The 56,760-nt window shown below is 71.9% G+C and carries 46 protein-coding genes, 1 tRNA gene and 1 pseudogene (2 of these 48 cut by a window edge); 33 read left to right on the top strand and 15 right to left on the bottom strand.

All coding sequences use genetic code 11. From position 1 onward, the window contains the following. Positions 1 to 191, top strand: the end of a protein-coding gene (locus tag JOE55_RS13040; protein WP_204782100.1) for a GHMP family kinase ATP-binding protein. 784 nt of this gene lie to the left of the window's left edge; only the last 191 of its 975 coding nucleotides appear in the window; its start codon lies beyond the left edge, outside the window; the stop codon is at positions 189 to 191. A 165-nt stretch (positions 192 to 356) separates the two neighbouring features. After that, positions 357 to 1,457, top strand: coding sequence for an acyltransferase family protein (locus tag JOE55_RS03960; RefSeq protein ID WP_204782099.1), 1,101 nt, complete (start codon positions 357 to 359; stop codon positions 1,455 to 1,457). A gap of 6 nt (positions 1,458 to 1,463) precedes the next feature. On the opposite strand, the gene JOE55_RS03955 is transcribed toward JOE55_RS03960, so the two are convergent. The 3 genes from JOE55_RS03955 to JOE55_RS03945 form a co-directional block, all read right to left on the bottom strand. Continuing rightward, positions 1,464 to 2,813, bottom strand: coding sequence for a phosphotransferase (locus JOE55_RS03955; protein WP_204782098.1), 1,350 nt, complete (start codon positions 2,811 to 2,813; stop codon positions 1,464 to 1,466). 102 nt (positions 2,814 to 2,915) lie between these two features. Beyond that, complete coding sequence (locus JOE55_RS03950; RefSeq protein ID WP_204782096.1) at positions 2,916 to 3,416, bottom strand: PaaI family thioesterase; 501 nt, start codon at positions 3,414 to 3,416, stop codon at positions 2,916 to 2,918. A gap of 28 nt (positions 3,417 to 3,444) precedes the next feature. Beyond that, positions 3,445 to 5,277, bottom strand: a complete 1,833-nt coding sequence (locus JOE55_RS03945; protein WP_204782095.1) for an ABC-F family ATP-binding cassette domain-containing protein — start codon at positions 5,275 to 5,277, stop codon at positions 3,445 to 3,447. A gap of 150 nt (positions 5,278 to 5,427) precedes the next feature. Between JOE55_RS03945 and JOE55_RS03940 the strand changes: the two genes are divergently transcribed. The 3 genes from JOE55_RS03940 (at position 5,428) to JOE55_RS03930 (ending at position 8,102) form a co-directional block, all read left to right on the top strand. Continuing rightward, positions 5,428 to 5,500: transfer RNA gene (locus JOE55_RS03940), tRNA-Gln, on the top strand. Positions 5,501 to 5,598: 98 nt separating this feature from the next. Continuing rightward, positions 5,599 to 7,122: a bifunctional UDP-N-acetylglucosamine diphosphorylase/glucosamine-1-phosphate N-acetyltransferase GlmU gene (glmU, locus tag JOE55_RS03935; protein ID WP_204783193.1), complete on the top strand. Its 1,524-nt coding sequence runs from the start codon at positions 5,599 to 5,601 to the stop codon at positions 7,120 to 7,122. Further along, entirely contained in the window at positions 7,119 to 8,102 is a 984-nt protein-coding gene (locus JOE55_RS03930; protein ID WP_204782094.1) for a ribose-phosphate diphosphokinase, read from the top strand. The genes glmU and JOE55_RS03930 overlap by 4 nt, the downstream gene beginning before the upstream one ends. Positions 8,103 to 8,208: 106 nt before the next feature. Here JOE55_RS03930 and JOE55_RS03925 read toward each other — a convergent pair whose 3' ends face one another. The 3 genes from JOE55_RS03925 to JOE55_RS03905 all read right to left on the bottom strand — a co-directional run bounded on the left by JOE55_RS03925 (position 8,209) and on the right by JOE55_RS03905 (position 13,365). After that, the gene (locus tag JOE55_RS03925; protein ID WP_239546418.1) at positions 8,209 to 9,390 is read right to left on the bottom strand and encodes a CAP and S-layer homology domain-containing protein; all 1,182 of its coding nucleotides are present in this window, start codon (positions 9,388 to 9,390) and stop codon (positions 8,209 to 8,211) included. Between the two features lie 257 nt (positions 9,391 to 9,647). Continuing rightward, on the bottom strand, positions 9,648 to 11,312 hold the full coding sequence (locus JOE55_RS13035; RefSeq protein ID WP_338125419.1) for a GH25 family lysozyme: 1,665 nt from the start codon (positions 11,310 to 11,312) through the stop codon (positions 9,648 to 9,650). A 343-nt stretch (positions 11,313 to 11,655) separates the two neighbouring features. Beyond that, positions 11,656 to 13,365: a sugar transferase gene (locus tag JOE55_RS03905; RefSeq protein ID WP_204782093.1), complete on the bottom strand. Its 1,710-nt coding sequence runs from the start codon at positions 13,363 to 13,365 to the stop codon at positions 11,656 to 11,658. Between the two features lie 623 nt (positions 13,366 to 13,988). Between JOE55_RS03905 and JOE55_RS03900 the strand changes: the two genes are divergently transcribed. The 4 genes from JOE55_RS03900 (at position 13,989) to sufU (ending at position 17,328) form a co-directional block, all read left to right on the top strand. Further along, positions 13,989 to 14,645, top strand: a complete 657-nt coding sequence (locus JOE55_RS03900) for a 50S ribosomal protein L25/general stress protein Ctc (protein ID WP_204782092.1) — start codon at positions 13,989 to 13,991, stop codon at positions 14,643 to 14,645. A 171-nt stretch (positions 14,646 to 14,816) separates the two neighbouring features. Next, on the top strand, positions 14,817 to 15,398 hold the full coding sequence (pth, locus tag JOE55_RS03895) for an aminoacyl-tRNA hydrolase (RefSeq protein WP_029643662.1): 582 nt from the start codon (positions 14,817 to 14,819) through the stop codon (positions 15,396 to 15,398). A gap of 95 nt (positions 15,399 to 15,493) precedes the next feature. Continuing rightward, positions 15,494 to 16,828 (top strand): SufS family cysteine desulfurase, encoded by a 1,335-nt coding sequence (locus JOE55_RS03890; RefSeq protein ID WP_204782091.1) that lies wholly within the window; start codon positions 15,494 to 15,496, stop codon positions 16,826 to 16,828. Next, positions 16,825 to 17,328: a Fe-S cluster assembly sulfur transfer protein SufU gene (gene sufU / locus JOE55_RS03885; protein ID WP_204782090.1), complete on the top strand. Its 504-nt coding sequence runs from the start codon at positions 16,825 to 16,827 to the stop codon at positions 17,326 to 17,328. The genes JOE55_RS03890 and sufU overlap by 4 nt, the downstream gene beginning before the upstream one ends. A 97-nt stretch (positions 17,329 to 17,425) precedes the next feature. On the opposite strand, the gene nhaA is transcribed toward sufU, so the two are convergent. Together nhaA and JOE55_RS03875 are read right to left on the bottom strand one after the other, a co-directional pair. After that, positions 17,426 to 18,721 (bottom strand): Na+/H+ antiporter NhaA, encoded by a 1,296-nt coding sequence (gene nhaA, locus JOE55_RS03880; RefSeq protein WP_204782089.1) that lies wholly within the window; start codon positions 18,719 to 18,721, stop codon positions 17,426 to 17,428. Positions 18,722 to 18,915: 194 nt separating this feature from the next. Then, positions 18,916 to 19,413 (bottom strand): DUF2505 domain-containing protein, encoded by a 498-nt coding sequence (locus JOE55_RS03875; RefSeq protein WP_006214201.1) that lies wholly within the window; start codon positions 19,411 to 19,413, stop codon positions 18,916 to 18,918. 366 nt (positions 19,414 to 19,779) lie between these two features. On the opposite strand from JOE55_RS03875, the gene JOE55_RS03870 reads away from it, so the two are divergent. The 9 genes and pseudogenes from JOE55_RS03870 to JOE55_RS13290 all read left to right on the top strand — a co-directional run bounded on the left by JOE55_RS03870 (position 19,780) and on the right by JOE55_RS13290 (position 28,964). Further along, positions 19,780 to 20,970 carry a glycosyltransferase gene (locus JOE55_RS03870; RefSeq protein ID WP_204782088.1) on the top strand — a complete coding sequence of 397 codons (1,191 nt, stop codon included), beginning with the start codon at positions 19,780 to 19,782 and terminating at the stop codon, positions 20,968 to 20,970. A gap of 31 nt (positions 20,971 to 21,001) precedes the next feature. Then, positions 21,002 to 21,304, top strand: a pseudogene (locus JOE55_RS13550) (4'-phosphopantetheinyl transferase family protein); the annotation flags it as partial. Between the two features lie 453 nt (positions 21,305 to 21,757). Beyond that, a complete protein-coding gene (locus JOE55_RS13025) occupies positions 21,758 to 22,018 on the top strand; it encodes an acyl carrier protein (protein WP_239546416.1) in 261 nt (86 codons plus the stop codon). Next, positions 22,015 to 23,220, top strand: a complete 1,206-nt coding sequence (locus JOE55_RS03860) for an acyl-CoA dehydrogenase family protein (protein WP_204782086.1) — start codon at positions 22,015 to 22,017, stop codon at positions 23,218 to 23,220. The genes JOE55_RS13025 and JOE55_RS03860 overlap by 4 nt, the downstream gene beginning before the upstream one ends. Further along, positions 23,217 to 24,203: a class-II aminoacyl-tRNA synthetase family protein gene (locus JOE55_RS03855; protein WP_197017353.1), complete on the top strand. Its 987-nt coding sequence runs from the start codon at positions 23,217 to 23,219 to the stop codon at positions 24,201 to 24,203. Before JOE55_RS03860 ends, JOE55_RS03855 begins: the two co-directional genes overlap by 4 nt. Continuing rightward, positions 24,200 to 25,213, top strand: a complete 1,014-nt coding sequence (locus tag JOE55_RS03850) for a DUF1839 family protein (RefSeq protein WP_204782085.1) — start codon at positions 24,200 to 24,202, stop codon at positions 25,211 to 25,213. The genes JOE55_RS03855 and JOE55_RS03850 overlap by 4 nt, the downstream gene beginning before the upstream one ends. After that, positions 25,210 to 27,876, top strand: coding sequence for a glycoside hydrolase family 2 protein (locus JOE55_RS03845; RefSeq protein ID WP_204782084.1), 2,667 nt, complete (start codon positions 25,210 to 25,212; stop codon positions 27,874 to 27,876). The genes JOE55_RS03850 and JOE55_RS03845 overlap by 4 nt, the downstream gene beginning before the upstream one ends. 107 nt (positions 27,877 to 27,983) lie before the next feature. Further along, positions 27,984 to 28,766, top strand: coding sequence for an alpha/beta hydrolase family protein (locus tag JOE55_RS03840; RefSeq protein ID WP_204782083.1), 783 nt, complete (start codon positions 27,984 to 27,986; stop codon positions 28,764 to 28,766). A 69-nt stretch (positions 28,767 to 28,835) separates the two neighbouring features. Further along, entirely contained in the window at positions 28,836 to 28,964 is a 129-nt protein-coding gene (locus JOE55_RS13290) for a hypothetical protein (protein WP_275580794.1), read from the top strand. Between the two features lie 86 nt (positions 28,965 to 29,050). Here the strand turns inward: JOE55_RS13290 and JOE55_RS03835 are convergent, their stop codons facing one another. Next, positions 29,051 to 31,135 (bottom strand): WecB/TagA/CpsF family glycosyltransferase, encoded by a 2,085-nt coding sequence (locus tag JOE55_RS03835; RefSeq protein ID WP_204782082.1) that lies wholly within the window; start codon positions 31,133 to 31,135, stop codon positions 29,051 to 29,053. A 619-nt stretch (positions 31,136 to 31,754) separates the two neighbouring features. On the opposite strand from JOE55_RS03835, the gene JOE55_RS03830 reads away from it, so the two are divergent. Together JOE55_RS03830 and mfd are read left to right on the top strand one after the other, a co-directional pair. Continuing rightward, on the top strand, positions 31,755 to 33,458 hold the full coding sequence (locus JOE55_RS03830) for an alpha/beta hydrolase family protein (RefSeq protein WP_204782081.1): 1,704 nt from the start codon (positions 31,755 to 31,757) through the stop codon (positions 33,456 to 33,458). 191 nt (positions 33,459 to 33,649) lie between these two features. Next, on the top strand, positions 33,650 to 37,393 hold the full coding sequence (gene mfd, locus JOE55_RS03825; protein WP_204782080.1) for a transcription-repair coupling factor: 3,744 nt from the start codon (positions 33,650 to 33,652) through the stop codon (positions 37,391 to 37,393). A 731-nt stretch (positions 37,394 to 38,124) separates the two neighbouring features. Here the strand turns inward: mfd and JOE55_RS03820 are convergent. From JOE55_RS03820 to nirB, 4 genes are all read right to left on the bottom strand, one after another. Further along, entirely contained in the window at positions 38,125 to 38,421 is a 297-nt protein-coding gene (locus JOE55_RS03820) for a hypothetical protein (RefSeq protein ID WP_024290039.1), read from the bottom strand. 140 nt (positions 38,422 to 38,561) lie between these two features. Further along, positions 38,562 to 39,269, bottom strand: a complete 708-nt coding sequence (gene deoC / locus JOE55_RS03815; RefSeq protein ID WP_204783191.1) for a deoxyribose-phosphate aldolase — start codon at positions 39,267 to 39,269, stop codon at positions 38,562 to 38,564. Between the two features lie 153 nt (positions 39,270 to 39,422). Continuing rightward, positions 39,423 to 41,375: a uroporphyrinogen-III C-methyltransferase gene (gene cobA, locus JOE55_RS03810; protein ID WP_204782079.1), complete on the bottom strand. Its 1,953-nt coding sequence runs from the start codon at positions 41,373 to 41,375 to the stop codon at positions 39,423 to 39,425. 57 nt (positions 41,376 to 41,432) lie between these two features. Continuing rightward, on the bottom strand, positions 41,433 to 44,072 hold the full coding sequence (gene nirB / locus JOE55_RS03805) for a nitrite reductase large subunit NirB (protein ID WP_204782078.1): 2,640 nt from the start codon (positions 44,070 to 44,072) through the stop codon (positions 41,433 to 41,435). A gap of 236 nt (positions 44,073 to 44,308) precedes the next feature. Between nirB and nirD the strand changes: the two genes are divergently transcribed. Next, positions 44,309 to 44,650, top strand: a complete 342-nt coding sequence (nirD, locus tag JOE55_RS03800; RefSeq protein ID WP_204782077.1) for a nitrite reductase small subunit NirD — start codon at positions 44,309 to 44,311, stop codon at positions 44,648 to 44,650. After that, entirely contained in the window at positions 44,647 to 45,444 is a 798-nt protein-coding gene (locus JOE55_RS03795; protein ID WP_204782076.1) for a CbiX/SirB N-terminal domain-containing protein, read from the top strand. Before nirD ends, JOE55_RS03795 begins: the two co-directional genes overlap by 4 nt. Before the next feature lie 26 nt (positions 45,445 to 45,470). Here the strand turns inward: JOE55_RS03795 and JOE55_RS03790 are convergent, their stop codons facing one another. Together JOE55_RS03790 and JOE55_RS03785 are read right to left on the bottom strand one after the other, a co-directional pair. Continuing rightward, positions 45,471 to 46,280, bottom strand: coding sequence for a TRIC cation channel family protein (locus JOE55_RS03790; RefSeq protein ID WP_024290045.1), 810 nt, complete (start codon positions 46,278 to 46,280; stop codon positions 45,471 to 45,473). Between the two features lie 103 nt (positions 46,281 to 46,383). Beyond that, on the bottom strand, positions 46,384 to 47,307 hold the full coding sequence (locus JOE55_RS03785; protein ID WP_204782075.1) for an SDR family oxidoreductase: 924 nt from the start codon (positions 47,305 to 47,307) through the stop codon (positions 46,384 to 46,386). A 505-nt stretch (positions 47,308 to 47,812) separates the two neighbouring features. Between JOE55_RS03785 and JOE55_RS03780 the strand changes: the two genes are divergently transcribed. The 11 genes from JOE55_RS03780 to JOE55_RS03730 all read left to right on the top strand — a co-directional run. Continuing rightward, positions 47,813 to 47,965, top strand: a complete 153-nt coding sequence (locus tag JOE55_RS03780; protein ID WP_155930981.1) for a hypothetical protein — start codon at positions 47,813 to 47,815, stop codon at positions 47,963 to 47,965. Between the two features lie 149 nt (positions 47,966 to 48,114). After that, on the top strand, positions 48,115 to 49,215 hold the full coding sequence (locus JOE55_RS03775) for a 3-oxoacyl-ACP synthase III family protein (RefSeq protein ID WP_024290047.1): 1,101 nt from the start codon (positions 48,115 to 48,117) through the stop codon (positions 49,213 to 49,215). Further along, complete coding sequence (locus JOE55_RS03770; protein WP_155930982.1) at positions 49,212 to 50,750, top strand: phytoene desaturase family protein; 1,539 nt, start codon at positions 49,212 to 49,214, stop codon at positions 50,748 to 50,750. Before JOE55_RS03775 ends, JOE55_RS03770 begins: the two co-directional genes overlap by 4 nt. A 46-nt stretch (positions 50,751 to 50,796) precedes the next feature. Further along, positions 50,797 to 51,585 (top strand): 3-oxoacyl-ACP reductase FabG, encoded by a 789-nt coding sequence (gene fabG / locus JOE55_RS03765; protein ID WP_024290049.1) that lies wholly within the window; start codon positions 50,797 to 50,799, stop codon positions 51,583 to 51,585. A gap of 91 nt (positions 51,586 to 51,676) precedes the next feature. Continuing rightward, entirely contained in the window at positions 51,677 to 52,084 is a 408-nt protein-coding gene (locus tag JOE55_RS03760; RefSeq protein WP_029643675.1) for a phosphopantetheine-binding protein, read from the top strand. Between the two features lie 2 nt (positions 52,085 to 52,086). Further along, complete coding sequence (acpS, locus tag JOE55_RS03755) at positions 52,087 to 52,614, top strand: holo-ACP synthase (protein ID WP_204782074.1); 528 nt, start codon at positions 52,087 to 52,089, stop codon at positions 52,612 to 52,614. Next, on the top strand, positions 52,614 to 53,048 hold the full coding sequence (locus JOE55_RS03750) for a hotdog family protein (protein ID WP_006214245.1): 435 nt from the start codon (positions 52,614 to 52,616) through the stop codon (positions 53,046 to 53,048). The genes acpS and JOE55_RS03750 overlap by 1 nt, the downstream gene beginning before the upstream one ends. Further along, positions 53,045 to 54,370 carry a beta-ketoacyl-[acyl-carrier-protein] synthase family protein gene (locus JOE55_RS03745; RefSeq protein WP_204782073.1) on the top strand — a complete coding sequence of 442 codons (1,326 nt, stop codon included), beginning with the start codon at positions 53,045 to 53,047 and terminating at the stop codon, positions 54,368 to 54,370. Before JOE55_RS03750 ends, JOE55_RS03745 begins: the two co-directional genes overlap by 4 nt. Beyond that, positions 54,367 to 54,855: an ApeI family dehydratase gene (locus JOE55_RS03740; protein ID WP_204782072.1), complete on the top strand. Its 489-nt coding sequence runs from the start codon at positions 54,367 to 54,369 to the stop codon at positions 54,853 to 54,855. The genes JOE55_RS03745 and JOE55_RS03740 overlap by 4 nt, the downstream gene beginning before the upstream one ends. Further along, the gene (locus JOE55_RS03735) at positions 54,852 to 56,189 is read left to right on the top strand and encodes a beta-ketoacyl synthase N-terminal-like domain-containing protein (protein WP_204782071.1); all 1,338 of its coding nucleotides are present in this window, start codon (positions 54,852 to 54,854) and stop codon (positions 56,187 to 56,189) included. The genes JOE55_RS03740 and JOE55_RS03735 overlap by 4 nt, the downstream gene beginning before the upstream one ends. Then, on the top strand, positions 56,186 to 56,760 hold the 5' end (the start) of the coding sequence (locus JOE55_RS03730; RefSeq protein WP_204782070.1) for a beta-ketoacyl synthase N-terminal-like domain-containing protein. It continues 1,747 nt past the right edge of the window; 575 of the gene's 2,322 nt are visible here — the first part of the coding sequence; the start codon lies at positions 56,186 to 56,188; its stop codon lies off the right edge, out of view. The genes JOE55_RS03735 and JOE55_RS03730 overlap by 4 nt, the downstream gene beginning before the upstream one ends.

Genomic DNA, 56,760 nt, shown 5'->3' with positions numbered 1-56,760 from the left:
CCCCGCAGCTGCAGCATCGCCTCGTCGAGCTCGAGCAGCTGGGTGCCCGGGCCATGGTCTCCGGATCCGGGCCCACCCTCGTCGCGCTGCCCCGGGATCCCGGCGCTGACCGGGGTGCTGGGGCCTCGAGCGCGCTGGCCGGTCAGCTGCGCGAGCGCGGCCTGTGCTCGGTGGCCTGCGCCATCGGCTGAGCACGGGCTCTGCGCCGGCGGCAGATGCCTGCAGGCGCATGCGTCCGCGCCACTGCGGGGGACAGCCGGGCGAGCCTGGTGCTCTCGGGTGCGACCGGGGGCGCATCATGGCAGATCGGCCGGACTGCGCGCGGGGGCGAGCAGTCGACAGCTTCAGGGGGATGCATGGCACGCAGCACCACGGCCGCCGCGGCGGCGGACAGCGGGACGACGGAGGGATCCACGGCCGGGCCGGGGCGGCAGCGGTGGATCGATACGGTCAAGGGGACCGCGATCGTGCTGGTGGTGCTCGGGCATGCCTACGGGCTGCAGCAGGACTACGGCTGGGAGGCCCACTGGCTGTGGAATGACCTCAACATCCTGCTCGGTCTGTGGCGCATGCCGGTGTTCATGCTCGTGGCGGGCTTCTTCGTCGTGCGCTCGCTCGAGAAGTACGGCACGCAGTACTGGCGCCGACGCCCGCTGAACATGCTGTGGCTGTTCGCGGTGTGGACGGTCGTGTTCGCTGCGGTGTACCCGCTGATCGGCGCCGTCACCCCCGGGCTGAGCCCCGGTGAGAAGCTCGGGGAGTGGCTCCACGAGACGCTGAGCTTCGACTCCTACCTCTGGTTCCTGATGGCCCTGGCGGTCTACTACAGCCTGCAGGCCGTGGTGGGGCCCCGCCCTCGCCTTGCCGTGGTCCTGGTGGCGCTGGTGCTCTACGTGATCTTCGTGCCGGGGCTGCTGGACAAGGTCTCCTGGGGCAGCAACGAGGTCCCCAAGCACTGGCTGTTCTTCCTGGCCGGGGCCTGGGGCAGCACCGCCATTCGCGCTCGCGTGCCCAGGATCTCGCCGTGGCAGGGCCTCGGCTGGTGCGCCGCCTTCGCGGTCTCGCTGCTGCTGTGGATGCCCACGCGCGACGTCCCCGTCCTGGAGCACTTCACGGCCGCCGTGCCCCCGCTGCTGGGCATTCCCGCCGGACTGTGGCTGCTGCATCTTCTCGACGGCCGCCGCGGCATGGGCTGGGCGCGTCGGACCGGGGCGCAGAGCCTGCCGATCTACGTGCTGCACCCGCTGATCCTGCAGCTGGTGCTCGGTGCGATGATGCGCGTGAGCTGGCCTGAGCCTGTGTCCACGCTGATGCTCTGGGCGGGCCCTGTCGTGCTGACGACGGCGACCGTCGTCCTGGCCCTGGTCATCCACCGGGCCACCGTCTCGGTGCCGCTGTTGTGGGCACTGCCGCAGCCGGCCGATCCGCCGGTCTCGCGCGGTCGCCACGCGGTCTGAGGCGGCTCAGACCTCCTGCGCGGCGCGCAGCGCCTGCCGGGACTGCTGCAGGCGCCGCGCCGCGGCCTCCTGACCTCCCCGACGGGCGGCCGAGGAGACCAGGGAGAGCAGGACGCCGCTGACGCGCACGCGCAGGGACGCGGGATCCACGATGCCGTCGAAGGTCTCGAGCACCGGCGCGATCGACGGCGCGGAGAGGGGAGCGCGGTCGTCCCGGGGGTCGCCCAGCTGCGCGCAGCGGTGCGCCAGATAGCAGGCCAGGTCATCGTCCAGCCGACCCGGACCCACGGAATCGAGATCCAGCAGGCCCGTGATCGGCCCCAGGGACGGCTCCAGCACTCGGGGCCCCACCATGACGTTGCCGGCGTGGAAGTCACCGTGGCTCGGGACCAGGTCAGCGTCCTCGCAAGCGCACCGCGCGGCATCCACCGCCTCCGCGTGGGCGAGCACCTCCTCGGCCGATCCCGGCAGGGAGGCCGCAGCTGAGCGCGCGTAGTCCAGGACGCGATCCGTCCACGACGGACGCCGGGCCAGGTCCATGACCGAGCACGGAAGCCGGTCCAGCAGGGCGAGCAGATGCTCCGCCTGCAGCGGCGATTCCGGGTGGTCGTGTCGCTTCCGCGAGGCGGGGTGCCCCGGAACGTGCGCCAGCAGCACGCCGCCGTCGCCGGAGACCGCCAGGGGCTGGGGCACCGGGACGCCCGCCTCCCAGAGGCTGAGGTGGCGCTGCACGAGCTCGTGCTGACGGGCAGGCCGCACGACCTTGAGCCAAGCGGCGGGGTCGTTGAGTCCGTCGGCGTCCAGGCGCAGCACGGCGCGCCGGGTGGGGCGATAGGACAGCGGCGCCGGAGACAGCGCCTCTGGATCCGGCAGGCCCAGTCCCAGGCTCGGATCCAGCAGAGATGTGGAGCTGCGAAGCCCCGGCAGCCAGGGGTCCTCGGGCCACAGCCACCCGATCAGGGCGCAGCCTTCGGCCTCCACCGCGACGGGGCCGGGGTCGCCCCAGGAGGAGTCCGAGCCCGACTTCGGCAGCGCCGGCATGGCCCCGGTCGACAGGCACGCGACGACCTCGTCGGGCTCCTGCGAGGGCAGCCTGCCGGGCCATGAGCTCCCGTCCGGAGGGTCGTGGCGCAGCCGCAGCGCGTAGACGCCGGTGACTCCGGCCCCCGGCCGGTGATGCAGCCCGATCCGCCGCCACGGCCTGGCCTCTGCGCTCGTGGACAGCCGACGCCGCCCGAGCGCCAGTCCGTGGGCGGCCAGCACGGAGTCCAGGGCCCGACGCAGACCGGAGCCGCGCAGCACCTCGACGGCCGCCAGCTCCGCGGCGACGCCGTCGGCGGGTGGGGCAGGGACCACGTCGTCTCCCCTCGGGATCTCAAGCCGGCGGCATCCTCACCGCGCGATGTCCCCGACGATAGCCCGAGGGATGTGCAGGAGCCCGCAGCCGTCGGGGATCGCTCAGCGGATGACCAGGCAGGTGGTCGTCGCGTGGGCGATGAGACGGCCGTTCTCGTCGTGCACTCGGCCTTCAGCCGTGGCGGTGCGCCCGCCCACGTGGATCGTGGTGCCCTCGGCGCGCAGCCGCATGCCCTTCAGGGAGGCGGCGCGAATGTAGTTCACTTTCAGCTCGAGCGTGGTGTAGCTCACGCCGGCCTCCAGTTCGCTGTGCACCGCGCAGCCCATCACCGAGTCCAGCAGGGTCGCCGCGATCCCGCCGTGGACGGTGCCCAGCGGGTTCGCGAAGTCCGGCTGGGAGGTCACGGACATCACCACGCGGCCCGCCTCGACCTCATCGAAGCTCATCCCGAGCAGCCGGCGGATCGACGGGACGGCGTCGGAATCGTGGTCCTTGAGCCAGCGCAGGGTCTCCAGGCCGGTCATTGCGGACCAGTCCGGGCCCTGTGCCTCTGCGGCGACCTGTGCGGCACCGGTCGTCTCGGCGGGTTCTCCCGTGGTCATGATCCGTTCCTCTCGTCGTGGGGCCGCGTCAGCCCTCCAGCTGCTCGGAGAGCTCGAGCCAGCGCATCTCGAGCTCGTCGATCTCGTCCTTGGCCGCGTTCATGCGGGCGGTGATCTCGCCCAGGCCCTCGAAGTCGGTCTGGTCGTGATCGGCCAGCTCCTGCTCCCGGTCCGCCACCGTCTCGCGCAGCTTGGACAGCTTGCGCTCGATCGACCCGACCTCCTTCTGCATGGCCCGGGACTCGGCCCCGGACAGCGAGGAGCCCTGCGAGCCGGAGGAGGCGGCCATGGGGTTCGACTCGGAGGTCTGCAGGGCGGAGCCGTCGGCCAGGCGCAGGTACTCGTCCACGCCGCCGGGCAGGTGCCGGAGGCGGCCGTCCAGCACGGCGTACTGCTGATCGGTGACGCGCTCGAGGAGGTAGCGGTCGTGGGAGACGACCAGCAGGGTGCCGGGCCAGGTGTCCAGCAGGTCCTCCATGGCCGCGAGCATGTCCGTGTCGAGGTCGTTGGAGGGCTCATCCAGCACCAGGACGTTGGGCTCCTCGAGCAGGATCAGCAGCAGCTGCAGGCGCCGCTTCTGCCCGCCGGAGAGATCCTTCACGGGCGTGGCCAGGTGCTCGTTGGTGAAGCCCAGCCGCTCGAGCAGTTGCCCGGGCGTCATCTCCTTGCCGCCGGTCACGTAGGAGCTCCGGTAGCGCCCGACCACATCCGAGACGCGGTCCTCGGCGACCTCCTCGAGCTCGCGCAGCTGCTGGGTCAGCACGGCCAGCTTCACGGTCTTGCCCCGCGTGACGGTTCCGGAGGTGGGCTGGACGTCGCCGGTGACGAGTCCCAGAAGAGTGGACTTGCCGGCGCCGTTGCGGCCCAGGATGCCGGTGCGCTCGCCGGGGGCGATCAGCCACGTCACGTCCTTGAGCACCGTGTGCTCGCCGGCCTCCCGGTGGCCGGTCTCCTCGTCGTCGTGGGCCCCGGTGTAGGTGACCCAGGCATCCTCGATGTCGACCACGCGCTTGCCCAGCCGCGAGACGGCCATCCGCGACAGCTCCACGGTGTCGCGCGGCGGCGGGACATCGGAGATCAGCTCGTTGGCCGCCTCGATGCGGAACTTGGGCTTGGAGGTTCGGGCAGGGGCGCCGCGGCGCAGCCAGGCCAGCTCCTTCTTCATGAGGTTCTGCCGCTTGGCCTCGGTCACAGCGGCTTGTCGGTCGCGCTCGACGCGCTGCAGGACGTAGGCCGCATAGCCGCCCTCGAAGGGATCGACGATCCGGTCGTGGACCTCCCAGGTGGCGGTGGAGACCTCGTCCAGGAACCAGCGGTCGTGGGTGACCACCACGAGCCCGCCCTGGGACTTGGGCCACCGCGAGTTCAGATGCCGGGCCAGCCAGGTGATGCCGTCGACGTCGAGGTGGTTGGTGGGCTCGTCCAGGAACAGCACATCCCACTCCTGGGCCAGCAGCGCGGCCAGGGCGGTGCGGCGGCGCTGGCCGCCGGAGAGCTCGCCCACCGGCGCGTCCCAGTCCAGATCGGCCACGAGCCCGCCGATGACGTCGCGCACCTTGGGATCGCCGGCCCATTCGTGCTCGGGACGATCCCCGACGACGGCCTGACCGACTGTCAGCGACGGATCCAGGACGTCCGCCTGGTCGAGCATCCCGATCCGGGTCCCGGAGCGCGAGGTCACGCGTCCCTGATCAGGGTCGATCCGTCCTGCGAGGACCTTCATGAGGGTCGATTTGCCGTCGCCGTTGCGCCCGACGATGCCGATGCGGTCGCCGGCGTCGATGCCGACCGTCACGCCCTCCAGGACCGTGCGGGTGGGAAAGGACAGGTGCAGGTTCTCCCCGCCGAGTAGATGAGCCATGATCCGCTCAGCCTATCGGCCGCGGCGGACGCCGGAGGGCCCGCGGCATCACCAGGAGCCTGAGTGCCGACTGGTAGTGTGGGCCAGCACGCGCGGTGCCCGCGGCAGCCGCGAGAGAAGCGGTCCCGCACCTGCCGCGCCACGGTGCGATCCGCCTTGGTGTAATTGGCAGCACCCCGGCCTTTGGAGCCGTGGAGTCTAGGTTCGAACCCTAGAGGCGGAACCGACGGGACGCGGCAGCCCACCGACTCGTCCCGCCCCCTCGACATCCCATCCCAGAGGAGCACGACAGTCGTGAGCACAACGGAATCCGCCGGGGCGATGGTGCCGCCGGCCGCAGTGATCGTCCTGGCCGCGGGCAAGGGCACGCGGATGAAGTCCAAGACTCCCAAGATCCTGCACGAGATCTGCGGGCGCTCCATGGTCGAGCACTCCTTGGCGGCGGCGCGCTCGCTGGACCCGCAGCGCCTGGCCGTCGTGGTCCGACACGACCGGGACCGCGTGGCCCAGCACGTCCTGGCCTTCGACCCGGAGGCGATCATCGCCGATCAGTCCGAGGTCCCGGGCACCGGCTCCGCCGTGCTGGCCGGACTCGAGGCCCTGGACGCCCAGCACCGGGTCGAGGGCACCGTGGTGGTCACCTACGGCGACGTCCCCCTGCTGACCCCGGACACGCTGGCCGATCTGGTGCGCACCCACCAGGACAACGGCAGCGCGGTCACGGTGCTCACCGCCCAGCACCCCGAGCCCGGCAAGTACGGGCGCATCCTGCGCGATGCCGACGGCTCCTTCGCCGATATCCGCGAGTTCAAGGACGCGACCGAGGCCGAGCGCGCGGTCGCCGAGATCAACTCGGGGATCTTCGCCTTCGACGCCGACGTCCTGCGGGACTCGCTCGCCGCGGTCACCACGGACAACGCCCAGGGCGAGATGTACCTGACCGACGTCCCCCGCATCGCCCGCGAGGCCGGCGGCCGCGTGGACGCCGCGCTCATGGAGGACTACATGGAGCTGGAGGGTGCCAACGACCGTGCGGCGCTGGCCGAGCTCGGCCGGCACCTCAACCAGGTCACGGTGCGCCGCCACCTGCTCAATGGCGTGACCGTCGTGGACCCGGCGAGCACCTGGATCGACGTCGAGGTCGCGATCGGGCAGGACGCCACGATCCTGCCGAACACGCAGCTGCACGGCGTCACCTCGATCGGCGAGGACGCAGTCGTGGGCCCGGACACCACCCTGGACGACGTCCAGGTCGGCCGCGGGGCCGAGGTCGTGCGCACGCACGGCTCGGACTCCCGGATCGGCGCCGGCGCCTCGGTGGGCCCGTTCGCCTACCTGCGCCCGGCCACGGAGCTGGGTGCCGACGGCAAGATCGGCACGTTCGTGGAGACCAAGAACTCCACGATCGGCGAGGGCTCCAAGGTCCCGCACCTGTCCTATGTGGGCGATGCCACCATCGGCGCCGGCTCCAACATCGGCGCCGCCTCCGTGTTCGTGAACTACGACGGCGTGAACAAGCACCGCACCACGATCGGCGATCACGTCCGCATGGGCTCGGACAACATGTACGTGGCCCCCGTGACGGTCGGCGACGGCGCCTACTCGGGTGCGTCCACCACCGTGCGCAAGGACGTACCGGCAGGGGCCCTGGCGCTGACCGAGGGCCGTGCTGTGATCGTGGAGGGCTGGGTCGAGCAGCACCGCGCCGGCACCGCAGCCGCGGAGGCCTCGGCACGGGCCCGCACGGGTTCAGCTGAGTCTGGTACAACCGAAGGCACGTCCGCGGGGCAGACCGCGGACGGCACCGCGTCGGCCCGTGAGGCCGGAGAAAGCGAGTCACGATGACCGGGATCCTCAACAACGGATCGAGCCGCCTCGTCCTGCTCTCGGGCCGGGCGCACCTCCCGCTGGCTGAGGACGTCGCGCGCGAGCTCGGCACGGAGCTCGTGCCGACCGACGCCTACGACTTCGCCAACGGCGAGACCTACGTGCGCTTCAGCGAGTCCGTGCGCGGCGCCGACGCCTTCCTGATCCAGTCCCACCCGGCGCCGATCAACCACTGGATCATGGAGCAGCTGCTCATGCTGGACTCGCTCAAGCGGGCCTCGGCGAACTCGATCACCGTGGTCTCGCCCTTCTACCCGTACGCCCGCCAGGACAAGAAGCACCAGGGCCGCGAGCCCATCTCCGCTCGCCTGATCTCGGATCTGTACAAGACGGCGGGCGCCGACCGCCTGATGTCCGTGGACCTGCACACCGCCCAGATCCAGGGCTTCTTCGACGGCCCCGTCGACCACCTCATGGCCATCCCGATCCTGGCCGATCACGTGCGCACGCTCGTGGACGACGTCGACAACGTCACCGTGGTCTCCCCGGACACCGGGCGCGTGCGCGTGGCCGAGCAGTGGGCCGAGCGCATGGGCGGCTCGCCGCTGGCCTTCGTGCACAAGACCCGCGACATCACCGTCCCCAACCAGGCGGTCTCCAAGGAGGTCGTCGGCCAGGTCGCCGGACGGACCTGTGTGCTGATCGACGACATGATCGACACCGCCGGCACGATCGCCGGCGCGGTGAAGGTCCTGAAGGCCGCAGGAGCCAAGGACGTCATCATCGCCGCGACCCACGCGGTGTTCTCGGACCCGGCGGTCGAGCGCCTGGAGAGCTGCGGCGCCCGCAAGGTCGTGGTCACCGACACCCTGCCCGTCCCGCCGGAGCACCGCTTCGAGGGCCTCGAGGTCCTCTCGATCGCCCCTCTGCTGGCTCGGGCCATCCAGGAGGTCTTCGAGGACGGCTCGGTCACCAGCCTGTTCAACGGCCGCTCCTGACACCCGGCTGCCGCCGATCCTGAGATCGCCGCGGCGGACAGACGACGACGCCCTCGCTTTCGCACGGAAGCGAGGGCGTCGTGCTGTGCCGGACCCGGAAGGCGGGTCAGGACGAGTAGCGCTGCAGGAACGCGGCCATGGCGTCGCGGTGGGTCTGATCCAGCGGGCGGAAGGTGCCGTCGTTCCAGCCGGTGGTGATGCCCTGGGCGCTCATCCAGTGGATCTCCTTGTAGAAGGCCGAGCCGGGGCGCACGTCCTTGAACGACGAAGAAGCAGGCGCGGTGTAGGCCGGCGATCCCGACATGCGGTAGAGCAGCGCTGCGGTGGCGTTGCGGTCGATGTCGTTCAGCGGGCGGAAGGTGCCGTCGGACCAGCCGGTGAGCAGGCCCTTCGAGCGTGCCCAGGTGATCTCCTTGTAGAAGGCCGAGGACGGGGACACATCCTTATAGGGGGAGACCTTGGGCGGAGTGTAGGCGGGCGAGCCGGCCATGCGGTAGGCGACCGCGGCCATGGCGTCGCGGTTGATGTTCTGGGTCGGGCGGAAGGTGCCGTCGGACCAGCCGGTGAGCAGGCCCTTCGACTTGGCCCAGCTGATCTCGGAGGCGAAAGGATGGTCGCCCGGCACATCGGCGAAGGGCCCGGCAGGGACGGTCTTGCGGGTCGCCTGAGGCTTCACGGCGGAGCTGGTGGTGGGCTTGGCCGTCGTCGTGGATGAGGTGACCGACGAGCGGGCGTCGGAGGGGCCGTAGCCCGAGGCATAGCCGTAGCCGTCGACGACCGAGACGATCCGCCAGGGCTGCCCGGTGCGAGCAAGGTTCCCGTCGGCGATCGTGACGCCGATGCCGATCACGTCGATCTTGGGGGAGAGCAGCACCTTGTTGTGATCAGGGGAGTTCTTCCACCAGGTGACGAGGGCCTTGGGGTTGATCGAGTACTCGAGGGCCGTGATCTCGTTCATGGCGTCCACGCCGGCGCCGCGTCGGGGATCGGAGACGAAGTTCAGGGAGTGGCTGACGTACTCGGCACGCACCACTCGATCGGACTCGTCCTGGGCGATGCCGGTGATCGTGGAGGAGTAGCGCACGGGCTTGAGGCCGCGAGCCGTCCGGTAGGCATTGATCTCGCTGAGGATCTGCTGCCGGTAGCCGTCCTTCTGGGACGAGGCCACGCTGACGATGTCCTGGGAGGCGGCCTGGGCGGGTGCGGGCCCGAGCATCACGGGCAGGGCAGTGAGGGCCGCGGCGGCCAGCGCTGCGCCGGCGAGTCGATGGCGAACGGAACGGGTCATGGGTCACTTCCCTTGCTGGCACGGACAATGTGCCGTCTGAGCGGTTGCATCTGGTCCCGGACGCAGGAGCGCGTCCGGGCGGTGCTGCGTCCGTGACGGGGAAGAGCCTCGGGGCAGAGCGTCGGGGCTCGCAGTCGCGCGCGGGTGACGGCTGCGAGCCGGGCGGGAGCGGCTGCGGCAGGGGGTCCTGCCGCAGCCGCGATGGTCAGCGGGTCCTGACGGCGCCCGAGCGCCGGGCGGGCGGGCACCGTCAGGGGTCAGTTGGCGAAGCGGTAGAGGAAGGCGGCCATGGCGTCGCGGTGGGTCTGGTCCAGGGGTCGGAAGGTGCCGTCGTTCCAGCCGGTGGTGATGCCCTGGGCGTTCATCCAGTGGATCTCCTTGTAGAAGGCGGATCCGGCGGGGACGTCCTTGAAGGAGGTGGTCCGCGGTGCGGTGTAGGACGGGGAGCCGGCCATGCGGTAGAGCAGCGCTGCGGTGGCGTTGCGGTCGATGTCGTTCAGGGGGCGGAAGGTGCCGTCGGACCAGCCGGTGAGCAGGCCTTCGGAGCGGGCCCAGGTGATCTCCTTGTAGAAGGCCGAGGACGGGGACACATCCTTGTAGGGGGAGACGCGCGGCGGGGTGTAGGCGGGGGAGCCTGCCATGCGGTAGGCCACGGCGGCCATGGCGTTGCGGTCGATGTTCTCGGTGGGGCGGTAGGTGCCGTCCGACCAGCCGTTGAGGTACTTCTTGTTCTTGGCCCAGGTGATCTCGGTGGCGAACTGATTGCTGGCCGAGACATCGCGGAACGGGCCGGCGGTCGTGGGCGCCGTCGTCGGGGCCTTGCCGCCGATCGGGCGATAGTTCGGGTTGATGGCCAGGTCGCGCAGCTTGGCGGCGCTGCCGCCGAACACGTTCGAGTCGCCGGAGAACGGGCCGGTCTCGGAGTACTGCCAGATGTCGTAGGTGCTCCAGCCGTTGGGCATGACTCCGGGGGAGCCGGTCCAGCGCGCGATCATCAGCGGGTGGTCGTTGAACCGAGCGGTGTTGCCGGTGCAGGTGGCCCACCAGTCGGTCGTCGAGTAGATCGCGGGCAGACGGCCCGTGCGCTTCTCGTAGCGGTTCGAGAAGCTCTCGATCCAGTTGACCATCTCCGACTGGGAGAGATTGAAGCAGATGTTGCCGTAGGCCGGGTACGGGTTGTACTCGATGTCCAGCAGGCCGGGCAGCGTGCGGCCGTCGGCGGACCAGCCGCCGCCGTTGTCCACGAAGTAGTCCGCCTGCGCAGCACCGGTGGAGGTGCGGGTCGGCACGGCGAAGTGGTAGGCGCCGCGGGTCATCCCGGCCTGATAGGAGCCGATGTACTGGCTGCCGAAGGCGGACGAGGTGTAGGTGGTGCCCTCGGTCGCCTTGACATAGGCGAAGCGGGCGCCCATGGAGTACTCCCGCGTCCAGTTCACCGACGGCTGCCATCCCGAGACATCCATGCCCTGGATGCCGGAGGGCTGCCAGGCGCTGCCGAGCACGCTCAGCGACATGGCGCCGATGGGACCCGAGGTGGACGACGCGGAGGCGGTGTCCTCGGGATCGGGAAGGTCCCCGCCCTCGATCTCCTCCATGGTCTCCTCGGAGTCCTCCGAGAGGTGCTTGGCCTCCTCGACCGTCTTCTGGTACTGGCCCATGGTGGCACCGGGAGTGTCATCGCCGGTGCTCGGAGCGGACTGCGGCAGCTCGGGGGCGTCGTAGGAGGCCACGGCCTCGTCGTCGTAGGAGACGACCTCGCCGTCGACCAGGGGCAGCTCGCCCGCCGGGGCGCCCGCTTCGGTGGTGCCGGTGGCGGGGGACTCCTCGGCGTGGGACGGGACGGCGGTGAGAAGGGAGGTGATGGTCAGAGCCGTCAGGGACAGCACGGAGCAGGTCGCGGTGTGGCGGGGGGAGGGAGACACGCGGGGCCTATCTGTTCGGGGGGGGGAGGGGGGGGTCAGCACCGCGACGCACCCGGGCGCGCGGACGCCCCAAAGCATAAGCGAGTCTCGGGTTATTTATCAGGTCGTTATCAGCAATTTCTGGGGAATCACGATACAGAACTGTATCGCTACTGATCGCACGTATCTGCGCAGATCACGAACAGATCAATAACAGGTTGGGGGACAGCCGCGCGATGCCGCGGCAGACGCCTCGAGGCCGCGCCACCGGTACCGGCGGCGCGGCCTCGAGGAGGTCGCCGGAGCGGGATCGGAGCCGGCGGCCAGTGCCGCCGAGCTCACGGCGTCCGCGCTGGGCTGAGACTCAGTAGGCGCCTTCGTGGGCGAAGACGGCCTTCACGGTGCGCAGGAGGATCAGCAGGTCCTCGAGCACCGACCAGTTCTCGACGTAGTAGAGGTCCAGGCGCACTGCCTGCTCCCAGTCGAGGTCCGAGCGTCCCGAGACCTGCCACAGGCCCGTGATGCCGGGCTTGACCCGCAGACGGCGGTGCACGTACGAGTCGTACTTGCTGACCTCGGAGTCCAGCGGGGGACGGGGTCCCACGAGCGACATGTCTCCGCGCAGGACGTTGAGGAACTGGGGCAGCTCGTCGAGGCTGTAGCGGCGCAGCACCTTGCCGGGGCCGGTCACGCGGGGATCGTCCTTCATCTTGAACAGGACGTCGCCGCCGGATTCGTTCTCCGCCAGCAGGGCCGCCTTGCGCTCCTCGGCATCCGTGTACATGGACCGGAACTTGAGCATCTTGAAGTGCGTCCCGTCCAGGCCCACGCGCTGCTGGCGGAACAGGACGGGGCCGCGGTCGTGGGCCTTCACCGCCAGGGCCACGACCAGCATGATCGGCGAGAACGCGATCAGCGCTGCCAGCGCACCCACGATGTCGACCAGGCGCTTGAGGATCCGCCGCGAGCGGGTCATGCGCGGGGTGGCCACGTGGATGAGGGGCAGGCCGGCGACCTGCTGCGTGTGGATGCGCGGACCCGCGATGTCCGTGAGCCCGGTGTTGAGCACGAGTCGCACGTGGGCATCGGCGAGGTACCAGGAGAGGTGGCGGATCTCGGCCGAGGTCAGCGGCGAGCTGTTGGTCAGCACCAGCGTCTGGATGCGGTGGCGGCGCACGGCCTCCAGGATTCCGGAGACCGAGGGGGTCTGGTCGGGGGCCAGCGCATTGGGGATCTCGATCTCCTCGAGATTCGAGGGCATCTGCTTGCGGGTGGTGGGGGTGTAGACCGCCACCGGGTCCAGCCCGGACTCGACGTGCGCGCGCAGCGACTCGGCGGTCTCGAGGGCACCGCGACGACGGCCCACGATCATGGTGGGCGCCATGGCCTCGCCCGCGCGACGGCGGCGGATCAGCTGGGAGCGCAGCATCACGCGGCCCAGGATCAGCAGCGCCGCACCGGCCGGCAGGGCCACGAGCACGTAGCCGCGCGCCACGGGCAGCGCCAGGGCGTAGGAGACGATCGCCACGGCGCTGAAGACCATCAGGGTCGCGGTGAGGACCTGCCGGGACTCCTCCATGCCGCTGCCGATCAGACGCACGGCTCGGGTGCCGCGCAGATCCAGCGCGCACCACCACAGCAGGCCGATGATCAGGCCCACTACGAGGTAGTGGATGCCGAACCGGCCGATGATCAGCTCGGCCTGGGCATCGGGGAGGCTGAAGCGGGCCACCTGGGCCAGCACGAGCGTGACCACGATGGCCAGGGCGTCCACGACCCGCATGCGGGTGACGTATCCGGTGCGCCACTGCTGCTCCGTGGCGGTCGGCAGCGGGCGGGACGGGGCATCCGGGGTGGGGATGATGCGGATGGGGCCGGTGGTCGGCTCCCCGCCGCTGCCGTCGGGCCGGCGGGGCAGAGGGGCAGGGTTGCGGCGCGCAGACCCCTTGTGCGCCGTGGTGGCCGCGGGGCCTGAGCCCGCGCCCTGCGACGGGTGCGCGCCGCGCTGCGAGCGGTACTCCCGGGCGGTCGTGCGACGATCGGTCTGCGGCGACGTGCCGAGCGATCTGTTCATGGATGATTCCTCCCCCTGGTGGAATGCGCCGAGGCGATCGCGCCTGGTCCCTGATCGGCGCCGCGGCACTGCCGCGGGTGCGTCGCGCGATGACGGCGCCGTCGATGAGGGCCACGCGCTGCTAGGGGCGTCCCGATGCTTTCCTGCGATGCTGATGCGGGTCAGCGCCCGCGACCTGCTCGGAATCCGCCGTCCCCACGGCTGATCTAGAGCGGGAGCGCGAGCATCCCACGCGCCCATCCTACGAGTCCCGAGCCCGATATGGGTGTTCCCTGCTGTGGTCTCTTGGTCGGGGCGTCGGGCGAGCCGGGGACAGCTCGACCAGTGTGACATGGGGCGATGTCCGCATTCCGGGGTCGTGAGCGCAGGCTGGTATGCTGTGCGGGCTGCCGAGGCGAGGGGAGCGCGCGGGTGAGATCCCGCGGACTCCCGTGATCGACGAGGCTGGTACCTGCTCTTCCAGCGCATCCGGAGCTCGAGGCTCGCGGATCCCGCGCACGGGATGATCCGATCGGATGCCTCGCGTCCGAGTCCGGAAATCCGTGGAGGCTGAAGGTCCCGGTCGCTCGCCGATCGGCACCGATGAACCACCACGAGAACCCGTTGCATCAGGAGGAGCCACCATGGCTGATACCACCAAGGTCCCCGGCGAGGTCCGCACCGACTTCGGCAAGGGCTACGCCCGCCGCATCCGCCAGGCCGACAAGATCCCCGCCGTCATCTACGGCGCCGGTCACGATCCCATCCACGTGTCCCTTCCGGGCCACGACATGATGCTGATCTCCCGCAATGCCAACGCCGTGATCGAGGTCCTGGCCGATGACGGCCAGAAGCACCTGGCCATGCTCAAGGACATCCAGCGCCACCCGATCCGCCCGGAGATCTACCACATCGATCTGCTGACGGTGAAGCGCGGCCAGAAGGTCGAGGTCGACCTGCCGATCAACGTCACCGGCGAGGTCGACCCCTCCGCGATCTACACGCAGGAGGAGACCACTCTCACCGTCATGGCCGACGCCCTGAACGTCCCGGAGCAGGTCGAGCTCGACATCGAGGGCCGCACGCCGGGCGAGCACGCGCTCGTGTCGGACATCGTGGTGCCGTCGGGCGTCGAGGTCCTCACCGACCCCGAGACCATGGTCATCAACGTCTCCGAGCCCATCGAGCAGGATCTCGGCGAGGAGCCGGAGACCGAGGGCGCCGAGGGCGAGTCCGGCGAGGAGTCGGGCGAGTCCGAGGGCGGCGAGGCTTCCGACGAGGAGTCCTCCGACTCCGAGTGATCCCCCTGTGCGCCCGGCTCCGGCCGACGGCGCACCGGATCCCGATGGCACCCCGTCCGCGCGACGGGGTGCCATCGTCGTCCTGGCGCGCGAGCGGGCAGGATGGACCGAGCGCACGGTGTGCGCCACGGACACGATGACGACGACGAGAACTTCGAGGAGCAGCCCCGCATGACGACCGATCGCTGGATCGTGGTGGGACTGGGCAATCCCGGTCCCCAGTACGCGGCCACCCGCCACAACGTGGGCCAGATGGTGCTCGACGAGCTCGCCGGCCGCACCGGAGGCAGCTTCTCGGCGCACAGGTCGCGGGCCCAGGTCATCGAGACCCGCCTGCGCCCGGGCGGCCCGCGCCTGGTGCTGGCCAAGCCGCTGACGTACATGAACACGTCGGGCGGGCCGGTGAGCGCGCTGCTGAAGTACTACGACGCGACCCCGGAGCAGCTGATCGTGGTCCACGACGAGCTCGACATCCCCTTCGACACCCTGCGCCTCAAGCGCGGCGGCGGCGAGGGCGGGCACAACGGGCTGCGCGACATCTCCAAGGCCACCGGCACCAAGGACTACCTGCGCGTGCGGGTGGGGGTGGGGCGTCCTCCGGGGCGCATGGACACCGCCGACTACGTGCTGCGCCCGTTCGGCTCGGCCGAGGCCAAGGACCTGCCGCTGCACCTGGACCGGGCGGCCGATGCCGTCGAGCGGATCATCGACGACGGCCTCACCGCCGCCCAGAACGCCTTCCACAGCTCCTGAGGCTCCGCTGGGCCGTCGGAGCCCTGGACTACCGTGGATACACCGTCCCGCGTCTCGTGCGCCGGACGGGCCCGACGCGATGGAGGCATCTCGACATGGACACCCCGAACGGACCCCTCGACGACGCCGAGGCCCGGCGCCTGGCCGCCGATTTCCCGATCCTGCAGCGCGAGCTCGACGGCCGCAGGCTGGTCTACCTGGACTCCGGGGCCACCTCCCAGCGCCCCGTCAGCGTGCTGGATGCCGAGCGCTCCTTCCTGGAGACGTCCTACGCCGCCGTGCACCGCGGCGCGCACACCCTGGCCGTCGAGGCCACGGACGCCTTCGAGGACGCTCGCCGCACGGTCGCCGGCTTCGTCGGCGCGCAGGAGGAGGAGATCGTGTGGACCTCGAACGCCACCGAGGGCCTGAACCTGCTCACCTACGCCTTCTCGAACGCGACCGCAGGCTCCAACGGTGCCACCGAGGCCTCGCAGCGCTTCCGCCTGGGTCCCGGCGACGAGATCGTGATCACCGAGGCCGAGCACCACGCCAACCTGGTGCCGTGGCAGGAGCTGTGCGCTCGCACCGGAGCCTCGCTGCGCTGGATCCCGGTCGACGACCGCGGCCTCCTCGAGCTCGAGGCCCTCGAGGAGGTCGTGACCGAGCGGACCAGGGTGCTGGCCTTCGCCCACGTCTCCAACGTCACCGGCGCCGTCAACGACGTCTCCGCGCTGGTCGCGGCGGCGCGCCGGGTGGGAGCGCTCGTGGTGCTCGACGCCTGCCAGTCGGTGCCGCACTTCCCGGTGGACTTCCATGCCCTCGACGTCGACTTCGCCGTGTTCTCCGGGCACAAGATGCTCGGGCCCACGGGCATCGGCGCGCTCTGGGGCCGCCGCGAGCTGCTCGAGGCGCTGCCCACCTTCCTGACCGGCGGGTCCATGATCACGCGGGTCACCATGGAGTCCAGCGAGTACATGCCGGCCCCCACCCGGTTCGAGGCCGGCACCCAGCGCATCTCCCAGGCGGTCGCCCTGGCGGAGGCCGTGCGCTACCTCGAAGGCATCGGCATGTCCCGGATCGAGGCCCGCGAGACCGAGCTCGGCCAGCGCCTGGCCGCCGGCATCGAGCAGATGCCCGGAATCCGGCTCGTGGGCCCGCCCGCCGGGCAGCCCCGTGTGGGCCTGGCCTCCGTGGTGGTGGACGGCGTGCACTCCCACGACGTCGGCCAGCTGCTCGACGTCGCAGGGGTGGCCGTGCGCGTGGGGCACCACTGCGCCCAGCCGCTGCACCGGCGGCTCGGCACCGCGGCGACCACACGGGCCAGCGCCTACGTGCACAGCACCACGGAGGACATCGACCGGTTCCTGGAGGAGCTGGGAAAGGTGCGGGCCTACTTCCGGGTCGGCGAGGACACCAGCGCCGCCAGCAGCGGGAAGGAGAGGGCATGAGCGAGCTCGATCAGATGTACCAGGAGGTCATCCTGGACCACTCCAAGCGCCGCATCGGCGAGGGCCTGGCGGCCGAGATCCGGGAGCAGCCCGGGCAGGACGCCGTCACGCAGCCGGTGGGGCAGGAGAGCGCCGCCGGGGCGGACCACGAGTACAACCCCACCTGCGGCGATGAGATCCGGCTGCGGGTGGGCCTGCGCGGTGAGGCCGTCGAGTCCGTGACCTGGGAGGGCGATGGCTGCTCGATCTCCATGGCCGCGGCCTCCGTGCTCTCGGAGATGGCGCCCGGATCCTCGCTGGAGGAGCTGCGCGAGCAGCTGGAGGCCTTCCGCGAGATGCTGCACTCGCGCGGTCGCATCGAGCCGGATGTCGAGCTGCTGGGCGACGCCGCGGCCTTCGCCGGCGTCTCGCGCTTCGTCGCCCGGGTCAAGTGCGCGGCGCTGGGCTGGGTCGCGGCCGAGAAGGCGATCGAGCGGGCTCAGGCCGGGCAGCAGGGCTGAGCGCCGGCCTCCGCCCTGGCTCACGACGACGGCGCTGCACCTCCTCGAGAAGGAAGGTGCAGCGCCGTCGTCGTCGGTTCGGATCCGAGCGCGGAGATCAGCCCATGGTGTCGACCTCGGCGCCCTCGTCGCGCAGCCTCTTGTAGTGGCGGTTGCGGGCCACGAGCAGGCCGCCGCCCAGCAGCGCGGCGATCGTGGAGCCGAAGAGGATGCCGACCTTGGCGTGGTCGTTGTGCGGGGAGCCGATGCCGAAGGACAGCTCGGCGACCAGCAGCGAGACCGTGAAGCCGATGCCGGCCACCATGGCCAGGCCCGCCATGTCGATCCACTGGTAGTCGCGGTCCTTGCTGGCAGGGGTGAACCGGTCCATCAGCCATGCGGAGCTGAAGACGCCGATCATCTTGCCGAAGACCAGTCCCAGCACGATGCCGACGGCCACGGTGTCGGTGCCCGCCGAGCGGATGCCCTCGACGCCTCCGACGGCCACACCGGCGGAGAAGAAGGCGAAGATCGGAACGGCCAGTCCGTTGGACAGCGGGCGGAAGCGGTGCTCGAGGGTCGGGGCCAGGCCCTGGGCGGGGTCCTCGTCGTTGATCACGTGCGGACGGGTCTTCAGCACAGGGGTCGCGAAGCCGAGCAGCACGCCGGCGATCGTGGCGTGGATGCCGCTGTTGTACATGAGGATCCACACCACGAAGCCCAGGGGCAGCAGGATGACCCAGGCGGCCCAGGCCCGCGCCATGAAGAACGAGGCGAAGCGGTGGGTCAGCACCCAGTACACGGCCAGCACGGCGAACGAGGCCAGCAGGGGCAGGAAGCTGAAGCCGTGGCTGTAGAAGATGGCGATGATGACGATCGCGATGAGGTCATCGACCACGGCCAGCGTGAGCAGGAAGGTGCGCATGGCCACCGGCAGCGCGGAGCCCACCACGGCCAGCACGGAGACCGCGAAGGCGATGTCCGTGGCGGTGGGGATGGCCCAGCCCTGGATGGTCGAGGGGTCCGAGCCGGCGGTCAGGTTGAGCACCGCGTAGATGATCGCGGGCACGGCGGCGCCGCCGAAGGCCGCCACGATCGGCACGGCGGCCTTGGCCGGATTGTGCAGCTCGCCGTCCACGAAGGAGGCCTTGAGCTCCAGGCCGGTCAGGAAGAAGAAGATCGCCAGGAGGCCGTCGGCGGCCCATTCGCCGACGGTGTGCGTGAGGCCCGGGACGGCGTGGATGCCGACCTCGGCGTCGCGCACTCCGAAGTAGAGGGACTCGGCGGGCGTGTTGGCCAGGACGAGGGCCGCGACCAGCGCCACGAGCAGCAGCACGCCGCCCACCAGATCCTGTCGCAGCGCGTCCCCGAGACGGAGCAGAGGCGATCTGTGGGCTGCGTGTTCCTGGGGCATCGAGGACCTTCCGTACGGCATGGCATCGACCCGTGCGGGACACCGGTCGCGGATCGGGCCAGTCTACGACCGCTGTGGTCCGCGTCGCGTCGCAGTGCCGAGGGGTCCGGAGATGACGGCGCCCCGGAGGCCCTGCCGCGAGGCGGGGCTTCCGGGGCGCGCAGCCGGTGCGGCCAGGACAGCCGCCGGGCGGGTCAGTGCGAGGCGATCCAGGCGTCGGCCTCTCGGGACTGCAGGCTCAGGGCCTTGCCCACATAGGGCTCGGCGGCCGAGGCGACCTTGCCGCCGACCAGCGGGATGTTGGCCTTGACGGTGACGTCCACGGCGACGTCGGTGGTCTCGCCCTTGGCGGTCAGGGTCTGCGTGCCGGAGCCCGAGACGGGCATGCCGCCCACGGAGACCTCGGTCTGGATGTCGCGGGAGCCGTTGTCGCGAGGACCGGACCAGGTGTCGACCTGGGTCACGGTGAGCCCGCCCTTGACGAACTTCTTCGCGATGTCCGGCAGCTTCTCCGCGCCCATGCTGCGCACGATCGTGACCTTGAACGGGCCCGAGGTGTCGCCCTCGACGTTCTGGGACACCAGGGTCGCGCCGCCGCGCTCGGCGACATGGCGGTTGAAGGCCTCATCGGTGAAGGTCTCGATGACCTTCTCGACGGGGGCATTGATGGTCTGGCTGGCGTTGACGGCCATGGGACTCCTCCTGCTGGGACGACGACGGGAGCTTGGTCGAGCACGCGGCGACCGTGCCTGCCCGAAAAGGCGGTGGGGCCGATCGCGCACTGTCATTCATCGGCCATTCTACGGCGAGACCTGGGACGGCCCTCGACGCGAGCCGGAGATCGACAGGTGAGGGGACGGCCGTGCGCATCTGTGGGGTCAAGTGGAGGTCCCGAACGCCGAGTCCGAGCCGCTCGACGCGTAGAGTCGCTCGCCGGGGTCGTCGCTCGGGGGAGCGGGCTTCGAACATCTTCATCCGGCGTCGCAGCGATCGAGGGGGCTCGATCCGCGGCGCTGTTCTGAGCCGGGTCGATCCGCCCGGCCGCTAGGGGGAACCGCATGGAGCACAGCCCTGCCATCGACGTCCTGCACGTCGTCGAGGCATTCGGCGGAGGCGTGGCCGCAGCCGTGCGCGACTACGTCCGGGATCTGCCCGAGGCTCGTCACCACATCGTGTGCCGGCTGCGCCCGGAGGCCGATGCTCTCGGAGCGCAGTGGCGCCAGGACTTCGCCTCCGTCACCGCCATCACCGGCGGTCAGCTGGGTGCCGTGCGCACCGTCCGCGAGACCATCCGCGAGCTGCATCCGGCCGTCGTGCACTCGCACTCCAGCTACGCCGGAGTGTGGGCCCGCGTTGCCGGCATCGGGCTCGACGGCTTCCGCTCGGTCTACACCCCGCACGCGTGGGCGTTCGCCCGCGAGGACAAGTCGCGGCTCGAGCGCGCGGCATTCCGCGGCGTCGAGCGCGTCCTGCTGCACCGCACGGACGTCCTGGCCGGCTGCTCGCGCGCCGAGCTGGCGCCGCCGCGCGCCTGGCGCTCGGACGTCGAGCTGGTCCACGTCCCCAACATCGCCGAGCTCGATGCGGACTCGACCCCCACTCTGGTGCAGCAGCCCTCGGATCCTCGAGGCCTCCTGATCGTGGGCTCGGGTCGCCTGACCGCGCAGAAGGACCCCGCGTGGTTCCGCGCTGCGGCGGAGGCCGTGCGCACCGAGGGCCATGCCGTGCGCGCGCTGTGGGTCGGAGGCGGCGATCAGCAGATGCAGGCGCAGCTGGAGTCGGCCGGCATCGAGGTCACCGGGTGGATACCCCCTGCTCAGGTGGAGCGCCACCTGGCAGAGGCGGATCTGCACCTGCGCACGGCGGCCTGGGAGGGCTTCCCCATCACCGTCCTCGAGGCGGCGCGCCTGGGGCGGCCCATCGCCGTGCGCTCGATCCAGGCCTTCCACGAGGTCTCGCTGCCCGTCGTGCTCGATCGGTCCTCGGATCTCGCCAAGCGCTGGGAGCGGATCGCTGAGCGCGCCACTCGCGAGCAGATGGTCTCTCAGCAGGACCGGGCACTGCGGGAGAACTGCGCCGGTGTCCAGCACGACAGGCTCGCCCAGGCCTACGGGCTCGAGGTCCGGCCATGGGGCGTGGGCGGACGAGGGGCTCCGGCGCGGCAGAGCGCGACGCAGAGCGTCGACGGGGTGACGCGCGAGACCGAGGGCTCCGCGGAGCTGGCAGGATATGCCGGTCCGAGCCGCTGATCCGCGGCTGGGCTGATCGAAGGAGCCCGCCATGTCCGCTGCGCCGCAGGCCTCCCGCCGCGTCGTCGCGGTGGGCTGCGACATCCAGGCCCACGGGCCGGTGGCGGAGGCGCTCGAAGCCTTCGGCCCGGCCTACCTCCGTCGTGTGCTCCACCCCCAGGAGAGGGTCGGCCTGGATGCTCCGGCGGAGGGGGCCGCACCCGATCCGGAGCTCACGGCGCGTGTGGCCCGTTTGGTGGCGCTCAAGGAAACTGTCATGAAATGTCTGGACCTCAGCGCCTCAGATCCGATTTCATGGACGGACATACGATGTGCACCGATCCGACGGCGCTCCTCCGCCGAGGGGGCCGGATCCGAGGAGCAGACCGCTCATCGGGTGCAGCTGCATGGATCGGCCGCGCTCCTGGCGCGGCGACGGGGGATCCGCAGCTTCCTGGCAGTGGCCTCGACCACCGTGCCCGCTGCGCGCACTGCGCAGACGGGGGAGACGGTGGTCCTTTCCGCGACGGCGAGAGCCGTCGCGCTGTCGGGACGGTCACCTGGGGGGAGGATCGAGGCGGGGACGGCTCCGGGGACGCTGGATGCGTCCCGGAGGCCGGGGGTCCCGGGGGATGCCGCGAAGTGCCGCTCAGCGGTCCGCGGCATGCCGGCCGGGGCTCAGCACAGGGGAACGGGGAATCCGCACGGCGATGTTCTGCCGGCGGAGGGGCTGCGAGCAGCAGCCGCAACCGCTCCCGCACAACAGGGGGACCCCTCAGGTCCCCCCGAAGAATCGGGGAGAAGCAGAATGAGCAGCACCGAAGAGATCATCGCCGAGGTCCGTCAGGTCGTCGCGCAGCATGCGCACCTGGCCCAGGACGCCGGCTCGCTGGCCGAATCCGACAGCCTCTATGCGGCGGGAATGACCTCGCACGCCTCCGTCAATGTGATGCTCGGGGTGGAGGACGCCTTCGATCTCGAGTTCCCGGAGCAGATGCTGACCAAGGAGACCTTCGAGAGCCTCGAATCCATCGCCGCCGCCGTGCGCACCCTCGAGGAGCAGCAGTGAGCGCCCCGACGCGCGAGCACCGCAGCGGTTCCGGCGAGGACATGGAGCGCAGGGACTGGTCCGAGCGGATCGACGCCGTGGTCGCTGCCGCAGCGGCTGCGGCAGCCGACGTCGACGCCCAGGGTCGATTTCCCCAGGAGATGCTGGACGCCGCGCGCGAGCAGCTGATCCTGGGCGCTCACGTGCCGGCCGTGCACGGCGGCCTGGGCCGTTCGATCACGGAGATCTGCCGGCTGGTGGAGGCGCTGGGCGCCGTGTGCGCGTCCTCGGCCGCTGTGATCGCCATGCACTTCAGCCAGGAGCTGTGCCTGACCCGCCACGTCGACCTCGAGGAGGACACCGCGCTGTCGCGCTTCACCTGCGCAGTGGCCGCTGAGCAGCTGCTGCTGGCCTCCTCGACGACCGAGAAGAACATCGGCGGCGACACGCGCACGTCGTCGTGCGCGGTCGTGGCCCACGACGACGGCAGCGTCACCGTGGCCAAGTCGGCTCCCGTGATCTCCTACGGGCGCTTCGCCGACGCGATCCTGGTGACGGCGCGCCGTGATCCGGAGGCACCGGCCTCCGAGCAGTCACTGGTGGTCGTGCCGCGCGAGCACCTGAGCCTGGAGCGCACCAGCGAGTGGGATGCCCTGGGCCTGCGCGGCACCATGTCCGAGGGCTTCGAGCTGGAGGGCACCGTGTCGGCAGACATGGTGCTGCCGGTCGACTTCGCGACCATCTCCGCACAGACCATGCTCCCGGCATCGCACACGCTGTGGGCGTCGTCCTGGCTGGGCCTGGCCACCGGAGCCGGTGCCGTGGCTCGGCGCTTCATCCAGAAGAAGGCCCGCTCGAACCCCGGGACCACGCCTCCGGGAGCCCTGCGACTGGCCGAGCTCGAGGTGCGGATCCAGTCGATGATCGACACCGTGCGCAGCTCGATCGCCCGCTTCGAGGAGGCCGCCCATGATCCCGAGCTGGCCACGTCCATGCACTTCGCGATCGCCATGAACACGCTCAAGGTCTCGACCTCCGAGTCCGTGCGCGCGATCGTCTCCGAGGCCATGGTCATCGTGGGCATCGCCTCGTACTCGAACACCGGCCCGTTCTCGCTCGCTCGCTCGCTGCGCGATGCCATGGGGCCGTCGCTGCAGGTCAACAACGACCGCATCCTGAACAGCAGCGCCTCGCTGCTGACCGTCTCCAAGGGACGGGCATGAGCGGCGGGGCGCAGGCCGGGATGCCGCAGACTCCCGCGGAGGAGATGTCCCAGGAGCAGCGCTTCGAGGCCGAGCTGCTCCAGGCCGGGTGGCTGCTGCCCACGCTGGGACAGGGGATCACGGGCACCGGGGCGGTGATGGAGGCCGTCGTGCAGGGCCTGATCCTGGCCGCGCGCGAGCGAGCCGTGGACCTGCCCCGCCCCGGTCGGCTCGAAGCCGTGCGCTTCCCGCCGGTCAATGCCCGCAGCCTGCTCGAGCGCACGGACTACGTGGCCAGCTTCCCGCAGCTGCTGGGAACGATCGACACCTTCGAGGGCGACACGAAGGCTCATCGGCGGCTGCTGGCCGACCGAGAGGCGGGCCAGCCGTGGGACGGGCACATGTCGACCAGCGGCTATGCGCTGGTGCCGGCAGCCTGCCACCCGCTCTACGGCGCCCTGCAGCTGGGCTCCGCCCGGGGCGAGGTCGATGGCACGGTGTACTCGCTGATCGGCGACTGCTTCCGCAACGAGCCGTCGCCGGACCCCATGCGCTTCGTCTCCTTCCGCATGCTCGAGTTCGTGCTCGTGGGCACGCCCGAGCAGGCACTGGCCCACCGTCAGGCCATGCTCGAACTCGGCTCGGGGCTGCTGCGCGATCTGGGGCTGGATGTCGAGATCGAGAGCGCCAACGACCCGTTCTTCGGCCGTGCCGGCGTGATGCTGGCCAAGGGGCAGCTGCAGGCCGAGCTGAAGTTCGAGATCACGGCGCCGGTCTACGGCACCCATCGCACGGCGATCGCCTCCGGCAACTACCACGAGGACCATTTCGGCGCCGAGTTCGACCTGCATAGCGCCGACGGCTCGATGGCGCACTCCGCGTGCTTCGGCTTCGGCCTGGAGCGCGTGGCGCTGGCGCTGGCGCGGGTCCACGGCACCGAGCTGATGGCCTGGCCCGAGCAGGTGCGGGCCCTTCTCGGCCTGCCGACGGGGGAGACCGGATGACCGCGACGACCTCCGCCGCCGGACTCGGGGTCGCAGCGCTGAGCCCTGAGGGCTTCATCCAGCACCCGCTGCACCGGGATGAGTCCATCTGGTCGAACACGAACTGCTACCTGGACGTGTGGATCGAGCTGCTGCACGGTTTGGGGCATGCACCGGAGCCGCTGTTCGCAGCGGCTGTCGCGGCCACGGCCCAGGCGACGCAGTTCGAGTTCCTCAAGGTGGATCACCGCGACCTCGAGGAGGTCACCGGGATCCGGGTGGGCGAGCACGACATCTGGCTGGGACTGCAGGAGCAGGTCATGCTGCAGCTGGGCCTCGGGAACCCCATGCTGATCGAGGCCGATGCGTTCTGGCTGCCGGACACCCGAGGCGTGTCCTACGGGCAGGAGCACACCAAGACCTCGATCGTCGTGCTGCATGCCGATCCCGACACCCGTGAGCTCGTCTACCTGCACAACGAGGGGCTGCACCGGCTCGACGGCGCGGACTTCGAGCACGTGCTGGGTGCGGGCCGCAGCCAGGGGATCGTGCCCTCGCCCTACACGGAGCTGATCTCCCTGGCCGGCCTGCGCGATCCGCAGGAGGTCGACTCGGCGGCGCAGACCAGGCGCCTGCTGCGGCTGCATGCGGCCAGGGCACCTAAGTCGAACCCGGTCGCCGAGCTGATGGACATCCTACGCTCGCGCTTCGCCTGGCTGGCGGAGAACGGGATGGACGGCTATCACGCGCTGTGCTTCGAGACCACGCGACAGCTCGGCGTGGTCGCCATGCTGGCGGCCGCCGCATGCCGGCATGCCGAGGTGCCCGAGCTCGAACCGGCCGTCGAGGCCTGGACCGCCGTCTCGAAGGAGGCCAAGGGCATGCAGTTCCAGCTGGCCCGGCTGGCTCGCGGCCGGGGCTCCTCGGCCCTGGCGGCCACCATGGACTCCGCGGTCGAGCACTGGGCGCAGGCGGCGGAGGCGCTGGCCTCCTGGGCCGCCGACGGCGGCGGGTCCGAGCCCGCCTCATGAGTCCCGACCCGCTCGTGGACGACCCGCTCGGCACAGGCTCGGGCGGCGTCGCCCTGGGGAGGCTGAACTGGACACTGCACGGGACGGAGTCCGGGGCGATCGGCTGGACGGGTCCCTGGGAGCAGGCCGAGGCCCCGGTGCTGCGCGCGGGCGGGGTCTCGATCCTGAGGCCTCGGCTCGAGGAGCTGTCGCAGCTGAGCCTTCCCGCCTCCGTGCCCGGAACGCTCGCCGCTGCCCTGCGCGATGCGGGGCGCGAGCCCGTGACGCAGCCAGACGACCGCGACTGGTGGTGGACCACGCAGCTCGAGCTGCCCGCAGGCGAGACGGGCGGGGCGTGGGAGCTGCGACTGCGCGGGGTGGCGACCGTCTCCGAGGTCTGGTGGGACGGCCGGCGCGTCGTCGTCTCGGCCAGCGGCCTGGATGACGTGGTGGTGCGGCTGAGCGCAGCTCCCGGCCGCCATGAGCTGGCGATCGTGTGCCGGGCTCTGTCCCTGCTGCCGGTGCCGCGCCGGCCCCGGGGGCGGTGGCGCTCGAGCCTGGTGGCGGATCAGTCCCTGCGCTGGCGCCGCACACCGCTGATCGGGCGGATCCCGTGGGCCGGCACCGCCCCGGTCATCGGGCCATGGGGTCAGGCCTCTCTTCTGCCGGTCCCGGAGCACGGGATCGAGCTGACGGGCGTGCGCACGGAGCTCGACCGTGACCTGAGCCGCGCGGAGGTGATCGTCGGGTACCGCGCCGAGCGCGCGGGCCATCTGGAGCTGAGCTGCGCGGAGGCCGCCACAGCAGCGGAGGTCCCCGCCGGTGAGGGCCAGCTGCGTCTCGAGGTCCGCGACCCGGCCCTGTGGTGGCCCGCGACCCACGGCGAGCCCGCGCTGCACGAGCTGACCGTGCGCGCCGGATCCCGTCCCGGACAGCTGCAGCCGCTGGCCCGGCGCAGCGTCGGATTCCGCCGCTTGGAGGCGCAGACCGACGACGGCGGCTTCCGGCTGATCGTCAACGGCCGCCCGGTCTTCGCCCGCGGCGCCGTCTGGGCGCCCGTGGACCCGCTGAGCCTGGGCGCAGCGGCGGAGAAGATCGAGCGCACGGTGCGAGCCATGGCCGCTGCCGGCGCCAACATCCTGCGGATCTCCGGCACCGGAGCCTGGGAGTCCCCGGCCTTCTACGAGGCCTGCGACCGGTTGGGCCTGATGGTCTGGCAGGACGCCATGCTGGCCACCCTCGATCCACCGGAGGATCCCGACTGGCTGGGGCTGCTCGAGGCCGAGCTGCGGACCTGGCTGCCGCGCCTGGGGGCGCACCCGTGCCTGGCGGTGGTCTCCGGCGGCAACGAGGTCCTGCAGCAGCCCGTGCTGTGGGGCCGCAGCCCGCAGGAGATGGCCATGACCGCGATCGACGAGCTGATCCCGCGCCTGAGCGCCGAGCTCGTCCCGCAGGCCGTGCACGTGCCCACGTCTCCGTGCGGCGGGCAGCCGCCCACCCGCCCCGATCAGGGGATCTCCCACTGGTTCGGCGTGGGCGCCTACCGCCGGCCGCTGACGGACGCCCGCCTCAGCGGCGTGCGCTTCGCGGCCGAGGCCCTGGCCTTCGGGTGTCCGCCGCGCCCCGAAGCGATCGAGGCCGCCTTCGGCTCTGCGACGGCCGATCACGACGAGGCCGCCCGCGCGGCATGGTCCGCGGCGGCGGCCCGGGATCCGGGGGCCGAATGGGACTTCGAGGACATCGCCGCGCACTACGCCCGGCGCTGGATCGCTCCGGGGATCGAGGCCGACCGCGGTGCCACGGGATTGGTGGCCGATCATCCCGGGGACGTGGACTGGGACGGGCTCGTCCGCGAGGAGCAGCTGCGGCTGGAGCGCGCGGCATCGGCCCGGGCCGTGGAGCGCACCCTGGCCGATCTGCGCCGCCCGGGGTCGCGCTGCGACGGCGTGATCATCCTCGCGGCCCGGGACCTGGTGCCGGGGGCCGGCTGGGGGCTGCTCGACTCCGAGGGCCTGCCCAAGGCCACCTGGTACGCCATGCGCCGCGCCTGCGCCCCGGTCGCGGTGCTGCTCACCGACGAGGGGCTGGCCGGACTGCACGCGCACGTGGTGTGCGACCGCCCGCTGCGGCTGCGGGGAAGGCTGCGGCTGCGGGTCTGGACGCGGCAGGGCGTGCTCAGCCACGAGACGCACTGCGACGTGTCGATCGACGGCCCCGGGTCCGTCACATTCGTCGTGGAGGACGAGCTCGGCGGCTTCCTGGATCTCGATCGGAACTGGGGATTCGGCGACCGGCAGTGGGAGGCGCTGGCGGTGGATCTGCAGGTCGGACCGGATTCCGATCCGGTCGGGCCGGACAGCGCGCTCAAGACTGTCCGCCTCTTGGGGGGCGAGAGCCGTGACGCTCTGGCAGACCTGCGGACAGAGCCGACGCTCGGGAGACAGGACGATGAGTCGTCATACGAGCGCCGTGCCGGTGAGCCCGGCTATCAAGCCTGGAGCGGGCAGCTGAGGGTGAGTTCGGCGGCCTCATCGTCGTCCGTGCGCGTGCCCTGCGGGTCAGGCCGCATCCCGCTGGACGAGGGCTTCGACCTGGAGCCAGGCGGGATCCGGGACGTCGCGCTGGTCGAGGCCTGCGCATGGCCGCCCGTCGTCGTGTCTGGTCGCACGACGTCCGGCGGCTGAAGCGGCAGGGCAGCCGCTGTCCCCTCTTCCGGGGCCGGAAGGGGGAGCGGGGCGGGTCGGGCGAGGGATCGCCGTGACCGGGCCCGGTCGAATCGTTTCGGGGAGAGATGATCGATGGACAGCCCACATGGACGGGAACCGGCCGAGAGGCAGTGCTGGCGTGGATCCACGCGCCCGAGGACGGGACGAGCCGCGGCATCGTGGTGCTCGGCCAGCCTGCCGGACGCGAGCAGGTGCTGTCCCTGCTGGCCGTACGGCGGCTGGCCGTGCTGCTGGCCCGGCGCGGCTACACGGCCGTCCGCTTCTTCTGGCGCGGCACCTCGGATTCGCAGCCGCTCTACGGGGACCCCGATCTCGTCGGACGCTGGCAGGACGACGTCCGCACCGTGATCTCCCACGTCCGCGAGTCCCGCGGCCTGCCGCAGGTCCCGGTGCACGCGATCGGCTACCGGATCGGGGCGGCCCTGCTGGCCAGCATGTCCGGGGAGCTCGGCACCGTGGTGGCCTGGGAGCCCGTGGGCGGCAGCGCCTTCGTGCGGCAGTGGACCCGCATGCGCGCCGCGCTGGCCTCCTCCACGTGGCAGCGCGACGGCGAGGCTGATCTTCTGAGCCTGACCCTGACCCGTGCCCAGGCCGAGAGCCTCAGCGGGCTGCCCGCTCCGAGCCCCGAGAACGCAGCGATCGTGAAGGAGAAGGACCGCCGACGGGCGAAGGCCATGTACGCCGTCGAGCCGTTCGACACCCATGTGCACGACGACGTCCTCGACCTGGTCATGGATGCCCTGCCGGAGCACCAGCCCGTCCACGGCGGGCTCGTCTCGGCCCCGGTGCGCGAGATCAGCTGGGACGACGAGCACGGCGTCCGGCTCCACGAGCGCCTGATCAGCTAGTCCAACGAGGCCCTGCGCGCAGGACGGCTCGAGGAGGCCGAGCAGAAGCTGCTGCTGTCCGCCGAGCTCATGCCCGCGCAGAAGCGCGTGGCCGTCAAGGCCCGCATCGCCCGCATGCCCGGCGGTATGCAGCTCCTGCGCCGGCACCAGGACCAGACCGACTCGATGGTCGACTACGACCCGGCGATGGGGCGCTGAGCGCGTCACGAAGCTCGGGCGGCGGCGGACGGCCGCCCGAGCACGCGGCGGGCCCCTCGCCTATGTCGGGCAGGACGACGGCGCCGTCAGCGGCGCAGGCGCAGCCGCTCGCTGAGCACTGAGCGGGCGATGACGCCCAGGAAGCGCGGACCGCGCCCCAGGTAGCGCGAGGCCATGCGCCGAGGCTCCTGCACCAGACGCCAGGTCCACTCGCCGCCGATCATCTGCAGAACCCGCGGAGCGCGACGGCGGGTGCCGGCGGCGAAGTCCACGGCGGCTCCTGCTCCCACGAACACCGCCGGAGGAAGCTGCTGGCGCCAGTGCTCGAACCAGGCCTCCTGTTTGGGCGAGCCCAGGCACAGGAAGACCAGTGCGGGATCCAGCTGTGCCAGTCGGTCGATGACCTCCTGCGAGAGCGGGTCGTTGACGCCTCGCATATACGGGAAAGGAACATGGTGCAGGTCGGCTCCCGGGTGCTCTCGGCGCAGCCGCTCGACCGCCGCGGCGGCGACATCGTCGGCGCCCCCGGTGATCACGATGCGCCATCCCCGGGCTGCGCTCACAGCCGCCGTGTGGGGCAGCAGATCCGCTCCGGTATGCCGCTCGGCCTGGGCCAGGCCCAGCAGCCGGGCCAGTCCCACGAGCGGCATGCCGTCCACCAGTCGCATGGAGGCCGTGCGGTAGGCGGCCAGCAACGCCGATGACGTGCGCAGCGTCAGGACATGATCCACGTTGGCGGTGACCACCAGTTCGGGGCGGTCGGAGTGCGCCAGCCGGTCCAGCTCGTCGTCGACCTGGCCCTCGGTTCCGACCATGAACTCCATGCCATCCAGCAGAAGGCGATCTCCCAGCACCTGGAAGCTCGGGCGGAACGAGGGCTCGAGCGGCTCCGGGCGCGGCATGAGCCGCTCGACGACGGCCGGGGCGGACAGCGCAGCGACAGCCGTGCGCAGGCTGTCGCGGTCCAGCTCGAGGCAATCGCGGATCCGCGCGGCGAACTCACGGGGATCGCGCGACGACGTGAACCCCGTGCGCCCGTCCTGTACGAGTCCTGCGGGGTCGGCCCCCTCTGTGGAGATCACGGGCAGCCCGGCAGCCAGCGATTCGACGATCACCGTGGGGAAGCCCTCGTACCCGGGGTAGGTGGTCATGAGGAACGCGCCCGACGAGGCCTGGACCCGCGCCACCTCCTGCGGCTCGACTCGCCCGTGGATCGTGATCCGCCCGGCGACCTCCCGCGGCAGGTGCTGGATCCGCTGTGCCAGGGCATCGCTCTCCGTTCCGGGCCCGTAGAAGTGCAGGGACCACGGCGTCTCCGGATCCTCGCGGACCAGCTCGGCGAACGCCTCGACCGCGAATTCCGGTGCCTTGAGCTTCTCGATGCGTCCGATCCACACGAGGCGGTGGGGGTCGCGCTCGGGCGCCTCCCGACGGGCCTGCTCGACCAGCTCGGGGTCCCACCAGGTGGTCGCCGCGCGGGCGCGCGGGGCGACCCGTCGCACTGCCTCCAGCCGCGCCGGACTGAAGACCCGGACATCCACGGCCCTGCGGATCACGAGGTCCTCGAGCCGGGGGTGGATCTGTCCGGCGAAGCGCCAGAAGGAATCGGAGGACTTCCCGGTGGAGCCTGATACCTGGGTGTGGATCACGTAGGCCAGCGGGATCCGCAGCAGCGTCGACAGCGTCAGGGCTGTGTCCATGCGGTGGCATTGCATGCGCCGTGCCGGGGGCAGCGCCTTCCGATGGCGCAGCACCCCGGCCACGAGCCGGAGCGTATGGGGCATCCGCCGCGCCTGATCCGCCGGGTCCAGGCTTACGACGGGCAGGAACCGGATTCTCCGCCCGCCGAAGTCGTGGGTCTCCCACCGGCCGATGCGCTCAGGGTCCCCGCCCGCAGTGGTGTCCACCCCCACGACCGCCACCGAGATCGCGGGGTCGAGGTGGCGCAGGATGCCGCGGATCACGGTGTCGATGCCGCCGGGGGAGGCCCGGGCCGCATCGAACTGGTGGATGATCAGCCAGTCCACCTCGTCGCAGGGACGCCTCTGGGATCGGCGTGCCCCGGGGCTGTCCTGGACCGGTGTGTGTGCGCTGCGCTGCTGGTCGAGGGCCGCTGACGCGGCGTCCTCGCGGGCGTCGGCCCTCTCAGCGGTGCTCGATGCAGATGTCATGGTCGTTGCGGACCCTTCCAATGAGGGGCCTTGCCGAGTAGGCGCGAGGACGCGCAGCGCGCCGTCGCGTCGGGTCCCGGCCGTCGCCGGCATCCCCATGCCCGCGGCGGATCAGCCCGATGAGATTCCCCCTTGCGGGACCGATCCGGCTCTGGGGCGACGGACGGCCCTCAAGGCAGTATACCAACCGAGCGGTTCCGTCGCGGAGCTGACATGGGACGAGACGGAGCTGTCTCCTGCTGCCCGGCGCGAGGGCGCTTGAGTGAGTCCCCTCTGTGACGCTGCCGCCGGGACTAAGGCTGCTCGACCCCGATACGCTGGAGGCCAGCCATGCCGTGAAGAGTCGGCCTGGGGGCGCGTGGGGACGCGGTCCCGAGCGGAGGGAGCATCCACACCGACGGCGCAGCCGCGGCATGCAGGTCCGCACATCGGAGGCGCGCAGCCACGGGGAGAGGGGGAAACAGCCATGGTCGAGGCGATTCGAGGGCCCGGCTGCGGGTCGAGAGGGCGCCGCCCAGCGGGAGTCCCGCAGCGCTCGGGTGAACGCCGAGCTGAGCTCCCCTCTCCGAACGCCCGTGAGAGCGCCGGGCCGGATCCGGTTCTGGGCACGGCCCGATGGGTGCCCTCGAGCACGGACGGCGAGGCGCTTGCGGTCCACGTCCACCGTCCATCGGACGGTGCTGTGCGCCGGGCCCTCGTCCTCGCGCCGCCCATCGGGCGGGAGCAGGTGATCTCCTACCGCACCCTGCGCGTGCTAGCCATCCGGGCGGCCTCGCAGGCCGGGGCGGTGGTGCTGCGGCCGACGTGGAGCGGGATCGGCGAATCGACGGGGCCGCTGCCGTCCGAGCCCGCGAGTGCTTGGCGCGCGGATCTGCTGCGGCTGATCGCCGCCGCGCGGGAAGCGGCGCCGGGAGCAGAGGTCACGGTTGTGGGCCTGCGTCTGGGCGCTGCGGTGGCCGCGAGCGTCGTGGACGTGCCCGGCGGTGCGGAGCGCACCGTCGCCTGGGAGCCGGTGTCCGGACGGCGCTTCGTGCGCGAGCACCGTGCACTGCGCCGGATGTCGCTGGAGACGGCGGAGTCCCCGGAGCGGATCGAGCTGCCCGGTCTTGTCCTGAGTCCGGAGCAGGCGGATTCCCTGAAGTCGCTGAGGCTTCCGGCCGACGATGTGCTGCAGCGCCGAGGCGACGTGCGCGTCGTGCGCGCCGGCGAGCACCAGCGAGCGCAGGCCGAGGGCATGTACGCGGTCGCCTCTCGGGATGCCAGAGTGCCGCTGGGGCTCGTGGACGAGGTCATCGCCGCCGCGATGCCGGCACAGGGCATGCGTGATGTCGTCGCACCGGACGACGACGCGGGGGCGCCGGAGCGGCGATGGCCGAGGCACTGGGACTCGCCCGCACGCAGCGGCCTCGTCGGCGTGCGCAGCGAGTTCGTCGCTGTGGGCGAGCACCTCCTGCCCGGCGTCCTGGCTCGGCCGGTGCCTGGTGCTCGGTCGTCGCGGCCGGAGGACGTGCCGGCGGACGAGCGGCCGGGGCATGCGGCGGGGTTGCTGCTGATCGCCGCCGATGCCGAGCCGATGGACGGCCCCACCGGGCTGTGGGCCCGCATGGCGCGCGAGCTGGCAGGGCAGGGCATGACGGTGCTGCGCGCCGAACGCCGTGGAATCGGCGAGGCGGGGGACCCCTCCTGCCTCCGCGAGCCGATGCCGTACACCGAGGAGGCGGTGGAGGATGTGAACCGGTCGGCAGCCTGGCTGCGCCGTCGGGTCGACGGCCCCGTGGCCGCCTCCGGGCTGTGCTCCGGAGCATGGATGGCGCTGAGGTGCGCGGCGGAGCTGGACCTGGTGATCCTCATCAACAACATCGCCTGGAGTCCTGAGGGCGGTTATTACTGGCGCTACTACCGTGATGGAGCCATGCAGCGGCTTCTGGGAGGGCGCGAACGGCTCAGCCGGGACCCCGAGGGGCGGCGGGCCCGACTCAAGGAGCGGCTCAAGGCCATGCGCGCCGCGGTGCTCAGGCGGGCGCCGCTGTGGCTGCTCGAGGCGGCAGCCCGAACAGGACAGGTCCAGTCGGTGAGCCAGATGTTCCGAGACTCCTCCACCATGCCTCCCGTGGATCTGCACCTGGGCGACGGCGATCGGGAGACCTTCGACATGGCGGGCGGTCTGCGGCAGGTCAGTGCTCTGAGGCGCCGAGGCTTCTGCCTGCGAGTCATGTTCCTCGGAGAAGCCGATCATGCCCTGCTGGCCGATACGAGCCGACAGCGCGCGGCTGCGGCGTTGCATCGCAGTCTGGGCCTTCCGGAACCCGAGACCGGAGACTGACCCGGTTGCTGCCGCGCGACGCATGGGCGTCGGCGGCTCGGAGTAGCCTGGTCGTCCAGCCCCGTCGATGTGCCGCCCCTTCGGCGTCCACGTCGCGCGCCGCTGGCAGCGGGCAAGGCTCCTCACCCGAGGGCCCGCCCGCTGCGAGCGCAGGGCGCTTCGCCATGCCGTCTTCAGGAGTCCCGCAGCACATGTCCCTCACCGGCCTCGCCGACATCCTCGCCCAGGAGCCCTCGCTGGCCACGGCCCGCGCCCAGGCGGGCGTGCGCCCTGCGGAGCGCTCCGCCGAGACCGTGATCAGCGTGGCCGATGGCATGCGCCCGGTGCTGATCAGCCAGCTGCTGGCGGGTCTGCGCAGCGCCCCGGCCTCCGACGGGCAGCAGCCGGTGCTGCTCGTGGTCACCGCCACGGGCCGGGAGGCCGAGGAGCTCGAGCAGCAGCTGCCGGCCTGGGCCCCGCAGGCTCAGGTCGCCTCGCTTCCGGCCTGGGAGACGCTGCCGCACGAGCGGCTCTCGCCGCGCTCGGACACCGTGGGCCAGCGCCTGGACGTCATGCGCCGGCTGGCTCACCCGGAGCAGGGGGCGCTGGATGTCGTCGTGGCTCCGGTGCGCGCGGTGCTGCAGCCGGTCGTGGAGGGCATGGGGGACCTGCAGCCGGTGATCCTCGAGCGCGGGGCCGAGCAGTCCTTCGACGACACCGTCCGGGCCCTCGCCGCTGCCGCCTACTCCCGCACGGACATGGTCTCCCGCCGCGGCGAGTTCGCCGTGCGCGGCGGAATCATCGACGTCTTCCCGCCCACCGCCGATCACCCGGTGCGCGTCGAGTTCTTCGGCGACGAGATCGAGGAGCTGCGCTGGTTCGCGGTGGCCGATCAGCGCACCCTGCGCAGCGGCGAGCACCCGCAGCGCATCGTGGCTCCGCCGTGCCGCGAGCTGCTGATCACCCCTGCGGTGCAGTCGCGCGCCGCCCGGCTGAAGGACCGCCTGCCCGGGGCGGAGGCCATCCTGGAGCGCATCGCCGGCGGCATCTACTCGGAGGGCATGGAGTCGCTGGCCCCGCTGCTGGCCGATCGCATGGTGCCCGTGCTCTCGCTGCTGCCGGCCGGGTCGATCGTGGTGGTGCAGGAGCCGGAGAAGGTCCGCGCCCGCGCCGAGGACCTGGTGGCCACGAACGAGGAGTTCCTGGCCGCGGCCTGGGAGTCCGCGGCGGACACCGACCAGGCGCCGCTGGACGTGGCCCAGGCGCAGGCGCTGGACGACGACGGCCGCACCCTGGCCTCGGGGTCCTTCCACACGCTGGCCCAGACCCGCGAGACCGCTCTGGACGCGGATCTCGGCTGGTGGTCCACGACGGCGCTGACCGTGGGCGCGCAGCTCTCCGAGGTCGATGCCGACACCGATGAGGCCCTGGTGCGACTCATGGACACCGACGCCGACACCCTGACCGTCTCGGGGCGGGCACCTCGGCGCTTCGGCGGCGATGTGGAGGCGCTGCTGGAGCACCTGGGCGCTCTCGTGCGCGAGGGCTGGCAGGTCGTGGCCGTGACCGAGGGCCCCGGGCCGCTGCAGCGTCTGTCCGAGCTGATGGGCAGCGCGGACATCCCCGCCGCCCGGCACGAGTCCCTGGAGGCGGCGCCCACCGCCGGCGTCGTCGAGCTGACCACGGCCAGCGTGTCCACCGGCTTCGTGCTCGACGACCAGCGCGTGGCGCTGCTCAGCGAGGCCGACGTCCTGGGGCGCTCGTCGTCGTACGCGGCCAAGGGCAAGACGGCCCTGCCGCAGCGGCGCCGGCGCAACGCGGTGGATCCGCTGGCGCTGCAGCCCGGCGACTACGTGGTCCACGAGCAGCACGGCGTGGGTCAGTTCATCGAGCTGATCGCCCGACCGATCGCCGGTGCGGTGACCAAGCCCGGGCAGCCCAAGCCGCAGCGCGAGTACCTGGTGCTCGAGTACGCCCCGTCCAAGCGCAATGGGCCCAAGGACCGGCTGTTCGTGCCCACGGACCAGCTGGACCAGATCTCGACCTATCAGGGCGGGGAGGCCCCGGTGCTGTCCAAGATGGGCGGCTCGGACTGGAATGCCAAGAAGCGCGCGGCCAAGCGGGCGGTCAAGGACATCGCCGCCGAGCTGATCCGCCTGTACTCGGCGCGCATGGCCACGCGGGGCCACGCCTTCGGCCCGGACACCCCGTGGCAGCGCGAGCTCGAGGAGGCCTTCCCCTACATCGAGACCCCCGATCAGCTCACCACGATCGACGAGGTCAAGGCCGATATGGAGAAAGAGGTCCCCATGGACCGCCTGATCTCCGGCGACGTCGGCTACGGCAAGACCGAGGTCGCGGTGCGTGCGGCCTTCAAGGCCATCCAGGACGGCAAGCAGGTCGCGGTGCTCGTGCCGACCACGCTGCTGGGCCAGCAGCACGTCGAGACGTTCTCCCAGCGCTACTCGGGCTTCCCCGTGCGCGTGGCGGGCCTGTCCCGCTTCCAGACCGCCAAGGAGTCCAAGGAGATCCTGGCCGGTCTGCGCGACGGCTCCGTGGATCTCGTGGTGGGCACCCACCGCCTGCTGAGCAAGGAGGTCCAGTTCAAGGACCTCGGCCTGATCATCGTGGACGAGGAGCAGCGCTTCGGCGTGGAGCACAAGGAGAAGCTCAAGGCCATGCGCACGGACGTCGATGTGCTGTCCATGTCCGCGACCCCCATCCCGCGCACGCTCGAGATGTCGCTGACCGGCATCCGCGAGACCTCCACGCTGGCCACGCCCCCAGAGGAGCGCCACCCCGTGCTGACGTACGTGGGCGCCTACACGGACCGGCAGGTCACCGCCGCGATCCGCCGCGAGCTCATGCGCGAGGGCCAGGTCTTCTTCGTGCACAACCGGGTCTCGTCGATCACCCGCCGCGCCTCGGAGATCGCCCAGCTGGTCCCGGAGGCCCGCGTGGCGGTGGCGCACGGGCAGATGTCGGAGACCGAGCTCGAGCAGATCATCCTGGACTTCTACGAGAAGCGCTTCGACGTCCTGGTCTCGACCACGATCGTGGAGACCGGCCTGGACATCGCCAACGCCAACACCCTGATCGTCGACGGCGCGGACAAGTACGGGCTCTCGCAGCTGCACCAGCTGCGAGGGCGCGTGGGCCGCGGCCGCGAGCGGGCCTACGCCTACTTCCTCTACGACGTCGAGAAGCCGCTGACCGAGACCGCCCTGGAGCGGCTCAAGGCCGTGGCCGCGCACAACGAGCTCGGCGCCGGCCTGCAGCTGGCGCAGAAGGACCTCGAGATCCGCGGTGCCGGCAACCTGCTGGGCGGCGAGCAGTCCGGTCACATCCAGGGCGTGGGCTTCGACATGTACCTGCGCCTGGTCGGCGAGGCCGTCTCTGAGTTCCGCGGCGACGAGGACACCGCGCCCACGGAGATGAAGATCGAGCTGCCGGTCAACGCGCACCTGCCGCACGACTACGTCCCGGGGGAGCGCCTGCGCCTGGATGCCTACCGCACCCTGGCCCAGGCCTCCGACGTGGACGGCATCCGCGAGGTCGAGGCCGAGCTGCAGGACCGCTTCGGCGAGCTTCCGGAGCCGGCTCGGCTGCTGCTCGAGGTCGCCCGCCTTCGTGTGATGGCCCGCTCGGTGGGCCTGTCGGACATCGCTGTGCAGGGGCCGAGCATCCGCTTCGCCCCGGCCGATCTGCCCGAGTCCAAGCAGATGCGCCTGCAGCGCATGCACCCCGGATCCAAGATCGTGCCGGTTCCGGGGGCCGACGCCTCCGGTGCCCGTCAGGTCCTGATCCCCAAGCCCAAGACGGCGCGCGTCGGAGGCAAGGACCTCACCGATGCCGCCGTGATCGACTGGGCTCGCCAGGTGCTCGTGTCGATCTTGGAGGCGCAGGAGCCGCAGGCATCGTCGAGCACAGCGCAGGCGCAGAGCGGTTCGCAGTGATCCCGACGTCGTCCCACGCCAGGGCGCAGATGTCCTCTACTGTGCGGAAGCTCATCTACTTCGGCTATTTAAGGGGACATGTCCGCTTTTCTGCACGGATCGCTACCTGATCGAGGACATCTCACCTATTCTGCTGAAGGTTGAGCGGATACGGGTTCACCACCCTGCCGCTGTCCTGAGCGGAATGTGCTTGTGACCTTGGGGGCACCAGCACCTCCCGCTGAAGCGGCAGACCCGCAGCTGGAGCACCTGATCCTCGGGCAGCTCGGCGCGGCTGACGATCCGCGCGCGTCGCGCAGGCCCTTCGGCCCGTGACGCAGGAGAAGCCCCGCACCCTGGTCGGTGCGGGGCTTCTGTCGTCCCGTTCGCCCTCCCCAGCCGACACCTCCAGCCATCCCGTTCGAGGCGGCGGGAGACAGGAGCACGTCGAGGGGACGCAGTGGACGGCCTTCCGGGCCCGAATCGCGGTGGATGGGTCCCCTCGGCGACGATCCTCGACCGAGTACTCATTCCTGCCCATACCCTGCGTGTCCGCCCGTGAGAGATCGCCTGTGCAGGCCTTCGCGCCGCGAAGGCCTGCACAGGCGACTCCTCCTGGCGGCTCGGGGGCGGCAGCGGGCCCGCAACGCTGCCGAGGCCACATTCCTGGGTACGACGACGGCGCGCCGCCCGATCCCGCGAGGGGAGAGGCGGCGCGCCGTGAAGGGGCCGGAAGATGCTCCGGACGAGGCTCAGTGGCCGGCGGGCTTGCTGATGTTGGTCGCAGCCGAGGCCGGCAGGTCCAGCGCCGTCTCGTGCCCGCCGATGGGGCGCGAGCGGGTCTTGGAGGCCATGATCCCGGTGGGGACCAGCAGGGCCGCTCCGTAGACGCCGATGCCCAGCAGGAAGAGCCAATTATCGTGGTAGGCGAACAGGTAGAAGCTCACCAGGATGGTGGCCATGGCGCCGATCAGCAGGATCAGGCTGACCGCGCCGGTGCCTTCGCCGGAATGACGGCGGACCTTGCGTCCCTGGGCATCGACAGCCATTGAGTCCTCGTTTCCATGGTGCGGCGCGTGCGGCCGCGATCGTGCGGGTTCCTGACGGTCAGTGTACGTCCTTCGTGCAGCGGCCGCTCCGAGCCCCTGCCCGCGAGCCGCCCAGCCGTGGCCCGAGGGCGCGCGGCGGCTCAGCCGAGCAGGGCGGCTCCGGCCGAGGCGCCGATGCGCGAGGCCCCGGCGCGCAGCATCTCGACGGCCGCCTCGTGCGTGCGGATGCCGCCGGAGGCCTTCACGCCGATGCCTCGGCCCACGGCCGCGCGCATCAGCTCGACGTCATGGACCGTGGCGCCGCCGGTGGAGAAGCCGGTGGAGGTCTTCACGTAGTCGGTGCCGCCGGCCACGGCTGCCTCGCAGGCGACGGTCTTCTGGGAGTCCTCGAGCAGGCAGGTCTCGATGATGGTCTTCAGCTGCGCCCCGCCTTCGTGGACGGCCTCGGCCACTGTGCGGACGTCGTGCTCCATGGTGGGGCGGTCGCCGGCGCGGGCTGCCGCGATGTCCAGGACCATGTCGATCTCCTGGGCGCCGTTGCGGATGGCCTCGCGGGCCTCCCAGGCCTTGGCCTCGGGCGTGGAGGCGCCCAGGGGGAATCCGACGACGGTGCACACCAGCACATCCGAGCCCGCCAGGGCCTCGGCGGCACGGGCCACCCACACTCCGTTGACGCACACCGAGGCGAAGCCGTGCTCACGGGCCTCGGCGCACAGCTGGTCGATGGCCTCCGCGGAGGCCTCCGGCTTGAGCAGGGTGTGATCCACGCGCGAGGCGATGTCCGCGGCGGTGATGTCCGACAGCGAGGAGATGGGCTGGCGCTCGGTGGGGTCGTAGGCGGAGGTCATGTGCTGGGCCTTCCTCATGTGCGGGGGATCCCGCCCTGTGCGGACGGGCAGCGGCTCGGATGCCGCGCGGCGACCCGTGGGCGGCTCGGCGGTCTCTGCTGTCGAGGGTATCGGGCAGCCCCGACGCCGGCTCGCTGAACTCGTCAGCGCGCCTCAGCGCTGCGGCCCGGGTCCCAGGACGTCGCAGAGCTGGTTGATCATGGCGCCCATGCGGAATCGCTCGGGCACCAGGGCGGGGATCCCGGCCTCCTCGAGGGGCTGAGCGGTCACCGGCCCCACAGTCGCCGCGACCACCGCGCGGGCCGATGCGTCCTGCCCCGGGTCGAAGGCCGCTGCGAAGTCCTCGGCCAGTCCCAGGGCGGCGGCTGCGGAGACGAGGGCCTGGGCGCCGGCGGCCGAGGTGAAGGTGACTGCATCGATCCGTCGGGCGCAGACCTCGCGCACGAGTTCGGGCACGGCGCCGGTCTCATCGGCGTCGGCCCATCGGTGCGGGGTGACCGTCAGGATCTGCGCCCCGGCCTCGGCCAGGCGCTGACGCTGGTCCCGATCCGCGAACCCGTTCTCCTGCCAGCCCACCACGGCGCCGCTGAGGCCGCGGCCGTAGGCCTCCTGCAGCAGGTCGACGAGACGGGGCAGGGTCTCGTCGGGGGAGATGCCCGCGTCCTGCAGCCCCAGATTGCGCACGGCCGCCCGTCCCTTGGGCCCGCGCACCCACAGATCGGCCTCAGAGAGCACCTCGAGCGCTTCCTGGGACAGCCCAGCCGCCTCGATGACCTCCCACCACCGCTTGAAGCCGTAGCCCGTGGTGATCACGAACAGCCCCGGGCGTGCGGCCAGCAGGCGGCGCGTGTCGGCGATGACCTGCTCTTCCTGCTCCACGGGCACGAGCTTCAGCGACGGAGCGGCCAGGACCTCGGCCCCGCGACGGCGCAGCGCGCCCATCTGGTCCTCGGCCCGGCGGTGGGCGGTCACCGCGATGCGCCGCCCGGCCAGCGGCAGGTCGTTCTGCGCGGTGTCGGGCGGTGCCACGGCCCGGTGCGGGGTGAGCTCGCCGAGCACGCGCTCGCGGTCCTCGGCGGCCAGCGCGGCGACCGGCCCGATCACGGTCACCGCGGGCGAGACCGCCGAGGCCAGGTCTACGACGGCGCTGCCCAGCTGGCCCGTGAGCGTGCGCTGATCGGGGGAGAAGCCCTTCTCCACCACGGCGATCGGCAGCTCGGGGGAGGCCCCGGCGCGCATCAGCCCGCTCACGAGCTGCGGCAGGGTGGAGACCCCCATCAGCACCACGAGGGTGGCTCCGGTGCCCAGCAGCCGCGCGAAGCCGGCCAGCTCGTCGTCGTCGAAGGGCACGTGCCCGGAGGCCACGGTGAAGGCCCGGGAGACCTCGCGGAAGGTCAGTGGAATACCAGCCGCGCCGGGCACGGCCACGGCGGAGGTGATGCCGGGAACGGTCTCCACGGGGATGCCCCAGGACTCGCAGTCGGCGGCCTCCTCCCCGCCGCGGCCGAAGACGTAGGGATCCCCGCCCTTGAGGCGCACCACGCGGCGGCCGCGGGAGGCCGCGGTGAGCAGCTGGCGCTGGATCTGCTCCTGGGGCACCGGGTGGTGCCCGGGCCACTTGCCCACGCGCACGATCTCGGCGTGCGGGGCCTGGGCCTCGACGACGCCCTGCGGGGCCAGCCGGTCCAGCAGCACGACGTCGGCATCGGCCACGGCCTCCAGCCCGCGCACTGTCATCAGCTCCGGCGCACCGGGGCCGCCGCCCACCAGGGACACGCCCTTGCCGGGGGCGGGCACGACCGAGACCGGCACGGGTCCGTGGGCTTCACGGAGCCGCAGCAGCAGCCCCTCCCAAGGGGCGCGATCGTCGACCACGACGACGAGTCCCGGTGCCCCGCCTCTCAGGGCCTGCTCGGCAGCGGCCTCGTCGCCGGGTGTCTCGCCCGCCTCGGCCGCGGCGCCGGAACCAGCACCGGCGGCACCAGCCGGACCGGCGACCGCGCGGACCTCGGCGCCGGCGGCGCGCAAGCGCCTGGCCGGGCGGGAGTCGTCGTCGGCGCCGAGCAGCAGGAGGCGAACGCCGTCCACAGAGGTGTCGAGAAGCATGTGATCAGCCTAGAACGGCAGGCCGGTCGTCTGGTCCACGCCCCGGCGGAGTGCGGCTCAGCCCTGGGCGCCCACCGGGATGCGGGTCCCGGAGATCAGCACCGGCCCGGAGCCGTCCTCGGCCGCGGCGATCTCCTCCGGGGTGGCCGGGCGGATCTGCTCGCGCTCGAGCACGTACTGGCGGGCGGAGTCGTCCGAAGCGTCCGGGTCGTTGACGAACGGGCGGAACCGGCGCAGGCGCTGCGGGTCGCGCAGGGTCGCGGCCCACTCGTCCTCGTAGCCCTCGACCTGGCGCTGCATGTCCGCCTCCAGGTCGGCGCAGATGCCCAGGGAATCGTCGATCAGCACCGCCTTGAGGTGGACGATGCCGTCGCCGTACTCCTCGTCGAGGTCCTCGAGCCATCGGGCGGTGCGCTGCAGCTTGTCCGCGGTGCGGATGTAGTACATGAGGTAGCGGTCCACGTACTGCACGAGCTCGGCCTCCGAGACGGACTCGGCGAAGACCCTGCCATGAGCGGGATTCGCCCCGCCGTTGCCGCCCAGATACAGCGTCCAGCCCTCGGGGGTGGCCATCACGCCGATGTCCTTGGACTGGGACTCCGCGCAGTCGCGGGCGCAGCCCGAGGAGCCGATCTTGAACTTGTGCGGCGAGCGCAGCCCGCGGTAGCGGTTCTCCAGGCGGATGCCCATGCCCACGGAGTCCTGCACGCCGTAGCGGCACCAGGTGGAGCCCAGGCAGGACTTCACGTTGCGCAGGGACTTGCCGTAGGCCTGCCCGGACTCGAAGCCCGCGTCCACGAACCGCTTCCAGATCGCGGGCAGCTCCTCGAGTCGGGCGCCGTAGAGCCCGATGCGCTGAGCGCCCGTGATCTTGGTGTAGAGCCCGTATTCGTGCCCGACCTCGGCGATCACCGCGAGCTTCTCCGGGGTGATCTCTCCGCCCGGGATACGCGGGACCACCGAGTAGGTGCCGTCCTTCTGCATGTTGCCCAGGTTGCGGTCGTTGGTGTCCTGCAGGGTGCCGCGGCCCTCGTCGAGCACGTAGGCGTGCGGCTGGGAGGCCAGGATCGAGGCCATGGTGGGCTTGCAGATCGCGCAGCCGTCCTGACCCCTGCCGAAGCGCTCGAGGGCCTCCGGGAACGTGCGGATGCCGGTGGCGCGCACCGCCGCGTAGAGCTCGGCGCGCGAGAGCTCGAAGTGCTCGCACAGCGCCTTGGAGACCGTCAGGCCCATCTCGGCCATGGTCTTCTCGAGCGTCTTGTGCATCATCGGCACGCACGAACCGCACTGGGTGCCTGCATCCGTGCACTTCTTCAGCTCCGGCACGGACTGGTGGCCGTCGCGCACGGCCTGGCGGATCTCCCCGAAGGGCACGCCGTTGCACGAGCACAGGATGGCGTCATCGGGCAGCTCGGTCTCGGGGGCGTCGCCGCCGGCCGCGGAGAGGTAGCGAGCCGGCTCGGCCGGCAGCGGTCGGCCCTGCAGGGGGCGCAGGGCGTCGTAGGGCTCGGCATTGCCCACGAACACGCCGCCGATCAGGGTCTCGCGGTCCTCGGCCACCACGAGCTTCTGATAGATCCCGGCCACCGGATCGGAGTAGTCGACCTCGATCGCCCCGGGTGTGGTCGCGTAGACGTCGCCGAAGGAGGCCACGTCCACGCCGGCGAACTTCAGCCGGGTCGAGGTGTCGAAGCCGGAGACCTCGCCGTCCCCGCCGTGGAGGCGATCGGCCACGACCTCGGCCATCTTGTTGGCAGGGCCCACCAGGCCCCAGGTCTGGCCCAGGATGTGCGCGACCTCGCCGATGGCCCACACGTGGGCCACGGAGGTGCGGCAGGCCTCGTCGACGACCACGCCGCCGCGCGGGTCCAGATGGAAGCCTGAGCGCCGCGCCAGGCCGGAGCGGGGGCGGATGCCCACGCCCAGGATGACCATGTCCGCCTCGAGCCGGCGCACCACCGCCTCGGGGCCGGGGCCGTCGGCGACGTTCACGCCGATCACGTTCTCCTGCTCGTCCAGCTCCACGCCCTGGATATAGCTCGAGCACTGCACGTCCAGGCCCTGCTCGCGCATCAGCGAGTTGACGGCCAGTCCGCCCTCGCGGTCCATCTGGGTGCACAGCAGGAATTCTGCGACGTCCAGGATGGTGGCCTCCGCACCCAGATCCAGAAGCCCGGCGGCGGCCTCCAGACCGAGCAGACCGCCGCCCACGACCACCCCGCGCGGGGCGCGCCCCAGCTTCTGCTTCAGCTGCTCGACCTCGGCCACGATGCCGCGTACGTCGTCGATCGTGCGGAAGACGTGGACCCGGTGGGCGCCCGGGATGTTCAGGGTAGCGGCGTTCGAGCCGGTGGCCAGCACGAGCTCGTCGTAGGCGAAGGTCTCGCCGCTGCGGGTGAGCACCGTGCGGGCCTTGACGTCCAGCTCGGCGGCGCGCTGGCCCGAGCGCAGCTCGATGCCCGGTGTCTGCCACATCTGCGGATCGCCCAGCGTGAGGTCGCGCTCGGCGTCCACGAACAGCTTCTCCAGGGCCACGCGGTCGTACGGGGTCCACTTCTCCTCGGAGAGCACCGTGATCGTGTCCTGGCCGAGCCCGCGCTTGAGCATGGACTGCACGAAGCGGTGAGCGGCGGGGCCGCCTCCGATGACGAGGATCCGGCGTCCGGTCGAGGTGTCCTGGGCGGTGGTCTCTGACATGAGTGGCTTCCTTCGCATCGCGGGTGGGCTCGTTCCGATCAGACCACGCGCCCCCGGGCAAGGAGGACCTCAGTTGCCTTCAGATGCTGCGGGACCTGCGCGCGGCAGCGGCCTGCGGGTACGGTTCGGGACAGGGCCGCGCCGAGCTCGCGGCGCCCTTCGAGGCCTCCTGCGGAGGGCTCGCACACCGGGCACGGCGCTCGCCGCGCCCGAGGACCCAGGCAAGGAGCCGCATCATGAGCGCCACGACCGCCGTCGAGATATGCCGCCTCGAGGACCTGGAGACCGGCTGGGGCGAGGTCGCCCTGGTCGAGGGCCGCCAGATGGCCGTCTTCCGGCTGCCGGACGACACTGTGGCCGCGGTGGATCACGCCGATCCCCGCTCGGGCGCGCTCGTGATCGCCCGCGGGATCGTGGGCGCCACGCTCGACGGGACCCCCACGATCGCCTCCCCGCTCTACAAGGAGGTCTACGACCTGCGCACGGGCCAGTGCCTCACGACCGATGCCTACGAGCTGCCCGTCCACGACGCGACCGTCTCCCCGCAGGGCCGGGTCGTCGTGGCGCTGCGCCCGTGAGCGCGCGGGGCGCCGGAGCCCCTGGACCCCGGTCCGAGGTCGACCCCGTCCTGCTGCTGTGCGCGCACGGCTCGCGCTCGCCGACGGCTCAGCGCGCCACGGCACGGATCACCGAGCAGGTCGGGCGCCTGCTGCCGGGAACCGAGGTGGTCGAGACCTGGGTCGACGTGCAGGCCCCGGATGTCGCTCAGCGATGCGCCGAGCTAGCTGATCGCCCGGTCGTGATCGTGCCCCTGCTGCTGTCCGCCGGCTACCACGTGCACCACGATCTTGAGCTGGCCGTGCACGGGCGGCCGCACCATGTCGTCGTCGGTGCTCTGGGACCGGATCCGCGGCTCTCCACGCTGCTCGCGCGCCGGCTGGCGGAGGCTGAGCAGGAGCCCGCTGCGGCCGAAGACGGTCACGCCGCGGCCGGGGCAGGCGAGCGCAGCCAGGATCCGATCGTGCTGATCGCCGCCGGTTCCTCCGACGCGCGCGCGGTGGCCGATGTCCGCGCCCAGGCGCAGGATCTCGCGGGGCGTCTGGAGCGCCCCGTGGAGACGGGCTTCGTCTCGGCCGCGCAGCCATCGGCGCCGGAGGCCGTGGAGGCGGTGCGGAAGCAGACGGGGCGGCCGGTCACGGCGGCGTCGTTCCTGCTGGCGCCGGGGCAGTTCCACGACCGGGCCGCGGACGCCGGAGCCGAGCGGATCTCGGCGCCGCTGCTCGTCGAGGACGCAGTGGCCGAGGAGATCCTGGAGATCGTGCTGCAGCGCCGGCAGGAGGGCCTGCGACTGCTGGCCTCAGGCGGGCGCTGAGCCCGGGCGGCGGCAGGTGAGTGCGCTCAGTCGCCGTCCTTGTCCGAGGCGGCGGAGTCCTCCCGCTCGACCTGGACGATGGGCACCATCCCCGTGCGGGCCTGCTCATTGCGCTGGCTGCGCTGCCGGCCCAGCCGACCCTTGTGCACCACGATCCGCGGCCTCTTGGCGCTGGCGGTGCGGGCCAGCTGCCGCCCTGCCGAGCCGACATCCCAGCCGCCCTGACCCGGAAGCGTCAACCCCAGGGTGCGCGTGAGCACGGTCAGCAGGGCCGCCAGGAGGATCGCGGCCCCCATGCCCCAGTTGGGTCGACCCAGCTCCCACGCGGCGGCCATGGTCAACGCGCTGACGAACGCAGTGGTGGCCGTGAGGGTGTTGCCGCCGAAGATGCCGGGGACGCGGCCGATGCAGACATCGCGCACGGCGCCGCCGCCGACCGCGGTGATCATGCCCAGCATGATCGCCGGGATCCAGCCCAGCCCGGCGGCCAGCCCCTTGGAGGCGCCGGTGGCGGCCCAGCAGCCCAGGGCCAGCGCATCCGCCGCCGAGAGGGCGCGGTGCATCCAGCGGCCTTTGATCGGGAGGTTGAAGATCAGGCCCGTGCCGATCAGCGCGGTGATGAGGTAGGTCGGATCGCTGAGGGCCACCGGCCTGCCGTTCTGGAGCAGGACATCGCGGATCATGCCGCCGCCCAGCCCGGAGAGCACGGCCAGGACCAGGAAGCCGATGATGTCCAGCTTCAGGGAGCGGGCGATCGCTCCGCCGAGCACGGCGTTGACGAACACCCCCGCCAGGTCGACGGCGCGGAAGACCGCCTCAGGGTCCAGCAGCTGCACGACCGCCTCCTCGTCGGGATGCCGACACGACAACGGGCCGCGGTCTGCGGCCCCGCCGAGGCTATCAGCGCGGCGCGCGGCGACAGCGCGCAGGGGCTGCGGCTCAGGCGCTGCGCACCGGCTGCTGCTCGAGCCAGGTGTCGAACGGGGTGGTCTGCTCGCCGAAGACCTGGAAGTAGGTCGTCGGGTCGGCGATCTCGCCGTGGGCCTGCATGAGTCCCATGGTGTCCAGGGCGCGGGTCAGCCCGCCCTTCATGAACAGGCGATTGACGGGGTTCATGAACCACAGCGGCATCGCGGTGACCTTGGCCCCGGGGCGGGTGGCCTCCAGGTAGCGGCGCAGCGCGGACTTCAGCGTCATGGGCTCGCGGCCGGTGACCTCGAAGACGCGGTCCTGGGCCTGCGGCATGGCGTAGCTGCGCGCGATCGCATTCATGAGGTCTGCGCTGATGATGGGGTGGAGGGTGTGCGGCTGCGGGCCCAGCAGCATGCCGCGCCCGTTCTGCACGAAGGACTCGAGGGTCTCGGCGAAGAAGGCCGGTCGGAAGACGGTCGCCGGTGTGCGCGCGGCCAGCAGGTGCTGCTCGGCGCGGACCTTGGCTCCCTCGCCGGGGTGATCGGCGAACTCGGGGCGGGCGTACATGCCGGAGATCATCGAGATCCGGGTGATGCCCAGCTGCCCGGCCGCCCGTGCCACGTGCCGCACGCCCTCGTCCTCGACGGCGCGGATCTGCTCGGGATCATTGCCTCCGCTCAGGGAAAGGTGCACGGCCTCGGCGCCCCCGAGCGCCCCCGGCAGGGTCTGCGGGCGCGTCACATCGGCCACGCGGGCCTCGACGCCGGCCGGCAGGTCCGTCTGCCGGCCGCGGGCCACTGCCAGGACGCGGTGGCCGCGGGCGGCGAAGACCTCGACGGCGCTGCGTCCGAGCTGCCCGGTGCTGCCGATCACGGCGATCGTGCGCGGAGCTCCGGAGGCCCGCGTCTGCCGGTCCTGCTGCGGGGCGGGCGTGCGGTCCGTGCGATCCATGTCCTGTCCTCCTGGTGGGGTGCGGCGGCCGTGCGGAGGCCGAGATCCCCTTCATCGTGGGGCACCGGCCTGGGAGGGCGCGCGGCGCGGGCGGGGATGTGACGGGGCGTGTCCGGTCCGGGCGAGACGGGGTGACCACACTCCTGGGGGATCACGTTCCCCGCTCGGGGGACAATCACGCCGCGAAAATGCACTTAAGACTGGACGCAGGCCCGTGACGTGCCACGATGAATACTCGAGTTCGGCAGTGACCGGAACCTCGCGCCGCGCGAGCCCACCTGATCCAGGGCGATGACCGCGGTGCGACGTCCGCGCCGGGACCGCCCGCGAACAACGGCGCCCCTGGGAAGGGTGCGCCAGGCGGGCGCGGCGCGGAAGCCGGTGAGGCTGCGGGCTCGACGGGCAGGCGCAGTCGATGCGTGCAGTGCATCGGTGCCCTCTCCGTGCCGCACGGCGGTGGAGCACACCGCTCGAGCAGGACCACAGGCCAGAGGGAGGCTGCAGCATGGCTGGACAGGCAACAGCGCTCGAGGGACAGGGCGCCGGCATGCACGCGACGGGGGCGGTGGCACGGCAGGCCGTCGCCGATCCGACGGCAGCCGCCGCGAGCCGCGCCGCTCTGCGCCTCGCCGGAGCACGGGCAGCAGCCCGCACCTGACCGAGCCGGCCGCGAGCGGCTCCCAGACCGGAAGCAGGACGCGCAGCGCGTCCGCCAGGCTCCACCGCACCGCCCCTGCAGCGGCCACTGATGGGCACTGCCCGAAGACCCAGCCCCACCCGAGCACCTCCGAGAGGACCCCACTGACCATGGCACGAGCACGGATCACCGGCGTCGGCGGCTACCAGCCCGGCGAGCCCATCGGCAACGACGTGATCGAGGAGCTGGCCGGCGAGCTGCCGGCCGAGGTCCTGGAGGGGCTGTCCATCCAGCAGCGCTTCTGGCTGATCGACCCGCGCACCGGCGAGCACCGCGAGTCCAACGCCGACATGGCGACCAAGGCCGCTCATCGCGCCCTCGACTCGGCGGGACTGGTCCCGGAGGACATCGACGGCATCATCCTCTCGACCGGAACCCCCGAGTACACGCTGCCGCCCACGGTCGGCTACGTGCAGGAGCAGCTGGGGCTGGAGAAGGTCTCGACCATGGAGCTGCGCTCGGCCGGTGCCGGCGCGGTGCAGGCACTGGAGATCGCGCGCCTGCAGATCGCGGCCGGCACGCGGCGCCGCGTACTCGTGATCGGCTCGGAGTGCATCTCCCCGGTGCTGGCCGGGACCTACCTGGCCATGCCCAAGGAGAAGATCCGCATGCGCGACCGCGTGCCGATCTACATGTTCTCCGACGGCGCCGGCGCCATCGTGGTCGAGGCCTCCGACGACGAGTCGAAGGGCCTCGAGCCCGGGGCCGAGCAGGCCATCGGCGGGAACCGCAAGCCCGGCATCCACGCCGTGGGCGGAGGCACGTTCAAGCCGCTCGTGGAGCAGCAGCGCGCCGAGCGCCTGGTCGATCTGCGCGTGGACGTGGTCGGAGCAGGCGAGTTCACCCCCGTGATGGTCCTGGAGGCGCTGTCCGGGACCCTGGCCGCCGCCGGGGCGACACCGGCCGATCTGGACTGGTGCCTGATCCCCGAGGGCAATGTGGGCTGGCTGCTGGACTCCATGGAGGAGCAGGGCACGCTCAACGCCGACTTCAAGGCCCTCGAGGGCAAGGTCTTCGACAACCTCGCCGACACCGGCGCCTGCGGCTCGGCCGCCGTCCCGCTGTTCCTCGATCACGCCTGGCGCTCGGGCATGATCGAGGTCGGCCAGCGCGTCAGCCTGATCGGCGTCGAGGCCACCAAGTGGATCTGGGCCGGGATCACTCTGGACTGGACCGCGCCGGCTCCTGCGAGCACCTGGCGGGACGCATGAGCGCCCGCCACGATGCGATCGTGATCGGCGCGGGCCTGTCCGGGCTCAGCGCCGCAGCCCTGCTGGCCCGAGCCGGGCTGGACGTCGTCGTCCTGGAGAAGGCCGACGGCCCCGGCGGCTGCGCCCGCTCCTTCACCCGCGACGGCTTCACCTTCGACCCGGCCGTCCACGTGACCGTGGAGGCGCGGCCGGAGGCCTATATCGGCCTGCTGCTCGAGCACCTGGGCGTGGCCGATCAGGTCGTCTTCGAGCGCTTCGGCGAGATCTACCGGGTGGATCTGCCGGGCTTCTCGATGGTCGCCCCCACCGGGCGCGAGGACTTCCTGGCCGCGCATCAGGACGCGTTCCCGGCTCAGGCCCGTGGCCTGGCCGAGCTGTTCGAGATGCGCCACGAGCTCTACGAGCAGACCTCGTCCATGCCTCAGCGCCTCGATCTCGCCGAGGACATCGAGGCGGTGATGGCCCGCGTCCCGCGCGTGCTCGAGCACCGTCGTTCGACCGTCCAGTCGGCCATCGCGCCGTACCTGGACGACGAGCGCGCCCGCGCCGTCATGGGAGCGATCTGGCCGTACCTGGGCTCGAGCCCCGACCGGCTGTCCTTCCTGCTGTTCAACCAGATGCTCGAGACCTTCCACACCGGCGGATGGTTCCCGCGCGGCGGCTTCCAGTCCCTCGTGGATGCGATCGTCTGCGGGCTGGAATCGGCCGGCGGCACGCTGCGCACCGGCGCCGAGGTCACCCGCGTGCTCAGCGCCGACGGCGCCGTGACCGGCGTGGAGCTGGCCGACGGCGAGCAGATCCTGGCCGAGACCGTGATCGGCGCCTCCGACGGCACCGCGCTGCTGGCAGAGCTCGTGGGCTGGGACGCCCTGCCCGCGTCCTGGAAGCGGCGCGTGGAGCGCTACACGCTGGCCCCTTCCGCCGTGACGCTGTTCGGCGGCTTCGACGGCGACCCGCAGCAGCTGGGCATGGTCGACGAGAACATCGTCTTCCGCCACTGGGATCACCGCCGGACCTGGGCCGAGCTGCAGGACGGGCGCCCCGGCGGGCTCTGGGCCTCGGTGCCCACCCTGGTGGATCCCGGCATGGCCCCGGCCGGGAGGCACTCGGTGACGATCACCGGCCTGGTGCCGGCCGAGCTGTCCCGGGACTGGTCGGCGGCCAAGCCCGAGCTGGCAGAGGACATGATCGCCGCCGTCGAGACGGCCTTCCCGGGATTCCGCGACAGATTCGACCTGATGGAGACCGCCACGCCGGCCACCTACGCGCGCTGGACGGGCAACCGCGGGGGAGCGGCCTACGGCTGGGAGAACACCCCGTCGCAGACCGCCTCCAAGCGCCTGCCCCACGTCACCCCGCTCAAGGGCCTGCTGCTGGCGGGGCACTGGTCGGAGGAAGGCGAGTCGTCGCTGCGGGCCCTGACCTCGGGCCGAGCCGTCGCCGAGCTGGCCGCCGAGCGCCACGGGCTCCCCGGGGCCGTGCCGTCGTTCGGCGGGCCGTCGTCGCTGCGCGAAGCCGCTCGGGCCGGTTCCTGAAAGACCGGACCCGAAGCACATGTCAGCTGCAACCGAGAGGAATCAGATGAGCGAGCAGAGCCAGACCGAGGGCGCCGGGCGCCGGGCCGCCCTGGTCACGGGCGGCTCCCGCGGCATCGGCGCCGCGCTGAGCCTGCGCCTGGCCCAGGACGGCTTCGACGTGGCGGTCAACTACCGCTCCGGCGCCGAGGCCGCGCAGGAGACCGTCGAGCAGCTCCGCGAGCTCGGCGTGGAGGCGATCGCCGTGCAGGGCGATGTGGCCGACCTCGAGCAGATGAAGGCCGCGGCCGCCAGCGCGATCGAGGCCTTCGGGCAGCTCGACGTGGTCGTGAACAACGCCGGGATCTCCAAGGACGTGCTGATCTCGTCGATGCAGACCGAGGACTGGCGCTCCGTCATGGACGTCAACTTCGGCGGCGTCTTCAACGGCACCAAGGCCGTGCTGGAGCACTTCATGTCCCGCGGCACCGGCTCGATCATCAACATGTCCTCCGTCATGGGCGAGCGCGGCTGGGTGGGCGAGGCCAACTACTCCGCCTCCAAGGGCGCGATCAACGCCTTCACCCGCTGCTCGGCCGTCGAGCTGGCCCGCTTCGGCATCCGCGTCAACGCCGTGATGCCCGGCTTCGTGCCGACCGAGCTCGTCGAGGAGCTCGTGACGAAGTCCGGCGCGGGGATCAAGAGGCAGCTGCCCATGCGCCGGTTCGGCGCTGTGGAGCAGATCGCCGGCGTCGTGTCCTTCCTGGCAGGCGAGGACTCCGCCTACATGACCGGCGAGTGCCTGGCCGTCGACGGCGGCGCCGCCGCCCAGCTCGGCCTCGGCCGGCCCAAGTGACCCGCGCCGACCGGCGCGCCGCGAACCACCCGACCACCCCGAAGGATCCGCCGAGCACACCGCTCGGACCGACACGAAGAAGGAGAGCGCAATGACCGCTTCGATCGCCGAGACCAACACCGAGCTCTACGAGAAGGTCCGCGACTGCGTGGCCGAGGCCCTGGCCCTGGACCTGGACGAGATCTCGCCCGAGTCCACCCTGCTCGACGAGCTGGGCGCCGAGTCCATCGACCTGCTCGACATCCTCTTCCGCATCGACCGCGCCACCGGCGTGAAGATCCAGTCCGACGAGCTGGCCTCCTACGTCCAGGGCGGCATGCCCGACGAGGAGTTCGGCGACGAGGACGCCGACGTCATCACCCCCAAGGGCATGGAGCAGCTCAAGAAGGTCATGCCGCAGATCGCGGAGAAGGACCTCGACGGCAAGCTCTCGCCCGAGGACGTCATGAGCCACTTCACCGTGGCGAACCTCACCGAGCTCGTCGCCTCCCGGGCCTGATCATGAGGGTCCGGGAACCGCAGGCTGCGCTGGTGCGGGTGGGGGTCGACCTCGTGGAGACCGAGAAGGTCGCTCGGCTCGCCGAGCGGTTCCCTGACCGACTGCCCGATCTGTTCACCGCCGCCGAGCTGGCCTACGCGCTGCGCGGCGGACGGCGCAGCGGTGAGCGGCTCGCCGCCCGGTTCGCCGCCAAGGAGGCCGCGTTCAAGGCCCTGGGCACCGGCATGAGCCGGGGCGTGGCCTGGACCGAGATCGGCATCGAGCGCGAGCTCAGCGGCCGGCCCCGGCTCGAGCTCACCGGACGCGCCGCCGAGACGGCTGCCCGGCTGGGCCTCACCGGCGCGGACGTGAGCCTCTCGCACACCCGTGACTACGCGATCGCCCACGTCGTCCTCTACGCGGCCGCCTCCGACCCGCGGCACGACGGCGGCGCCGGCACCGCCCTGCGGCCCGAGCCGCTGGGGCGCCCCGGAGCCGCACGCGCCGCCCGCGACCACCACCAGCTGACACACCATCGTCAGGAGCACTGATGAGATTCCACCTCGTGGATCGGATCGAGGAGCTGAGGCCGCACGAGTCGGTGCGCGCCGTCAAGGCGACCTCGCTGGCCGAGCCCTACTGGCAGGGCGAGCCGCCCGTGATGCCGCCGAGCCTCGTGCTCGAGAGCATCTGCCAGGCCGGCACCTGGCTGATCATGGGCTCGACCGAGCTGACCCGCCGCGCGGCGCTGCTGCAGGTGGGCGAGCTGCGCACCCACGGGCTGGTCCGCCCCGGCCAGCGCCTGGAGCTCACCGGCACGGTCGTGTCCTGGACTGAGGAGATCGCCGTGCTCAGCGGCCGCGCCGCGGCCGACGGCGAGCTGGTGCTCGAGGCCGAGGACATCATGTGCTCGCTCATGGACGCCGAGACGCTGCAGGACCGCGAGACCTCGCGCCGGCTCTACGAGACGCTGGTGCGCGCATGAGCCCCGCCCAGACCGCCCGCCGCCGCGTGGTGATCACCGGCGCCGGTGCCGTGACCCCGCTGGGCCTGGACGCCGAGTCGACGCTCGAGTCCCTGGTGGCCGGGCGCAGCGGCGTCCGGGAGATCACCCAGTTCGACGCCTCGGCCTACCCGGTGCGCATCGCCGGCACGGTGCCCGTGGAGGATGCCCGCACGCTGGTGCCCGACGTCGCCGAGGCCGAGCTGCTCTCCCGGCAGGGCGCCTTCGGCGTGGCCGCCGGGCTCGAGGCGCTGCGCCGCTCCGGGCTGCCCGCCGCCCGCGACGAGGAGGAGGCCGATCGCCGCACCGTGGTGGTCGGCGCCACCGCCGGGCGTCCCGACCTGCAGGAGATGGCCGAGTTCTTCCACCGGGTCAAGTCCGAGCTGCCCCTGCACAGGCCGCTGATCGAGGACGTGCTGCGCCGAGACCAGAACATCCCTGCCGCGGTGCTGGCCCGAGAGGCCGGCTTCCGCGGAGCGGTGGAGTCCGTCTCGACGGCCTGCACCGCCTCCGGGCACGCGATCGGCGAGGCCTTCCGCCAGATCCAGGAGGGCGAGGCCGATGCGGCCCTGGCCGGCGGCTACGACTCGCTCGTGACCTGGCTCGACGTCCTGGGCTTCTCCCTGCTGGGAGCGCTGACCAAGGACCACGCCGATGAGCCCGAGCGCGCCTCCCGGCCCTTCAGCGACGACCGCTCGGGCTTCGTGCTCGGCGAGGGCGGGATCATGCTCGTGCTCGAGGAGCGCGAGTCCGCCCTGCGCCGCGGCGCCCCGATCCTGGGTGAGATCGCCGGCTACGCCGCCACCATGAACGCCTACCGCATGACGGATCCGCCGCCTCCCGGGGGAGGGGTGACCCAGTGCATGGTCCGGGCCGTCGAAGACTCCGGGGTCCCCGCCGAGCGCATCGGCTACATCGCGGCGCACGGCACCTCCACTCCGGGCAACGACGTCAGCGAGTCCCAGGCCGTGCGCGAGGTCTTCGGCGCCCACGCCGGCGAGCTCGTGATGACCTCCGTGAAGTCGATGAGCGGTCACCTCACAGCTGCGGCCTCCGCGCTCGGAACGCTCGGAGCCCTGGGGGTGCTGGCCGATGGCCGCGTCCCGCCCACGATCAACCTGGAGAACCCGGATCCGGACTGCGACCTGGACTACGCCCCGCAGCCTGGCCGGGTCCTGGACACCGACGCCGTGCTCGTCAACGCGTTCGCCTTCGGCGGCACGAACGCCTGCACGGTGATCACCCGCCACGTCGACGACGCGGCGCAGCCCGCCCGACCCGCCGATGAGGAGGCCGCACGATGACGCGGCGCAGCACCACCCGCATGCCCCAGCTCACCGGCGTGGACCGCGTCACCGAGCTCGTCCCGGGCGTGAGCGCCCGCGGCGTGCGCGGGGTCGGCGGGACCATGGACCTGCTCGACGACCACTTCCCGGACTTCCCGGTACTTCCCGGCGTCCTGCTGCTGGGCTCGCTGGCCGAGCTCGCGGCGATCGTCGAGGAGTCGACGACCGACGAGACCGCCGAGGCCGCGGCGCCGGCGCTGCAGCTGGGCGGGGCCACCCGCGTGCAGTTCCGCACCTTCGTGCGCCCCGGCGACGTCCTGGAGCTGGAGGTCAAGCGCACCGGTGAGAAGACCTACCGCGCCTCGGCCTCGGTCGAGGGCAAGTCCGTCATGAAGGTCAACGCGCTGCGCCTGGAGCGCGTGGCCCCGATCGGCGCGCCGGATGCGCGCGGGACCGTCGACGGCGCCGACAGCACCGGACAGGGAAGCGAGGTCGGCGCATGAGCGACGTCGTCATCACCGGCATCGGCGCCGTCACGGGCCTGGGACACAGCGCCGAGCAGAACTGGGAGGCGCTGCTGGAGGGACGCAGCGCGGTCGCCCCCACGCAGTCCTTCGACGCCTCGTCGCTGGACTGCCGCGCCAGCGCGGAGGTCGCGGAGCTGCAGTCGGCGCTGAAGCCGCTCGTGGACCGGCGCATGCTGCGCAACATGATCCGCAACGACCGCCTGGCCGCACTGGGCGCCGTGCATGCCGTCCGCGATGCGGGCCTGGAGGGCCAGCTGGAGCAGGCCGGGCTGTACCTGGCCAGCGCCAAGGAGATCTCCGAGCCGGACAAGGTCATGGACGCCGTGCTGCTGGCCCGCGACGAGGACGGCTCGGTCGACTACCAGGTCATGGGCGCCGAGGGCGCCGCCGACTTCTACCCGCTGTTCTACGTCGAGGGCCTGCAGGCCGCCTCGCTGTTCTACATCTCCAAGGTGCTCGAGATGAAGGGCATCAACGCCTACGTCTCGGGCGCCGCCGAGGCCGGGATGTCCGCCCTGGGCATGGGCCTGCGCGCGATCCGCCGGGGCGAGGCCGAGGTGGTAATCGTCGGGGGCTTCGACGACTCCACGTCATGGTGGAACCAGTCCAAGTACCAGGACTGGGGACTGCTGCAGCACGGGCAGGACCAGCCGCACCCGTTCGCCGCTGAGGGCGCCGGCACGGTGCTCGGCGAGGGCTCGGTGTTCCTGGTGCTCGAATCCTCCGACCACGCCGCCGCCCGCGGGGCCCGTGTCTACGCGGGGCTGGAGGCCGTGTCCTCCCGCCAGGACAGCGCCAGGGTCTTCACGCCCCTGGCCGACGGCGACGGACTGGCCCGCGCCGTGCGCGCCGCGCTGGCCGGGGCCGGGATCGACGGCGAGCAGATCGCAGCCGTCGTGGCCGAGGGCACCGCGACCGCTGATGGCGACGCCCGCGAGGTCCAGGCGCTGAGCGAGGCGCTGGGCGCTGCCCGTCCGGCCGTGACGGCGGTGAAGGGCGCTGCCGGGCACACGACGGCGGCCTCCGGGCTGCTCAACGTGGCCGTGGCCGCGCTGGTGCTGGAGGCCGGGACGGTTCCGGCGATCGTCGGGACCGCCGCCGAGCAGGCAGGCGAGCCCGAGCTCGATCTCGTGCTGGGCAGCGCCCGGCCGCTGCCGCTGTCCGACGACGGCCCTTCCGGTGCGCTCGCACTCGCCCAGGGCTTCCAGGGCCAGTCCGGCGCAGCCGTGCTGCGCCGCGCCCAGACCTCGCGCGCCGCCGGGACCGGCGCCGCCGACCAGACCGCAGACCAGGGGGAACGATCCGAATGAACCAGCAGCACGCAGCAGCTCAGCCCCGTCCCGTCGTGGTGGCCGTGGGCGCGGTGACCTCGCAGGGCCGCGGCGCCGAGGCCACCTGGGAGGGCGTGCGCGACGGCAGCGTCGCGATCCGCACCGTCCAGCGTCTGTCCACCGAGGGCATCCGCACGGACATCGCTGGCGAGGTCGCCCCGCTGGACAAGCCCGCCGATCGCGCCGGCTACCCCGAGGGCTACGACGATCCGGCGCTGGACTTCGCGCTGATCGCCGCCGAGGAGGCCATGGCCGCAGCCGAGGGACTCGGCATCGAGCCGGAGCGCTGGGGCCTGGTCCTGGGCACCTGCAACGCCGGGCTTCTCTCGGTCGAGCAGTGGTACCTCGACGAGCGCGCCGGGCGCGAGGGCAAGGGCGAGGCTCTGGCGTACTCGACCCCGCAGGGCCTGGCCGAGGCCGTGGCAGGAGCCCACGCCATCCGCGGCCCGGTCCTGTCGCTGAACACCGCCTGCGCCGCCGGCGCCAACGCGGTGGGCTATGCCGCCGAGCTGATCGCCGACGGTCGCGCCGATGCCGTGCTCACCGGTGG

This window comes from Kocuria palustris (genome assembly GCF_016907795.1).
GTDB lineage: Bacteria > Actinomycetota > Actinomycetes > Actinomycetales > Micrococcaceae > Kocuria > Kocuria palustris.
Note: the sequence above shows the minus strand (reverse complement) of the source record. Positions and strands in the feature narration are given on the sequence as shown.

Excerpts from the sequence above, each read along its gene's own strand:
- pth (WP_029643662.1), top strand. The coding sequence starts at position 14,817 with ATGACGACCGATCGCTGGATCGTGGTGGGACTGGGCAATCCCGGTCCC.
- JOE55_RS13290 (WP_275580794.1), top strand. The coding sequence starts at position 28,836 with ATGCCCGCGCAGAAGCGCGTGGCCGTCAAGGCCCGCATCGCCCGCATG.
- JOE55_RS03900 (WP_204782092.1), top strand. The coding sequence starts at position 13,989 with ATGGCTGATACCACCAAGGTCCCCGGCGAGGTCCGCACCGACTTCGGC.
- cobA (WP_204782079.1), bottom strand. The coding sequence starts at position 41,375 with ATGCTTCTCGACACCTCTGTGGACGGCGTTCGCCTCCTGCTGCTCGGC.
- nirD (WP_204782077.1), top strand. The coding sequence starts at position 44,309 with ATGAGCGCCACGACCGCCGTCGAGATATGCCGCCTCGAGGACCTGGAG.
- JOE55_RS03760 (WP_029643675.1), top strand. The coding sequence starts at position 51,677 with ATGACCGCTTCGATCGCCGAGACCAACACCGAGCTCTACGAGAAGGTC.
- JOE55_RS03775 (WP_024290047.1), top strand. The coding sequence starts at position 48,115 with ATGGCACGAGCACGGATCACCGGCGTCGGCGGCTACCAGCCCGGCGAG.
- JOE55_RS03835 (WP_204782082.1), bottom strand. The coding sequence starts at position 31,135 with ATGACATCTGCATCGAGCACCGCTGAGAGGGCCGACGCCCGCGAGGAC.
- glmU (WP_204783193.1), top strand. The coding sequence starts at position 5,599 with ATGGTGCCGCCGGCCGCAGTGATCGTCCTGGCCGCGGGCAAGGGCACG.
- JOE55_RS03905 (WP_204782093.1), bottom strand. The coding sequence starts at position 13,365 with ATGAACAGATCGCTCGGCACGTCGCCGCAGACCGATCGTCGCACGACC.
- JOE55_RS03950 (WP_204782096.1), bottom strand. The coding sequence starts at position 3,416 with ATGACCACGGGAGAACCCGCCGAGACGACCGGTGCCGCACAGGTCGCC.
- JOE55_RS03855 (WP_197017353.1), top strand. The coding sequence starts at position 23,217 with ATGAGCGGCGGGGCGCAGGCCGGGATGCCGCAGACTCCCGCGGAGGAG.
- JOE55_RS03875 (WP_006214201.1), bottom strand. The coding sequence starts at position 19,413 with ATGGCCGTCAACGCCAGCCAGACCATCAATGCCCCCGTCGAGAAGGTC.
- deoC (WP_204783191.1), bottom strand. The coding sequence starts at position 39,269 with ATGACCTCCGCCTACGACCCCACCGAGCGCCAGCCCATCTCCTCGCTG.
- JOE55_RS03930 (WP_204782094.1), top strand. The coding sequence starts at position 7,119 with ATGACCGGGATCCTCAACAACGGATCGAGCCGCCTCGTCCTGCTCTCG.
- JOE55_RS03850 (WP_204782085.1), top strand. The coding sequence starts at position 24,200 with ATGACCGCGACGACCTCCGCCGCCGGACTCGGGGTCGCAGCGCTGAGC.
- JOE55_RS03960 (WP_204782099.1), top strand. The coding sequence starts at position 357 with ATGGCACGCAGCACCACGGCCGCCGCGGCGGCGGACAGCGGGACGACG.
- JOE55_RS03740 (WP_204782072.1), top strand. The coding sequence starts at position 54,367 with ATGACGCGGCGCAGCACCACCCGCATGCCCCAGCTCACCGGCGTGGAC.
- nhaA (WP_204782089.1), bottom strand. The coding sequence starts at position 18,721 with ATGCCCCAGGAACACGCAGCCCACAGATCGCCTCTGCTCCGTCTCGGG.
- JOE55_RS03745 (WP_204782073.1), top strand. The coding sequence starts at position 53,045 with ATGAGCCCCGCCCAGACCGCCCGCCGCCGCGTGGTGATCACCGGCGCC.
- JOE55_RS03925 (WP_239546418.1), bottom strand. The coding sequence starts at position 9,390 with ATGACCCGTTCCGTTCGCCATCGACTCGCCGGCGCAGCGCTGGCCGCC.
- JOE55_RS03890 (WP_204782091.1), top strand. The coding sequence starts at position 15,494 with ATGGACACCCCGAACGGACCCCTCGACGACGCCGAGGCCCGGCGCCTG.
- JOE55_RS03845 (WP_204782084.1), top strand. The coding sequence starts at position 25,210 with ATGAGTCCCGACCCGCTCGTGGACGACCCGCTCGGCACAGGCTCGGGC.
- acpS (WP_204782074.1), top strand. The coding sequence starts at position 52,087 with ATGAGGGTCCGGGAACCGCAGGCTGCGCTGGTGCGGGTGGGGGTCGAC.
- JOE55_RS03770 (WP_155930982.1), top strand. The coding sequence starts at position 49,212 with ATGAGCGCCCGCCACGATGCGATCGTGATCGGCGCGGGCCTGTCCGGG.
- sufU (WP_204782090.1), top strand. The coding sequence starts at position 16,825 with ATGAGCGAGCTCGATCAGATGTACCAGGAGGTCATCCTGGACCACTCC.
- JOE55_RS03750 (WP_006214245.1), top strand. The coding sequence starts at position 52,614 with ATGAGATTCCACCTCGTGGATCGGATCGAGGAGCTGAGGCCGCACGAG.
- JOE55_RS03735 (WP_204782071.1), top strand. The coding sequence starts at position 54,852 with ATGAGCGACGTCGTCATCACCGGCATCGGCGCCGTCACGGGCCTGGGA.
- JOE55_RS03840 (WP_204782083.1), top strand. The coding sequence starts at position 27,984 with ATGATCGATGGACAGCCCACATGGACGGGAACCGGCCGAGAGGCAGTG.
- mfd (WP_204782080.1), top strand. The coding sequence starts at position 33,650 with ATGTCCCTCACCGGCCTCGCCGACATCCTCGCCCAGGAGCCCTCGCTG.
- nirB (WP_204782078.1), bottom strand. The coding sequence starts at position 44,072 with ATGTCAGAGACCACCGCCCAGGACACCTCGACCGGACGCCGGATCCTC.
- JOE55_RS03870 (WP_204782088.1), top strand. The coding sequence starts at position 19,780 with ATGGAGCACAGCCCTGCCATCGACGTCCTGCACGTCGTCGAGGCATTC.
- JOE55_RS03780 (WP_155930981.1), top strand. The coding sequence starts at position 47,813 with ATGGCTGGACAGGCAACAGCGCTCGAGGGACAGGGCGCCGGCATGCAC.
- JOE55_RS03945 (WP_204782095.1), bottom strand. The coding sequence starts at position 5,277 with ATGGCTCATCTACTCGGCGGGGAGAACCTGCACCTGTCCTTTCCCACC.
- JOE55_RS03785 (WP_204782075.1), bottom strand. The coding sequence starts at position 47,307 with ATGGATCGCACGGACCGCACGCCCGCCCCGCAGCAGGACCGGCAGACG.
- JOE55_RS13025 (WP_239546416.1), top strand. The coding sequence starts at position 21,758 with ATGAGCAGCACCGAAGAGATCATCGCCGAGGTCCGTCAGGTCGTCGCG.
- JOE55_RS03820 (WP_024290039.1), bottom strand. The coding sequence starts at position 38,421 with ATGGCTGTCGATGCCCAGGGACGCAAGGTCCGCCGTCATTCCGGCGAA.
- fabG (WP_024290049.1), top strand. The coding sequence starts at position 50,797 with ATGAGCGAGCAGAGCCAGACCGAGGGCGCCGGGCGCCGGGCCGCCCTG.